Origin of the sequence: Micromonospora sp. WMMC273 (genome assembly GCF_027460285.1) — a bacterium.
Lineage (GTDB): Bacteria > Actinomycetota > Actinomycetes > Mycobacteriales > Micromonosporaceae > Micromonospora > Micromonospora aurantiaca.
The window spans coordinates 734,174-789,606 of sequence record NZ_JAPZBE010000001.1; the positions used below are offsets into that span (position 1 = coordinate 734,174).

The window sequence follows — 55,433 nt, forward strand, 5'->3', positions numbered from 1 at the left end:
GCAGGGACCGCTGTGCCGCAGCGAGCGCGTTCCGTACCCCTGCCGGCTGGCCCGGTGGGGGAGGGCGACGCTCGCCGCGGCCGGGTTGCCCGACGAGGCAGTGGTGGCCGGGACGGTGGCGTCGTGATCCACGTGACCGGCGAGCGGGTGCAGGCGTATCAGGTGCGCAGCGCCGTCTTCGACACCCGCTGGCGTGGCCTGGACCCGGCGCAGGTGCACGACTACCTGTGCCGGGTCGCCGACGAGATGGACCGCCTGCACCGGGAGCTGACCACGGCGCGCACCGAGTCGGAGCGGGTCCGCCAGGCGCTGCGGCAGTGGCAGTCCCGCCACAACGGCTGCCGGCGGCGCGGCCACGATGACTGAGCCGCGCTGGATCGTCCACCTGTCGACCACGCTGACCAGCCGGGACGCCGCCGTCGAGCTGGCCGCCGCGCTCGCCCGGTCGCTCGGGCACCTGGATGTCGTCGACTTCGGTGAGACGACGCTCAGCGAGGAGGACGCGCAGCACCTGCGGTACCGGGTCTGGTGTGACGTGCGGCTGCCCGGCGGTGGGCGCTGCGGACTGCGGGACGGCCACGACGGGTCATGCGGGGCGGCGGAGCTGCGCTGACGTCGGCGTGTCGGTCGATGAACGCCCTGGTGACGGGCCGGTCCGCTGGGAGCGGTCCCAAACGGGGCGACCATCCACCCTGTACGGTCGCTACACTCCCCGAAAACGCCCGGAACCGCCCACGGAGTCTGGAGACGCCAGTGACCCGCGACAAGGCCGCACCGCCCGGAATCGACGTCACCATTCCCAGCGTGGCCCGGGTCTACGACTACTTCCTGGGCGGCAAGGACAATTTCGAGGTCGACCGGAAGGTCGCCGAGCACGCCCTGCGGATCACGCCGGACGGGCCGGCCGCCGGTCAGGCGAACCGGGCGTTCCTCCGCCGGGTGATCCGCTACCTGGTGACCGAGGCGGGCATCGACCAGTTCCTCGACATCGGCTCGGGGCTGCCCACCCAGGGCAACGTGCACGAGGTCGCGATCGAGCACAACCCGGCCGCCCGCGTCGTGTACGTGGACAACGACCCGATCGTCCTGGCGCACGGGCGGGCGCTGCTCGCCGCGGAGGGCACCGCGACGGTGATCCAGGCCGACATCCGGGAACCGGAGGAGATCCTCAACGACCCGGACGTCCGCCGGTTCCTCGACTTCGACCGCCCGATCGGGCTGCTGCTGTTCGCGATCCTGCACCACATCGGCGACGACGAGGACCCGCGATCGGTGGCTGCGGCGCTGGTCGACGCGCTGCCGTCGGGCAGCTACGTCGCGATCTCGCACTTCCGTGACCCGGGCGAGCGGGATCCGGAAGGCTCCCGCAAGGCCCGCGAGGTCGAGCGGGTGTTCAACGAGTCGCTCGGCACCGGCCGCTGGCGTACCGACGAGGAGATCCTCGCCTTCGCCGACGGGCTGACGGTGCTGGAGCCGGGCCTGGTGCCGCTGGCCGAGTGGCGTCCGGACCCGGACGCGCCCGCCCAGCAGCAGACCGACACGTACCACACCTTCGTCGGACTGCTCGCCCGCAAGCCGTAGGCGGTGCGAAGGGCCCGCGAGCGGGTACGGGCACGTCAGCCGGCCTCTTCGTCGCCCTCCTCGAACCGTGCCAACACGGCGGACAGGTCCCGCAGGAACGCGTCGACCCGGGCGCGGTAGTAGCCGTGCGCGACGAGCGGCAACTCGAGCAGGGCCCGCTCCACCTGTACCTTCGTTGCGAGGCGCAGCAGGTGATCCTCCGACCGCAGCGCCTCCCGGCCCTTCTGCACGAGGGCGTCGACGGCATCCCTGTCGTATCCGCGCGCTTCGATCGGGAAGTCGGCTGAGTCGAAACGCTGACGGACGATCTGTCGGTGGTCGGTGAAACGGCTGCCGCCGTACCGGGCGAGGGCGTCGGCTACCTGGTCCGTCTTCTCCCGAACGTCGTGCACTTCGAGCAGGACCAGGCAGGGCCGGCCGTCCAACGGGCTGCGGTGTGTCAGTGGAAGGTCGAGGGCCGACGTGGCGGCGGGTACGAGCAGCAGCAACGGCGATGGCATCCTCTTGTCGGACAGCACCGGAGGTTGCTGGTCCAGGACCAGGTGGTCGATCTCCGCCCAGGGCAGCAGCCGGTTCAGTCCGGCCGTCCGGACGGTCAAGCCGTCGACGTTGATGTGGAACCGGAACGGCCGGACCGCCTCGACGACGCCCGCAGCGCCGACGAGCATGATGAGCCCGCCGAAGATCAGCCCGCCGACCAGTCGAAGGGTGCTGCCGCTCAGCCCGGACAACACCATGCAGAAACCGAACGGCAGCATGACGCCGACGAACAAACCGGCGCGACTGCGGTGAAGATCCATCGTCTCACCCGCGATTCCCCGTCTCTTCTGACTGAGAGGGTGACAGCCGGGCGCAAGGTGATCGATGAAGCAGACGGCGATCTTCCTGGCGGCGGTGGGCGGCCCTGCCCGGGCGCGTGTTAAGAAGGGGCCCCGCCTCTACCGGAGACGTTGAAAGGGGGCCCTTCCTTGCACGAAGCGGAGCAGGTGATCCAGCGTGTGCTGCGGGATCTGCGCGACGGCACGCACCGCGGCGTCGTGGTGGACTCGCCTCCCGGCGCCGGGAAGTCGACCCTCGTCGTCCGCGCCGCGATCGAGACCGCCGCCACCGGTGACCCGCTGATGATCGTGGCGCAGACCAACGAGCAGGTGGACGACCTCATCGACCGGCTCGGCCGCAAGGCGCCGGAGCTGCGCGTCGGGCGGCTCTCCGCGACCGACTACCGGCCCACCGAGCGGGTCACCGCCCACCCGGCGGTCCGCGTCGCCGCGAAGGTGGCCGACCTCGGCGGGCCGGCGGTCACCATCGGTACGGCGGCCAAGTGGGCCACCGTCACCGAGGGGAGCTGGCCGTGGGCGATCGTCGACGAGGCGTACCAGATGCGCGCGGATGCGCTGCTGCGCGTGGCGGGGCGGTTCGAGCGGGCGCTGTTCGTCGGCGACCCCGGGCAGCTCGATCCGTTCAGCACCGTGGAGACGTTCCGCTGGACCGGCCTGACCTGGGATCCGATGCAGTCGGCGGTGGCCACGCTGCTGCGGCACAACCCGGAGCTGCCGGTGCACCGGTTGCCGGTGTCGTGGCGGCTGCCCGACTCGGCCGCGCCTGTGGTGTCCGCCGCGTTCTACCCGTTCACCGGGTTCCGCGCCGGGACCGGCCCGGCCGACCGGGCGCTGACGTTCACCGGGCCCGGCGCGGGTGACGCCTACGACGCCTCGGTCGAGCTGGCCGCCGCCACCGGCTGGGCGTTGCACGAGCTGCCGGCCCGGCACACGGTGCGTACCGACGGGGAGGCCGCCGCGGCCTGCGCGGAGCTGGCGCTGCGGGTGCTGGCGCGCGGCGCGGTCGCGGTCAGCGAGGCAGCGCCGGGCGGCGCGCCGGTCACCGCGGACCGGATCGCCGTCGGGGCCGCGCACCGCGATCAGGTCGCGGCCATCCGCTCCCGGCTGGGCGCGGCCGGTGCGGGCATCACCGTGGACACCGCCAACCGGCTCCAGGGCCGGGAGTACGACGTGACGATCGTGCTGCACCCCCTCTCGGGCCGGCGCGACGCCACCGCGTTCCACCTGGAGTCGGGGCGGCTGTGCGTGCTGGCGTCACGGCACCGGCACGCCTGCGTGGTGGTGGCGCGGGCCGGGATCGGTGAGCTGCTCGACGCGTACCCGTCGACCGAGCGGGTGCACCTGGACGTACCGGTGAAGTTCCCGGACGGCTGGGAGGCCAACCAGACGGTGCTGACCCACCTCGATGCCCACCGGGCGTGACGAGGGGCCGTCGCGGCAGGATCGGCGGACCGTTCGGATCTTCCGGCGTTCGCGGCCGGTGGGCACGATGGCCGGATGCATCCTCACGATCCCTATCAGCAGGATCCGTACCAGCACCAGGTGTACCAACAGCAGCCGTACTATCCGCCGCCGGCGTACGTGGAGCAGCCGAGTGAGGGGATGAGCAGGTGGGCGATCGTCCTGTGGGTCATGGTGCCGGCGCTGCTGGTGATCCTGTGCTGTGCCGGATGCGTCGTCTCCGGGTTTGCGGGCGGGTTCATGGAGGGCTTCAACGAGGGCTACTCGTCGTCGTAGGCGGCGGACCGGCGCACAACACCGCCCTCGGCGCGCGGCGCTGGCGGCGGTGCGTTAGACAGGGATCATGACCGCGAGCGTGCTGCAGTGGCTGGGCGGGGGCGTGGTGGCGGTGGCCGCCGGTTTCCTCGCCGTGTCGCTGCCCCGGCGCCGCGTCCGGGCCGAGGACCGGCGGGTCGCCTGGTCGTCGGCGGGGGCGGCGATCCACGACGCCACAGTCAGCCGGGACGCGTCCCCGGCCGCGGTACCGGAGGCCGAGCGGCTGCTGGCCCGCGCCGAGATGCTCGCCGCCGCCCGTGGCGGCGCCGACGCGGCCCGGGCGGCGGCCGAGCACGCCCGCCGCGCCGACGAGCTGTGGCGGGCCGGGCGATGACGAGGGTACGGCGGGAGCTGCTGCGCTGGTCGCTGCTGGCCGCCGCGGCGGCGGTGCTCGTGGTGTTCCTGGTGGCGCAGCGGCAGAGCGTGGAGGTCAGCTACGGGCGTTCCCCGTCGGCCGCCGCGCTGCCGGAGGGCTCGGCCGGCGAGTTGAGCGATGCGAGCGTGCCGTCGGTCGAGGAGATGACGGCGCTGGTCGCCGCCGCGCCGGTGGTGCGGCTGCCGGGGGCTGTCGCGCGCTGGGACGAGCAGCGGGTCCGGGCCGCCATCGGTGACCGGGGCACCCGCATCCTGGTCGCCCCGCCCGGTCTGGACGAGGCCGAACGCCGGCGGGTCAAGGACGTGGAGAAGGCGGAGATCCGGATCGTCGGTACGGAGGTCAGCGGTGGCCTCTACGTGGCGTCGCCGGACGACCTGCCGGGCTGGCGGGCCCGGTTCGCCACACACGACGTGACCGGCGCGCTGCTCACGCTGCTGGCGACGCTGCACGAGCAGCCCCTCCCGCCGGACCGCGACGACCTGCGCTGGCGCGAACCGACCGGCCCGGAACTGGCCCCGATGGTCACCGCGCTGCGGGCCACCGGCCGGTACGTGGGCACCGGAGCCACGCTGACCCGCCTGCCGGAGAAGGCGGCGGGCACCGCGTTCCCGGACGGCGCCTGGTTCGTGGTGCTACCCGCCCAGCCGTACGGGGAGCCGCTGCCCGCGTACGGGCCGGCGCTGCACCGGCTCGCCCCGGACCAGCCGCTCGTGGTGATGTACGGCGACTGGATCGAGTACCACGGTCCGGGCGCTGCGGAATTCGCCGAGGTGGCCACCGCGAGCTTCTACGCCCAGTTCGGCGGGCGGATCGGCCGGTACGCCTACCCACAGCAGAACGTGCTCGGCACGTACCTGGCCCAGGTCACCGACGTGCGGTACGCGGGGCTGTTCGACCGCCCGCTGCCGTACCGGCCGTTCGACCCGCTGCGGGTGGCGTTGCCGGCGCTGCCCTGGCTCTTCGCCGTGTGCGTGGCGGGTTTCGTGGTGCTGTCGATCCGTACCGTGCGGGCGTCCGGCCGCCGCCCGGCCGACGTCGGTCCCGGTGGTACGCCGGCCCGGCTGGCCGGGCTCTCCGCGCTGGCTGTGGAGCTGTCGCTGCTGACCGACGCGCGCAGCGACCCGGCGCTGGTCCGGGGCGTGGGCCGGTTGCGGGCGGCCCGGGACGCGTTCGACGAGGGGTTGCCCGACCGGCACGTACGCGAACTGCTGGCCGACGCGGCGGCCGAGCTGGACGACGTGGCCCGGGACGTGCGGATGCCCGGCTACCGGCCGGACGTCTACCTGCGGGCGAGGCTGTCGTGAGCCGCGTCGCGAACCGGCCCGCACGGGCGGCGGACCGTCGTGGCGGGACGGCGACCGGCCCGCGCCGGCTGCTCGGCCGCCTGGTCGGCACCGCGTTCGGCCGCGCGGTGCTCGCCTGCCTGGCGCTGGCCGGCTGGGCGCTGTGGACCGGCGGGATCCTGGACGGGCCGATCGCGCGGCAGGTGCGCGTCTCGTCGGTCTACGCGGCGCCCGGAGTGGATCTGGACCGGGCCGCCGCCGAACGGGTCATCGGCAACCGGCGGCTGGTCGTGCTGATCATGGAGCCCGGTGCCGACCTGCGTGAGGCGTGCGGCGACACCGAGCGCGCCGCCCAGGGCACGCTGGTGCTGGCGATGAGCCGCGACGGCGAGGACTGGGACACCTACGGCTGCTCCCGCCTCGGTGGCGACCTGGGCCGGGCCGTGGTCACCGAGACCACCATCGGCCGGGGCGCCGATGCGTTCGTGGACCGGCCGGTCGAGGCGCTGAAGGTGATCGTGCTCAACTACGACCGGCTGGTCCGGGCCGGTCTGGTGCCGGACGGTGCCCGTACCATCAGCCCGTCGCTGCCCCGGTATCTGCTGGCCGGCGGCGCGGTGGCCGGGGTCGTCGCCGGTGCGGCGGTGCTCTGGCTGGGTGGCCGGCGGGCCGGGCGGCTGGCCGACGCGCGCCGGGCCGGGCGGGACGCGCGCGCCGACGAGCGGGCCGCGCTCGGCGCCGCCACCGCTGTCCTCGCCCAGCAGATCATCGACCTGGACGGGCGGGTCGGGCCGGTCGCGCCGGCCTACCGGCGGCTGGCCGCCGACTACGTCGGCCTGCTCGACGAGGTGTCCGAGATGGACGGGAACGCCGAGGCGCTGCGCCGGTTCCGGGAGCGGGTCGAGGAGCTGAGCCGCCGCGCGGCGGACCTCGCCGACGACGCCGCGTCCGGCCGGCGTGCGGACCGCGCGGGCGGCCGGAAGCCGGACAAGGTGGCGGCCGGTGCGACGACGGGGAAGGGCCGGACGCGCGGACGGGGCCGGCGGTGAGCCGCCGACCCCGTCGTCAGTGCGTCGTCAGCGCTGGGCGCCCACCGTCGAGGCGGCCGGCCAGCTGCCGGTGAAGACCTGGGCGGGCGTCGCGCTGCGGACGGCGAAGCCGAACAGCGAGTCGACCCGGGAGGCCTCGGCGGAGCTGGGGTACGGGTTGGTGCAGCTCGTACCGGCGCTGCCACCGGACATCAGGATGGCGCAGTTGCCGTTGTAGTTGTCCGGCAGGCCGAGGATGTGGCCGATCTCGTGCGTCATGATGCGCAGCGGCGAGTACTGCTGAGCCTGGTAGTAGTCGATCACCACGCGGCCGTTGCCGAGGCTGGTGCGCTGGGCGTACGAGCCGCCGCCGTAGGTGTAGGTGATCCGCAGGTTGGACCCGCACTGGGCCATGTTGATGTTGTTCGTGTAGTTGTTCCAGATCGCCGCCGCCTGCACCGCCGTGTTGGCGAACGGGCCAGCCTGGCTGATGTTGTAGCAGACGTTGCGGACGGCGGCGGAGGCCGGAGCCGGGTTGACGGCTACCGCGCCGAGCGCTGCCAGCGTCGCGGCCGCGAGGGTGGCGAGGATCCGGGACAGCTTGGGCTTACGCATGGTTCACACTCCTTGGGATGGGGGGTGAGCGGAACGCCGCCAGCCTATAGATAGGCATTCATCGATATCAAGGGTTGCGGTGAACTGACCGTGCGACGGTGCACCGCTGGCTGCGGTTGATCGCGGCGGACGCGGAGCCGGCGCCGTACCTGATCGGGGTGGACCGCCGGCGGCTCGCCGCGCTGCTCGCCGCCCGGCTGGACGCGGCGCTGGGCGGGGTGCGGTGGAGCCCGGACGGCGCGCCCGCGGACGTCGGCGGGCCGGTCCTCGGTGGACTACGACGCCCGCCGCTCACCGGGGAGCAGTGCTGGCGCGTCCTGAACTACCTGGCCGCGGCACTCTGGACGCTCGACCTGCCGGCGGCGGCGGTCGTCGGCGCGCAGCGGGCCGTGGCCGGGCTGCTCCGGGCCTGACCGTCCGCCGGTGTGTGGCACGTGAACCGGGCACAGGAACTGTCGTTCACGCCGCCGGGTATCCCCGGGTTTCCTGTCGACCTCCCGTCACGCGGGGTGTTTTTCTGATCGCTTCCGGTCGATAGCGTCGGGCCACTGCCGTCGACGAAGGGCCGACGATGAACGACAACGGACACCTGCTCGACCGTCGGCGACTGCTCGCCGGCGCGGCGGCGGCCTCGGCGGTCACCGTGACCGGCCTGGCCGTCGCCACCACCACCGGCGCCGCGGCCGCACCGGGCCGCCCCGCGACGCCACTCGTCTCCCGGGACCGCATCGCCACCGCCGCGTTGCGGGCGCCCGACGGATCCGCACTCCCGGTCGCCGTCCAGGCCGACTTCCACGCCCGGCTCGCCGCCTGGCTGGCGTTCTGGTCGGCGAACTCGCCGGCGGCCTGGAGCGTGCCGGTGCAGGTGGTCGCCCGGATCGAGGCGGCCGGCGACGCGCTGGTGCTGCACGGGATCCGGCACCGCCGCGACGACGAGCTGCGCGCCGGCTTCGCCGCCGGCCGGCGGGACGCCACCCACCTGGCCACGTCGGCCAGCCTGCACCACCACTTCCCGAGCGTGCGGGTCCGCCCGGACGGCACGATCCGGGTCGCCGACGGACCCGCCGGATTCACCGGCGCGCCGGAACAGGTCGCCTTCGCCGTCGCCGCCTGCCGCGAACTGTGGGGCGACAACACGGCGACCGCCGACCGCTGGGCGGAGCACGCCGCCCGGGTGCTCGCCCGCGCCGGGCACCGCACCGACGCCGCCTCGCACGCCGGCTGGGCGGCCTTCACCCGCACCAGCCTGCGTCGCGGGCTGGGCACCGAATCGTACGAGTGACCGGAGGAAGCACATGGCCCGCAACGAGTTCCGCTTCGTGGTCGACGGCGTCGACCTGAGCCCCGAGCAGCAGACCCTGATCGCCGCGGAGATCCAGAAGGCCGGCCTGGCCGCCCTGCGTACCGCCGACGCCAGGCTGACCAACCCGCTGACCGTCGGCCACGGCAACATCAAGCTGCGTCCCGAGTGGTACGGCCTCTGGGTCATCGACGGGCCGTTCGCCCAGGACCTCGGGCAGAAGATCAACGACATCGGGTTCTGGATCCAGCGGTGACCGACGCCGCCCGGCCGGCCGGCACGCCGGAGCGGATGTGCCCGAGCACCCCGGCGTCGAACGCCACCGTGTTCCTCGGCATGATCACTCCGGCGGGCCGGGTGGCCTACGTGACACCGGCCGTACCGGCCGAGGTGGCGCTCGCCGGGCTCGGTGACTCCGACGAGCCGATCGAGTCGCGGGCCCGGCTCGCCGGCCCGTGCGTCACCTCGTCCTGCGGCTTCTGGACCGGCTCGCACTGCGGGCTGGGCGCCCGGATGGCCGCCTCGTACGCCGAGACCGCCCCGCCCGCGGAGGAGACGCTGCCGAAGTGCGCGATCCGGCGTACCTGCCGGTGGTTCGCCGAACAGGGACCGGCCGCCTGCCCGGCGTGCGCGCACGTGGTGACCGACGCGCGGCTCTGAGGGACCCTCCTTGTCGGACCCTTCGGCTAGCGTCGTGAGGTCATGGAGCCGCGGTTCGGCCAACACCTCATCGGGCGGGAGCATCCCGCTGCGCTGCTGCGCGCCGAGGTGGCCCGGCTGGTCGACAGTCACGGCGGTCTCGTCCTGGTCACCGGCGAGCCGGGCATCGGCAAGACCACGCTGGTGTCGGCCGCCGCCGACGAGGCCCGCCGCGGCGGGGCGCTGGTGCTCGGCGCCGCCTGCTGGGACTCCGACACCGCTCCCGACTACTGGCCCTGGGTGCAGGTGCTGCGCCGGCTGGCCCGGTCCGCCGACGACCCGCGCGGGGTGCGGGAGACAGCCGCCGCCGGCCTGGCGGCACTGCTCGGCGAGCGCACGGCGGGCGACATGACCGAGCCGGGTGACGTCGGCCGGGCCGAGTTCGACAGGCACGACGCGGTGACCGCCGCCCTGGCCGCCGTGGCCCAGCACCGGCCGGTCGCGGTGGTCCTCGACGACCTGCACTGGGCCGACCCGGCGTCGCTGCGGCTGCTCCAGTTCGTCACCCAGCACGCCTGGTTCGAGCGGCTGCTGCTGATCGGCACCTACCGGGACGCCGAAGTCGAATCCGGCGACCACCCGCTGCGGCAGTGGCTGCTGCCGCTCACCGCCAAGGCCACCACCGTCACGCTCGCCGGGCTGGGCCGTGCCGAGGTGGCCGCCCTGATGGCCCGCACCGCCGGCCGGGAGCCCGACGCGAGCGTCGTCGACGAGGTGCACCGGCGCACCGGCGGGAACCCGTTCTTCGTCGAGCAGACCGCCCGCCTCTGGCACACCCACGGCCTGACCGACACCGTCGCCCCCGGTGTACGGGAGGTGGTGCGCCGCCGGCTCGACCAGTTGCCCGCCGGAGTGGTCGAGGCGCTCACGGTGGCCGCCGTGCTCGGCCGCGAGTTCGACAGGCGGACGCTCGCCGCCTGCGTACCCGCTCCGGTCGCGCAGGTGGACCGGCTGCTCGCCCGCGCCGCTGCGGCCCGGCTGGTGCTGCCCCGCGACGGCGGCCGGTTCGTCTTCGTACACGACCTGGTCCGCGAGACGCTCTACGACGGGCTGGCCGACGACGAACGGCGGGCCCGGCACGCGGCGGTGGTCCGGGCCGTCTACCAATCGGACCTGCTCGCCGGCGCACTCAGCCCGGCCCACCTGGCCCGGCACGCCTGGCTGGCCGGCGCCGAGCTGGACCCGGAACGCGCCGGTGACCTGCTGCTGGCCGCCGCCCGCGACGCCGGGGGCCGGATCGCCGTGGACGAGTCGGTACGGCACTACCGGCGCGCGCTCGAACTGACCGGCGAGCCCGGCCGGCGGGTCCGGGTGCTGCTGGAACTGGCCGGGCTGCTGCACCACGCCGGCCCGCCGGCCGAGGTGGAGCGGCTGCTGGCCGAGGCCGCCGCGCTGGCGAGGGAGCTGCCCGATCCCGGCGTGCTGACCCGGGTGGCGCTCATCGCCCACCGGCAGCACTCCGCCACCCGCCGCCGGCTCGACGCCGCCGAGCTGGTCCGGGAGGCGTACCGGCGGTTGATCGCGGAGCCGGACCCGGAACGGCCGGTACGCGCGCTGGTCACCGACCTGATCACCGCCACCGAGACGCTCGCCCGGCACGGCCGCGACGACGAGGCGCTCACCTTCAGCCTGTGGGCCCGCCACGACACCACCTGGGGGCTCGGCACCGCGCAGGAGCGAGCCGTGGTCACCGCCGAGATCCGGGAGGTGGCCCGCCGCAGCGGCGACCGGGAGACCGAGCTGTGGGCCACGGCCCTGCGCTGGGTCGCGCTGCTGGAGCTGGGCGATCCGGGCTACCGGCAGGAGCTGACCGCGTTCGTGACCGGCGCGCGACGCGACGACGTGGCCCGGCAGCGGGTGGCGGCGATCGCGGACACCGCCATCATCGCCGCCTTCCAGGGCGACCTCGCCGCCGCCGAGGCGGGCTTCGCCGAGGCGGAGAGCTACCGCGAGCCGGGGCACTCCGATCACGCGTTCATGACGCACCACATGCGCTGGTCGATTCTGCTGCTGTACGGCCGCCTCGCCGAGGCCGAGGCGGTGCTCGACCGGGTGGGCGCCGGGCACCCGCAGGTGGAGCTGCTCCGGGCGATCACCGCGGCCGAGCGCGGCGACGTGGCCACGGTGCTGCGGCTCACCGCCGCGATCGAGGCAGCGGGCACCGCGTACCCCCGGTCGTTGTCGCCGTTGTGGCTGCGCCTGCGGGCGCAGGCGGCGGCAGTGGACGGCGACCCGGCGCGGTGCGCGGCGGTGCGGGCCGACCTGGCCCCGCACCGCGGGCAGTGGGCGGCGGCATTGTTCGGCTGCGACATCGTCGGCCCGGTCGACCTGTGGTTGGCCGGTGTGGACGCGGCCGAGGGCCGGTGGGACGACGCTGTCGACTGCTACGCGGCGGCCCGGGACGCGGCCGACCGGCTGGGCGCCCGGCCCTGGTCGGTGCTGGCCCGGGCCGGTCTGGTGGGCGCGCTCGCCGGGCGCGGCGGGCCGGGCGACGCGGCCGAGGCGCGGCGACTGCGGGCCGAGACGGTGGCCGAGGCGCTGTCGCTGGGGATGGTTCAGGTGGTGGACCGGCTGGGCGCGGCGGATCCCGCCCCGGCGGCGGTGTCCGCAGTGGTCGCGCCGGTGCCGGCCCGGCTCGGCGCGGGCGTTCCGGCCCTGGCCGTCGCGTCGTCGCTGTCCAGCCGGCGGGGTGCGCTGGGCCTGTCCCGGGCGGGTGTGGTGCACGGGCGGCCGCCCGACCCCGGCGCGGACGTCATCCAGCCCGAGTTCCGTCCGGACGGGCCGGTGTGGCGCCTCGCGTACGACGGCGTCGTGGTGCACCTGCCCGACGCCAAAGGGCTGCACGACCTGCGCCTGTTGCTGAGCCGTCCCGGCACGGACGTGCCCGCCGTCGAACTGCTCGACCCGGCGGCCGGTCCGGAACTCGTCGCCGTGCGCCGCCTCGGAGCCGATCCGGTGCTCGACGACGAGGCGAAGGCCCGCTACCGCCGGCACCTGCGGCGGCTCGACGACGAGATCGACCGGGCGGCGGCCAAGGACGACGGGCGGCGGCTGGCCGAACTGGACGCCGAGCGCGCGGCGCTGCTCGACCAGTTGCGTGCCGCCGCCGGGCTGGCCGGGCGCCACCGGCGACTCGGTGACCAGGCGGAACGGGCGCGCAAGGCGGTGACCGGGCGGATCCGGGACACCCTGCGCCGCATCGACGAGCGGCATCCGGCGCTCGCCGCGCACCTGCGCGAGTCGGTCACCACCGGCGGCGCCTGCCGCTACCGGCCGGCCGAGCCGGTGCCCTGGCGGCTCTGACCGACAAGGTGGCGGGGCCGGGTGGACCCCGCCACCCTCGTCGCGTCAGCGGCGGTTGTAGCGGTACATCGTCAGCGTGCCGAAGACGACCACGAAGAGGGCGCTCCAGAGCAGCATCCACATGGTGCTCGGGCCGTCCACCGAGCCGGCCATCGCCGCGCGGACCGAGGTGACGAGCTGGGTGATCGGGTTGATCTTGACGAACGCCTGCAGCCAACCGGGCATGGTCGACGGGTCGACGAACACGTTGCTCAGGAACGTCAGCGGGAACAGCACCATCATGCTGGTCCCCATCACCGACTTCTCGCTGCGCAGCACCAGGCCGAAGAACGTCCACACCCAGGAGAACGCGAACGAGAAGATCACCAGCAGCCCGATCCCGGCGAGCACCCCGAGCAGACCGCCGTCGGGGCGGAAGCCGAGCACCACGCCCACGGTGAGGATGACCACGGCGGCCAGGACGTAGCGCAGCACGTCGCCGAAGATCATCCCGACCAGCGCCGCCGGCCGCCAGACCGGCAGCGTACGGATCCGGTCGAAGACGCCCTTCTCGATGTCGCTGTTCAGCCCGACCCCGGTGTACATGGTGATCATCACGACGCTCGTGACCATGATGCCGGGCAGGAAGAACTGCAGGTACGCACGCGGGCTGTCGGCGAGCGCGCCACCGAACAGGTACGTGAACATCAGCACCATGATGATCGGGAACGCGGTCACGTCGAACAGCTGCTCCGGCACGTGCTTGATCTTCAGCAGCGCCCGCCAGCCGAACGTCAGCGACGCCGACAACGCGCTGGGCCGGGCCGGCCGCTCGGCCGGGGCGAGCACGGTGGCCAGCGCCTCGGCGGACGGCATGTAGACGGACGGCGACCGCCCGGTGCTGATCGCGGTGTCGCTCATCGCGCCGCCTCCAGTTCGTCGTCCCGCTCGTCCGCCGGGACGGCCGGGTGGTCGGTCAGGGCCAGGAAGACCTCGTCCAGGCTGGGCTGGCCGAGGGAGAAGTCGTCCACCACGATGCCGGCGGCGGCCAGCTCACCGAGCGCCCGCGCCGCCTGCGTACCGGCCTCCAGATCGGTGCCGTGCTCGCCGACGCGGGCGGTCAGCGCCGCCGGGTCCGCGGCGAGCTGCACCGGTACGCCGAGCGACGCCCGCAGCACCTGCTCGGCCTGCGGCCGCTGCTCCGGATCGCGCAGCCGGATGTGGACGCTGCCCGCGCCGATCGACGACTTCAACTCGCCCGGGGTGCCCTCCGCGATCACCCGGCCGTGGTCGACCACGGCGATCCGGCCGGCGAGCTGGTCCGCCTCGTCGAGGTACTGCGTGGTCAGCAGCACCGTCGTGCCGTACGCCACCACCGCCCGCACGATCGCCCACACCTGGTTGCGGCTGCGCGGGTCCAGCCCGGTGGTCGGCTCGTCGAGGAACAGCAGGTCCGGCGTGTTGAGGATGCTCGCGGCGATGTCGATGCGCCGCCGCATCCCACCGGAGTACTTCTTCACCTGCCGTCCCGCCGCCTCGGTCAGCCCGAACGCGGCGAGTAGCTGTTCGGCCCGGTCCCGGGCGCCGGCCCGGCCCAGCCCGAGCAGCCGGCCCAGCAGGACCAGGTTCTCCGCGCCGGTCAGGTCCTCGTCCAGCGAGGCGTACTGGCCGGTCAGGCTCACCCGGGCGCGCACCGCGTCGGCCTCGCGCACCACGTCGTGCCCGAAGACCCGGGCCGTGCCGCCGTCCGGGCGCAGCAGCGTCGCCAGCACGCGTACGGCTGTGGTCTTCCCGGCGCCGTTCGGGCCCAGGACGCCGTAGACGGTGCCGGCGGGAACCCGCAGGTCCAGCCCGTCGAGTGCCCGGGTCGAACCGAAGGACCGGACCAGGCCCTCGGCCTCGACGGCCAGGCCGGTGTTCCGGTTGCTCATGAATCGCTACCTCTCTCGTCGGTGTCTCGACAGGCGTACGGGCGTGCCGCCAGACCGATCGCCTGTTTCAACGAGGCCGGGATGCTGTGGTGTTGTGCCGGCCTCACCTCTCAGGCGCCAGACGGCCCGCCAGATCCGATCTGGCGGTGGCGATTCCCGGCCGACGACGGCCGGTACGGGAGGAAGGCGGGGTTATGACCGTTCCCGCAGCAGTCCGCCGGATGACCGGTCGCGGACAGTGCCCGATCGATCGTCTGCCATATGCTGCGCCGGCATCCGACGCACGGGGGGCGTGTCCTGGTTGTGGTGACGCGGACGCCTCTTGAGCGCATTGAAACCGAGAGGGGTCCACCGTGTCCATCGTCCGAAGAGTGCTCGGCGCACTCGCCGTGACGGTCCTGGCCGTCACCGCCGCACCCACCGCCGCCGGGGCGGCGGATCCGGCCGGCGTGCTCCACCTGACCGTCACCAGGCCCGACGGCAGCCCGGCCGGCGCCAACGTCGCCGTGACGGCCGCCGACAACAGCTACGACAAGGACCTCCTGCCGCTCGACGAGTCCGGGCAGCTCAGCGTGGAGGTGCCGGCCGGCGACTACAAGATCGCCATCACCCCGGTGTACAGCGACGGCCAGGACGACGAGTCGCTGAGGCAGTGGGTGCCGGGCCGGACCAGCTGGGCGCAGGCCGGAACGGTCCGGGTGTCCGCGGGGGACACGACGGAGGTCTCCGAGCGCCTGCTCGTGCCCAGCGGGTCGACCCTGCGGGCGCGCGACGCGGTCACCGGCGCCGCGGTCGACGGGCTGTGCGTGTTCGTCGACCCCCGGCGCAATCCGTGCGGCGACACCCAGGTGACCGTTCCGCCGCTGATCCCCGGCCCGCAGGAGGTGTGGGTCTACACCCGGGACGACACCCACCTGCCCCGCTACGCCACGGTGAACGTCCTCGCCGACGGCAGCGGCACCGCCGTGGTCGTCCTGACCCCGGCCGCGAACGTGGTCTCCCGGGTGGTCGACGCGGCGACCGGCGCACCGGTCGCCGGGGCCTGTGTGACGCCGGCGCCGGCCGGGACCGGCGAACTACCCCACAACCCGGGACGGTACTGCTCCGACGCCTCCGGGAACGTCCGCGTCGGCCTGGTCGCGGCCGGCTCCTGGAACCTGTTCGCCCGCCCCGCCGGCGGATCGGCGTACGGCGCGCAGTGGGTCGGCGCGACGGGCGGCACCGGCGACGCGAAGCAGGCCCGGGTGGTCACCCTCCGGGCCGGGCAGACGGTCACCGTGCCCCCGATCCGGCTGGACCGCTCCGGTGTCGTCACCGGCACCGTGACCAGCGCGGCCACCGGCAGGCCGGCGACCTCCGGCACCGTGACGCTCGCGCCCGAGTCGGGTTTCTTCCCGGATTGGGGAGTGGAACTGGACGCGCAGGGCCGCTACCGGATCGACTGGCTCGGCCCGTACGCCTGGCCGCTGCTGTTCACCACCGCCGACAATGCCACCCAGTGGTCCGGCGGGTTCGCCCTGCGGGGCAAGGCCGTGCCGGTCACCGTCCGGGCCGGCGCCACCACCGTCTACAACCTTGCCGTACGGCGAGGCGTCCTGGTCACCGGCCGGCTCGTCGACCCGGAGGGCCGCCCGGTGGTCGCCGAACTGACTGTGCGCAACGCGCGTACCCGTGAGGTCATCGGATACACGTTGGATCCGGATCGCGACGGTGAGTACGCGCTGCGCGTGCTCGGTCCCCAGCCGGTCACCGTGGCGTGGCTGTGGACGCCGCCCTACATCAACTACGCCGGCTGGTACGACGGTGCGACCCGCCCGGCCGACGCCACCGAGGTGGCCCTGCCGGGCACCGGCACCCTGCGGCTCGACGTCACTGTCGACCGGTTCCCGGCCGGTTCAGCGGCGCGGGCGAGCTCAGCGGCACCGGCCGGCTCAGCGACGCGGGCCGGTTGAGTGACACGAGCCGGTTGATCGGCGCGGGCCGGGTGGCGTGTGAGCCACCCGGCCCGGCGCCGGTCAGCGTGCCGAGTCCAGCCGGGTCCGCTGCTCGGCGGTCAGCTCCAGGTCGACCGCGGCCAGGCTCTCCTCCAGCTGCGCCACCGAGGAGAAGCCGACGAGCGGGACGGCCGGGATGTCGCCGCCCATCAGCCAGGCCAGCACCACCTGGTTGACGGTGGCACCGGTCTCGGCGGCCACCGCCCGCAGCGCCTCCAGCCGGGCCGGAGTGGCGGGCACCGCGTACTCCTCGCCGAGCCGCTCCGGCCGGACGTACGCGCCCTTCAGCAGCGGCGAGTACGCCACCAGCGTGAGCTGCGGCTCGGTGCGCAGGTAGCTGAGCAGGTCCGGGCCGACCCAGCCGACGTCCCCGTCCCGGTCCAGCTCGCTCGGCACGTCCAGGCGCCGGGGCAGGTAGCTGCGGTGGTACTGCAGCACCTCGTACCCGGGCAGACCGGCCGCGGCGGCGAGCGCCCGCGCCCGCTCCACCCGCCAGGTGCGGTGGTTGCTGGCGCCCAGCAGCCCGACGGTGCCCTCGGCGACCAGCTCGGCGAAGCCCTCCACGGTCTCCCCCAGGGGAACCGTGTGGTCCTCGATGTGGGCGTAGAGCAGGTCGATCCGGTCGAGCCCGAGGCGCTCCCGGCTGCGCTCGGCGGACTCGCGGATCACCTTCGCCGACAGCCCTTCGGGGTTGTCGACGTAGCTGGTGCCCGGCGCGAGCGGACGGGCGCCCAGCTTCGTCGCGATGACCACCTCGTCGCCGATCCCGCGGCTGCGCCGCCAGCGGCCGAGCAGTTCCTCGCTCTCGCCACCCTGGCCCCCGTTCTGCCAGAAGGCATAGTTGTCCGAGGTGTCGATGAAGGTGCCGCCCGCCTCGACGTACCGGTCGAGGATGGCGAACGAGGTGGCCTCGTCGGTGGCGGTGCCGAACAGCATCGCGCCGAGACTGAGCACACTGACCTCGCGGCGGGTGGCCGGGTCCGTGCCGATGGTGCGGTAGCGCATGTCTTCCTCCCCGTCGAAGCGTTGCCGGTCACCCTGCCCCTTCGAGTGCGCGCGAAGTCAACAACGGAGGGGCCCCGGGTCTCCCCGGGGCCCCTCCGACGTGTGACTGCTCAGCTCGGGATGTAGTCGAACTCGTCCGGGTTCGGGCCCGTCCGGCCGGCCTCGCCCCGGTCCAGCGAGGTGAGCCGCTCCATCGCGGTGTCGTCGAGCGTGAAGTCGAAGATCGCGAAGTTCTCCTCGATCCGCTTCGGCGTGGTCGACTTCGGGAAGACGATGTCGCCGCGCTGCACGTGCCAGCGCAGCACCACCTGGGCCGGGGTCCGGCCGACCTGCTCGGCCACGTCGACGACAGTCGGGTCGTCGAGCACCTTGCCCTGCGCGATCGGCGACCACGCCTCGGTGAGGATGCCGTGCGCCTTGTCGTACGCCCGCACCTCCTCGTTGCCGAGGTACGGGTGCGCCTCGATCTGGTTGACCGCCGGCACCACGTCCGCCTCGGCGGCCAGCCGCTCCAGGTGCGCGACCTGGAAGTTGGACACGCCGATCGACCGGACCGTGCCCGCGTCACGCAGTTCCTCCAGCACCTTCCAGGTGGAGACGAAGTCGCCGTCGTAGCGGGTGGGCAGCGGCCAGTGGATCAGGAACAGGTCGAGGTAGTCGAACTTCAGCTCCCGCAGCGACTGCTCGAACGCCTTGCGGGCGTCGTCCGGCCGGTGGAAGCCGTTGTTCAGTTTGCTGGTGACGAAGACCTCGCCGCGGTCCAGGCCGGCGGCGCGCAGCGCCTGACCCACCTCGGCCTCGTTGCCGTACATCTGGGCGGTGTCGATGTGCCGGTAGCCGACCTCCAGCGCGGTGCCGACGGCCCGGACGGTGTCCTTCGGCTCGATCTGGAAGACGCCGAAGCCGAGCTGCGGGATGGTGTTGCCGTCGTTGAGTGCGATGTCCGGAATGCCGTTCTGGGCCATGAGAGCCTCATCTCCGATCGTGCGGTGCCCGGGGCGTGTCCGTGCCAACCGGATGTCTCTACCCGCTCGCCACGCTTCCTCACATCGGGGACGAGCATCAACTCCAGATCGACCGCGCCCACTCGGGGTGGTCGACGAACGGGTTGCGGTTGCCCTGCCAGCGCTCGTGGATGCGCTGGTTGCGGCGCTTCTCGAAGGCGTCCGGCGGATCCTGGTCGTTCCAGGCCAGCAGCTTCGACAGCCGCCCGAGGCGGGGTGCGGAGCCGTTGGAGACCGAGTCGTTCGGTTCCAGGTCCGGCCAGCCGTCGTCGCCCTCGTACCGGATCGCCATGTAGAGGATCATGCGGGCCACGTCGCCCTTCACCGCGTCGCGCGGCTCGAACGAGTCGGCGTCGGTGTAGCAGCCGGGCGCCTCGGCGACCGTGCCGCCGCCCGCATCGAAGTCCTTGTTGCCGCGCAACGAGTTGACCGACACGTCCTCCGGGCGAAGGTGGTGCACGTCGGTGCCGGGACCGGTGGCGGTGCCGAAGTCGCCGTGCGACTTGGCCCAGACGTGCTCCCGGTTCCAGTCGTTCGCGCCGCCGCCGTTGCTCGTCTTGCTCTGTGACCGTCCGCTGTAGAGCAGGACCACGTTCGCCGGGTTGGCCGGATCCTGGTCGGTGTCCTTCAGCGCGTCCCACACCTGGTCGTAGCTGAGCTTCGTCTGCACCCTGATGATGCCGTGCAGCGCGGTGCGCAGCGCCGTCCCGGTCTTGCCGGACGCAGCCGCGTAGTAGGCGTCCGGCGCGGCGGTGCCGGTCGGGCTCGGGGTCGGCGTGGGACTCGGCGTGGTGCCGCCGCCGAGGCTCATGGCGGTCGGGTTCTTCAGCCCGCCGTGGCTGAAGTACGCGGTGAGCGTGCCGGTGGCGGTGACCTGCCGCCCGCGCAGCGACGGGTTGGTGAGCAGCCCGAAGGTGCTCCGCCAGGCGGCCGTCACCTGCACGTACAGCATCCGGGCGGTGCCGGTCTCGCCGGCCTGGTCGGCGATGGCGATCGCGGTGTCGGCGGTGAAGCCCGAGGTGAGCACCGTGGTGGTGGCGGTGGGCTGGCCGATGACGTAGCCGGTGACGGTGGCCGTCCGGCCGTCCTGGGCGGCGAGGGCCTGCGCCACCGTCAGTGTGGTCGCGGCCGACGCGGCGCCGGTGACGCCGAGCGGGAACGCGACCGCGACGGTGAGCACGACCGCCGCGATCAGCCGCCCGGGTCGCGAGCGGGTGACGCACTTGATATTCATGATCAGCTATGTTAGTCGGATCGGGGTGAACTGCGGGAGGTCAGCGGGCCAACTTCTCGTCCCGGCCGGCCTCGAACAGCACCGGCCACGGCCGGGCCGCCGGGGCGAGGAGCGCCGGCCCGCCCGGTTCGTCGGGCGCGGCGAGCGTCTCGGTGGCGAGGTGGCCGAACATCGGCGCGGCGGGGTGCGCCGCACGGATCGGCCAGGCCGCGGAGATCCGCCGGACCAGCGGCGTACCGGTGATCGGCCGCCACGCGACACGTGGTTCCCGGCGGGCCAGCGCGGCGGGCTCGACGGCGACCGCGCCGCCGGCGAGGAGCAGACCGAACAGGAACTCCGGGTTGCGCGCGGGGCGGACCCGGGCCGGGGCGAAACCGTGCTGCCGGCACACGGTCAGCAGATGCTCGTGCCAGCCCGGAGCGGTGGCCGGTGGCGCGGTGACCAGGTCCATGCCGGCCAGATCGGCGAGCGCGATCTCCCGCGGTCGGGCCAGTGGCGAGGCCCGGGGCAGCAGCACACCCACAGGTACGTCCACCGGCTCACCGAAGCGCAGCCCGGCCCCGTCGACCGGATGGTGCAGCAGGCCGACGTCCAGCCGCCCGTCCGCGAGCATCCGGTGCTGCTCGGCGCTCGTCAGTTCGTGCAGGTCGAGGGCGAGCCCGGGCGCGCGGGCCGCGAGCGCGTCGAGCAGCGCGCGCAACGTCACGGCCGGGGTCTCCGGGGGTACGCCGGCACGCAGCACCCCGAGCGCGCCCCGGCGGACCCGGTCGGCGAGGTGACGCAGCCGGCGTTCACCGGCCAGCAGCTCGTCGGCCTCGCCGAGCAGCAACTGGCCGGCGGTGGTGAGGCCGACCTGGCGCTGTGACCTGTCGAACAGGGTGACGCCCAGCTCCCGCTCCAACCGCTGGATCGACTGGCTCAGCGGCGGCTGTGCCATGCCCAGCGTCTCGGCGGCCCGGCCGAAGTGCAGTTCCCGGGCGACCACCACGAAATGCCGCAGGTGCCGCAGCAGGTCCATCCGCGCACCCTAGCGTCGCCGCTGGTTACCGTGTCGGCGTGGATGTGGCGGAACGGGTCGGGGAGATCTTCGGGCGGGCCGGGGTGCGGGGTTGCCTGCACGTCGTGGACGTGGACGACCCGACCGGCGGTGAGGTGGCGCTGCGCGCCGACGAGCAGATCGTCATCGCCTCCATCTTCAAGATCATGGTGGTGCTGGAGTTCGCCCGGCAGGCGGCCGCCGGCCAGCTCGACCCGACCGAACGGGTGCTCGTCGGTGCCGCCGACCGGCTCGGCGGCTGGGGTGTGGCCGGCTGCGCCGACGACGTGGAGGTCTCCCTGCGCGACCTCGCGTACCTGGCCATGTCGGTGAGTGACAACACGGCGGCCGACCTGCTGCTGCGCCGGATCGGGGCGGACGTGCTGCCGATGCTGGCCGCGGAGCTGGACCTGCCGCGCACCCGGATCGTCGGCGGCCCCCGGCAACTCGTCGAGACGATGCTCTCCGACGTGGGCGCACGCACCGAGGCGGACTTCGCGCGGATCTTCCCCACCCTGTCGCCCGAACAGGTCCGCGCGATGCGGGTCTTCGACCCCGAGCACACCAGCTCCAGCACCGCCCGGGAGCTGACCCGGCTGCTCCGCCTGGTGTGGCGGGACGAGGCCGGCCCGGCGCCCGCGTGCGCCATGGTCCGGGAGCTGATGGCACGGCAGCTCTTCTGGACCCGGCTGGCCGCCGGTTTCCCACCCGGGGTCCGGGTCGCCGGGAAGACCGGCACCCTGCCGGGACTGCACCTCGAAGCCGGCGTCGCGGAGTACCCCGACGGCCGCAGGTACGCGATAGCGGTGGCGGTACGCACCGAACGGCTGGCCGCCCGCCGGATCGACGTGGACCTGGCGATGGGGGAGGCGGCCCGGACCGCCGTCGATTCGTTGCGTTGATCCGGGCCGGGCCACCGGCCTGGCCTGCGGTGATGTCGGTCCGGATATCGGTCGTTGCGCTCGTCGATCTTGGACATCGGCGCCGGCGGGGTGGTGGTCTGGGCCTACCGATCACCGATCCCGAACGGGGAGGACGACACATGCCCGAGAACCAGCCGTCCGGCTACGCCCGCCGTCGACTGCTACGCGACACCGCGGTCGGCGCCGCCGCCGTCACCACCGCCGGACTCGTCGTCGGCGCCCCGGCCCGCGCCGCCGGGCCGAGCCCCGTCGCCGCGCCGAGCCGTGCCGCCGGCGGTACGCGACGCGGCGGCGCGGTGAGCTTCCGCTGGTGGGGTACCTCCGGCTGGCGGATCGACATGGGGGACCGGACGGTGCTCGTCGACCCGTACCTGAGCCGGTACGACACCGGGCTGTTCCGGAAGCCGTTCAACCCCGACACCCGGCTGACAGTGGCCGCCGACGTGGTCGACCGGCTCGCCGACCGGGCGGAGAACGTCTTCGTCACCCACACCCACTGGGACCACTTCAACGACGTGCCGCACATCGCCGCCCGGACCGGTGCCCGGGTCTTCGGCACGCTCACCGCGTATCACCTCGGCCTGGCGTACGGACTGCCGGCCGGGCAACTGGCCCCGGTCAAGGGCGGCGAGGTGCTCGACTTCGACGGGTACACGGTGGAGGTGGTCGGCTCGCTGCACAGCCGGAATCCCACCTGGTCGATGGCCTTCCCCGGGGTACGGGTCACCCGGCCGCCGCGTCCGGAGACGATCGCCGACCTGCCCGAGGGCGACACGCTGGCGTACCAGATCAGGATCGACGGCGGCCCGTCCGTGTTCTTCATGGGCGCCAGCGACTTCGACGAGCGCAAGCTGAGCGGACTCGCCCCGGACGTGGCGATGGTCGCCTCCGCCGCCACCACGGCGACCGCCGACTACGTGCCCCGGCTGATGGCCGCGCTGGACCGCCCGAAGGTCGTGGTGCCGGTGCACTAGGACAACTTCGAGACGCCGCTCACCAACCCGCCGACTGTCGCCGACAGCGACCGGGAACGCCTCGACGCCCTCGTCGCCGAGGTGCGCCGGGTCTCGCCGCGCAGCCGCGTGCTGGTGCCCGAGTACCACACCGCGTACCGATTCTGACGGCGCCGCTCAGGAGGCCGCCAGCCGGGCGTAGACGTCGCCGGAACGACCGGCCGGGCGGTACGTCTCCAGCAGGCGCACCAGCTCGGCCGCGTCCAGCCACCGATCACTGGCGAACCGCATGGTCTCCACGGGCGAGTAGTTGTAGCGGTAGCCACCCGCCGACGCGCCCAGCCGTTCCACCAGCTCCAACGCGGCCAGCGCGGAGTCGTGCGCGGGCGGCAGGTACTCGAACGACAGCCCGCGCACCGGACGGCTCAGCCCGGCCAGCACGTCGACCTCGAAGCCCTCGACGTCGACCTTGCAGAACGCCGGTACGCCGTGCCGCTCGATCAGGTCGTCCAGCGTCACCACCGGCACCTCGACCGACCGGTCCCAGCGGACCCCGGCGAAGCTCGGATCGGCGGTGACCGACTCGATCCACGACGACGACATGGTGGACACCGTCGGAGTCGCGCTGGACAGCTCCAGCCGCGCGCTCCCGGACCGGGCGCCGACAGCCGTCGGCTCGATCGTCACGTCGGCGTCCCGCCCGAAGCCCAGGCGCAGCACCCGCAGGCAGTCCGGCTGCGGCTCCACCGCCACGACGCGCGCGCCCAGCCGTCGCCAGGTGCGGACCCGGCCGCCGACGTGCGCGCCGATGTCGAAGCCGAGGTCGCCGGGGGAGAGGAACTGCCCGTAGAGCTGCCGGGCACGCCGGTGCTTGGCCGGCTGTCCGTGGTAGACGGCCAGGGAACGGGTGATCCCCCAGGCCCGCGCGAGCATCGTCACGACATCCCTAACTGTGAGTGGTGGACTTCGGTCCGAACGCGTGCAGGAACCGGTCGCGGAACGACTCCATCGGCCAGACCGGGGCCTGCGGGTCGGGGTTGAGGCCGTCCTGCCAGCCCCACCCGGCGATGCGGTCGAGCACTGCCGGGTCCTTGGCGACGACGGTGATCGGCACGTCCTTGCCGGCTCCCTCGCCGGTGACCGCCCGGGCCGGCTGGTGGTCGCCGAGGAACACGAGCACCAGGTTCTCGTCACCGTAGCGCTGCACGTAGGAGATCAGCGTGCGCAGCGTGTAGACCACCGACTGCCGGTACGCCTCCCGGGTGCCCTCCGCCGAGCGGTCGGCACGCGCGGTCCCCTTGTAGACCGAGCCGTCCCCGACGTCGTCCCAGTCGACCAGCGGCGGCACCGGCGTCCACGGAATGTGGCTGGACAGCAACGGGATCTCGGCCATCACCGGCGCATGTCCGGGTCCGCGCTCGCGGCGCTGGAACGTCGACAGCGTGTACTGGTCCGGCGGTGAGGAGAAGCTGAACAGCGGCCCCCGGTAGCCGAGTTCCTTCACCCCGTACACCTGGTCGGGGGAGAAGAAGTCGGCCTCCGGCCAGGCCCGGGTGAGTGCCGGCATGACCAGCGTGGTCCGCCAGCCGGCGCGCTTGAACGCGCCGTTGAGGGTCAGGTGGTCGCTGCGGACCAGGTTGGTGTAGCGCAACTGGTTGTCCGCCCGGATGCCGCTCATCAGGGTGGCGTGCGCGAGCCAGCTTCCGCCGCCGGTGGTGGACGAGGTGAGGAACGCGCTGCGGCTGCCGTATCCGGCCGCGCGCAACTGCCGGGTCCCCTCGTCCAGGACGGCGTCCACCTCCGGCGCGAGGTCCGGGTCCTCCAGCGCGACCCGGCCGTAGCTCTCCACGAACGTGAACAGCACGTCCTTGCCGCGCAGCGCGGTCAGCAACTCGTCGCCCGGCACGTTCTGGAACGGGTCGCCGGCGAGCTGCGTGTTCAGCGTCTCCTGGTCGTTGAGGCCCGCCCGTACCTGCCGGGCCCGGTCGTAGAGACCGGACGCCACCGTGTCGGCGGCGACCGGGACGCCCGGCACGATCTGTGCGCCGAGCACGGCGCAGACCACCCAGGCGGCGGCGAACGCGGTGGTCGCGCGCGCGGTGACCCGCCGGTGGCCGGCCACCACCCGGGTCAGCCGCCGCACCGACAGCGTCACCAGCAGCGGTACGGCGAGGACGGCGACCACGGCCAGCGCCACCGCGCCCACCTCGGCGGTCCGGCCGTACGACTCGGACAGGAACTCCGCGCCCGCGCCGAGGAACGTCCAGTCGGCGATCAGGTCGAAGGGGCGGTCCAGCACCAGCGAGAACCCGAGGTCGGTGACCTTGAGGACGAGGACCAGACCGAGCAGCGCGCCGAGGATCGTGGCCACCACCCGGCGCGGACGCGGCGGCAGGACCAGCAGCAGGGCCACGCCGATCAGCCCTTCCACCGGGATGCGCAGGAACGCGCGGGGGGTGAATTCGTTGACCTCGCTCGGCGCGACGAGTGCCACCAGCACGAGCACGGCGGCCAGCGCGGTGACCATCGCGGCGAGCACCCGCCGGGTACGCCGGCGGCCGGTCTGCCGGGCGTCGGCTGTATCGGCGTCCGGGGCGCCGCCGTCCTCGCGTGTGTCGGTGTCCGGAGTGGTGCGGTCCGGGACCCGGTCGCCCTCGGTCGTGGTGCCGGCGTCGTCGTCCGCCGCGCGGGACAGGTCGGTCACCGGTGCCGACCGCCGACCTCGGCGGGCTGCCGGGCGATCCGCACGCCCGGCGTCCACTCGGGCCGGTGACCCGCCGGTGCGGGGGAGACCGGCGCGGCCGGGAGCGCGCGCGGCGCCGGCCGTACGCGGTGCCGCCACAACCAGGCGACGTCACGGCCGAACGACTCGACGAGCATCGCGAGCGCGCCGAGAAGCACCGCGACTGCGAGCAGCCGGGGCAGGACGCCCGCCGCCACCACCGCCAGCGCGATGCCCTGCGTGGCGGCCACCACCTTGCGCCAGTAGCGCGGCGGCAGCGAACCGCGCATCCAGGGCAGCACCCAGCCGGCGGCGACGAAGACGTACCGCATCGCGCCGATCACCAGCACCCAGGCGCCCACCTGGTCGGCGACGTATCCGCAGAGGACCAGGACGAGGAAGGAGTCGACCTCCATGTCGAACCGGGCCCCCAGCGCGCTCACCGTGCCGGTACGCCGGGCCACCTGCCCGTCGACCCAGTCCAGCGACAGCGCCACCGCGCTCAGCACGACGAGCACCGGCACCACGATCGGCTCGCGGAACGAGTCGACGGTCAGCGCGGCAACGCCACCGGCGAGCGTCGCCCGGGTCAGCGTCACCCAGTCCGCAGGCCCGAGCCGGTCCGCGCCCGAGCGGCGCAGCCCGCATCCGAGCGCCGCGACCGTCACCACCCCGAAGAGCAGACCGGCAAGCCAGCCGTACGCGCTCAGGCCGACCGTGCCGGCCAGGGCCGCGAGTACGCCGACCTGGAGAATCGCCCCCGCGAATGGATCAGTTCGAAGTGCGGACACCATGCCTCCGAGGTAGACGTCACGAACCACACGTGTGTACGGAGAACATGCCCGAACAGTTCGTTCTGATACCGGAAACGCGCCAGCAGAAGTAGCGGCACCGGCAGCTCCGCACGTTTGTTTGTTTGCACGTAAGTACGTACTTCCGTACTATCGCTGCCGTGGCAAGCGTGGAGGAACGGCTCGCGGCCCTGGAGGCCCAGGTGGCCCGGCTCGTCGGCGAGCGGGACGCCGGAGCCGGCGCGGCGACCGGCGAGGTCGCGCCGGCCGACGCCCTCTGGGCGCTCGGCGGCCTGAAACAGCGGATACCCGCCGACGGCACCGGGGCGGTGCTCTACACCGGCACTGTCCGCACCGGGGACCGGCACTACGACTGGCAGTACGGCTCCACAGTCGACGACCTGCTCGACGACGACTGGGCGGCACTGGCCGGCACGCTTACGGCGCTGGCGCATCCGGTGCGGCTGCGGCTGCTGCGGGAGATCCTCGGCGGGCGGCACGGCACCGCCGAACTGGCCGACCTCGACGGGCTCGGCACCACCGGTCAGCTCCATCATCACCTGCGGCAACTCGCCGCCGCCGGCTGGCTGCGCAGCGGTGCCCGAGGGCGCTACGACATCCCGCCCGAGCGGGTGGTGCCGCTGCTGGCCATCCTCACCGCAGCCCGCCGCTGATCCGGACATCCACCCCGACGGAAGGCAGCACCATGCGTACCCCGATCGTTCTCGCCGTCGCCGCCGGCCTCGCCGCCACGGCCGTGGCCGCCGTCCGGAAGCCCCGGCCACCGCGCCTGGGCCCGCAGCAGACAGGCGACGCGGACCTGGCCGCGACGGTCCGGGCCGCCGTCGACGACACCGAAGGGCTGCGCGGCCTCGCGGTCGCCGTGATCGAGGGCGACCGGGTCCGCGTCGCGGGCCTCGGCGAACGGGCGCGCGGCGGGCCGGCCGTCGAACCGGGCACGCCCTTCGAGATCGGCTCGATCGCCAAGCCGCTCACCGGGATGCTCCTGGCCCGGCAGGTGGCGGCCGGTGCGGTCGACCCCGACGACCGGCTGGCCGCCGTCCTGCCCGGCGTGACCGGTCCGGCCGGCGGCGTCACGCTCGCCGAACTCGCCAGTCACCGGGCCGGGCTGCCCCGGCTGGCACTCGACTCCACGGGTGCGACGATCCGCATGTGGTGGGCGGCGTCCACGGCCGGAAACGCGTACGCCGGCTACGACGTGGACCGGATCGTCGCCGTCGCCGCGAACACCGAGCCGGGCGGAGACCGCGGCACCGTCTCCTACTCGAACTTCGGCGCGGCGCTGCTCGGCCAGGCGCTGGCGGCCCGGGCCGGCGTCGGCTACCCGGAACTGCTGCGCCGGGACGTGCTGCGTCCACTCGGCATGACCGCCACGCTGGCCGCCACCGAGGCCGGGCACCTGCCGGCCGGGCGGGCCGAGGGCGCCACCGCCGCCGGCCGCGCCGCCGACCCGTGGCTGGGCGCGGGCTACGCCCCGGCCGGCGTCGGAATCTGGTCCACGGCCGAGGACCTGGCCCGGCTCACCGCCGCGATGCTCGCCGGCACCGCCCCCGGCGCCGACGCCGCCATGCCCCGCTTCGACGCCGGGGACGACGGCCGGATCGGGTACGGCTGGTTCACCAGCCGGCACGGCGACCGGGAGATCGTCTGGCACAACGGGGGAACCGCTGGCTTCCGGGCGATCCTGGGCTTCGACCGGGCCGCCGGCCGGGGCGTGGTGGTGCTCGGCAACACCACGCGCGACGTGGACCCGATCGGCCTGCGACTGCTCGACGGCTGAGGTGACGCGGCGGTCAGCGGGCCCGGTCGGCGGTGTCCTCGTCGCGCCGGGCCAGCGCCGAACGGCGGTAGCCGTACAGCGCGTAGACGACCGCGCCGAGCAGGAACCAGGCGCCGAACCGCAGCCACGTCACCGGGTCGAGGAACGTGATCAGCCAGATCGAGAACACCACGCCGATCGCCGGCACCACGGGCATGCCGGGGAGCCGGAACGTCCGCGGCGCGTCCGGGCGGCGGTAGCGCAGCACGATCACCGCCACGCACACCACCACGAACGCCAGCAGGATGCCGATGTTCGTCAGCTCGGCGGCCTGCCGGATCGGCAGGAAACCGGCGATCAGCGCCGAGCCGACACCGACGATCCAGGTGACCCGGGTCGGTACCCGGCGTACCGGGTGGACCTTGGCGAACCAGCCGGGCAGCAGCCCGTCCCGGCTCATCGAGAACCACACCCGGGTCACGCCGAGCATGAACGTGAACATCACGGTGAGGATGCCGATGATCGCCCCGACCGCGATCACACTGGCCAGTCCGGAGAGCCCGACCGAGGCGAACGCGGAGGAGAAGCCGCTCTCCGGGTCGATGTCCCGGTAGTTCTGCATGCCGGTGAGCACCAGCGTGGCCAGCACGTACAGCACCATCGAGATGACCAGCGACCAGATGATCGCCTTGGGCATGTGCCGGCGGGCGTCCCGTGACTCCTCCGCGGCGGTGCTCATCGCGTCGTACCCGAAGACGGCGAAGAAGACGGTGGCCGCGCCGGTGATCGCGCCGCCGACGCCGAACGGGAAGAACGGCGAGTAGTTGGCGGTCTTCACGTGGAAGAAGCCGACCACGATCACCAGCAGCACGACGGCGACCTTGAGGCCCACCACGAACGTCTCGAACCGCGCGGCGGCCTTGATGCCCCGGGTCAGCAGGAACGCGATGAGCAGGCAGAGCACCACCGCGAACAGGTCCACCCGGTGCCCGTCGCCGGTGCCGGGCGCGCCGAGCATCCAGGCCGGCAGGTCCGCGCCCAGCTCGTTGACGAGGAAGCCGAAGTAGCCGGAGATGCCGATGGCCACGACGGCGACGATCGCCGTGTACTCCAGCAGCAGGTCCCAGCCGATGAACCAGCCGACCGCCTCGCCCAGCACCGCGTACCCGTAGGTGTAGGCCGACCCGGCCTTGGGGATCATGCCGGCGAACTCCGCGTACGAAAGCGCGGCGGCGGCGCTGGCCAGACCGGCGATCAGGAACGACACCAGCACGGCCGGGCCGGCGGTCTCGTTCGCCACCGCCCCGGCCAGCGCGAAGATGCCCGCGCCGATGATGCCGCCGACCCCGATCGCGGTGAGCTGCCACAACCCCAGTTCGCGGGAGAGGCCCGCGTCGGTCTCGTCGGCGATCTGCTCGACCGGCTTGCGCCGGAAGATGCCCTGTCCCACGGCCATGCCGGTTCCTCCCGTCGCACCGACGTACTCCGGCCGGGCCGCCGCCGTCCGGCGAGCCGCACCCGTATGGACGAACGTAGATGCTCGGCGCGAAGATCGCAGCGCGACCGCGGCGGTCAGCCCGGCGGTGGGCCGGCCACCAGCCGCCAGTACTGCCGTTTGCCCTCGTCGCGGACCACGACGCCGAGCCGGGCCAGCTCCCCGTGCAGCTCCCGGGTCTCGGCGTCGTGGCCGCCGTCGAGCGCCCGCTGCCGGGCGCGTAGCAGGGCGTCCGCGCCGGGCGGCAGGCCGGGCAGCCCTTCCACCCACCGCCGGTACGCGTCCCGGTGCGGGTCCTGGCCGGTCCACGGCCAGCCCTGCCTGGTGAACGCCTCCCGCAGCCGCTCGGTGTCCAGGTCGGACTTCTCCCGGGCCAGCTCGCCACCGGCGGTGTCCAGCAGCACCAGTGCCTTTCCGTCGACGAACACCCCCGCCACGTCGGCGCGGGCCAGCTCCCGGCCGTGCCCGTCGCGGTGCAGCCGTACCGTCCGGTGCCCGACCGTGACGGTCAGCCGCTCGCGGACCGCCACCACCGCCAGGAACAGGCCGCCGAGCAGGCCCACAGCGGCCCCGATCGGGTACGACCGCTCGTCCGGCCACCGGGTGAGCAGCTCGAACAGGCCCTGGAACGGGAACCAGGCCAGCCCGGCGATCCAGCCGGACAGCGCGGTCAGCCCGGCGCCCAGACCTGCCCCCAGCAGCGGGAATCCCGCCCACATCAACACCAGCTCGCCGCGTCCGCCGTCGACCACGACGTCCTCGCCGGGTTGCCGGACGGCCACGGTCAGGACACCTCCCGGCGCATGGTGCGGACCAGACCGGCGACCAGCGGCAGGAGCACCCAGACGGCGAGCGAGACGCCGAGCCGGCCCCACTGCCCGCCGGTCATCTCGGCGCCGAGCAGCGGCTCCATCGTGTACGAGGTGTCCAGCCAGCGGGCCGGCTCACGCAGCGCCGAGATCATCGCGGCGAGCAGGCTCCACACGGTGGGCAGCAGCAGGTAGGCGACGATCGCCAGCGGCGTGTTCAGCAGCAGCAGGCCGAAGGCGGCGCCCATCAGCACGTTCACCACCTGGAACACGGCCGCGTGCGGCAGCAGTTGCCAGTCGAACGTCCAGGCGCCCGCCCCGCCGGTGGCGCGGGCGGCGAGCGTGCCGACGACGGCGACGGCCAGGCTGACCAGCACCGAGGCGAGCGCGGCGAGCACCACCGCGACGAGTTTGGCGACGATCACCCGTTCCCGGCGCGGCACCAGCGCGAACGTGGTGAGCGCGCTGCGCTGCGACCACTCCCCGGTGATGGAGAGGATGCCGAGCACCGGCAGCAGCAGCCCGACCGGCAGCAGCGACGGGGTGAAGAAGGCGGTGAACGTCTGGTCGGCCGCGTCCACGACGAACAGCTGCACCACCACGATCACGGCGGCGATCAGCCCGATCGTGATCAGCAGCCAGCGTCCGGCCCGGGTGTCGGCGAGCTTGCGCAGTTCGACGGCGGTCAGCCGGGCCAGCGTCGGTCCGGCGACGGCGGCCTCGGGACGCGGCGGCGCGGGGGTACGGGTGGCGGTGGTCATCGGACGGCCTCCTTGGTCGACGCGCCGGCGGTGAGGGTGAGGAAGAGTTGTTCCAGGCCGCCGCTGCCGGCCGGGCGCAGCTCGGTGAGGACCAGTCCGGCGTCCGCCGCGGCCTGGCCGACCTCGCCCGGCTCGGCCCGGACCACGAAGCCGCCGTCGGTGCCGGCGGTGGCGGGCAGCGCGGCCCGGTCCAGCGTCAGGCGCAGGGCGTGCGCGTCGCGGGCCCGCACGAGGGTGCCGGCGCCGGCGAGCAGCTCGTCCTTGCCGCCCTGGGCGACCACCCGGCCGCCGCCGATCACCACCAGCCGGTCGGCCACCGCCTCCACCTCGCGCAGCAGGTGCGAGGAGAGCAGCACCGTGCCGCCCCGGTCGGCGAAGTCGCGCAGCAGGCCGCGCATCCAGAAGATCCCCTCCGGGTCGAGGCCGTTTGCCGGCTCGTCCAGGATCAGGACCCGGGGGTCGCCCAGCAGCGCCAGCGCCAGGCCGAGCCGCTGCCGCATGCCCAGGGAGTACGCGCCGACGCGGCGCCGGGCCGCGGTGTCGTTCAGGCCGACCTGGTCGAGTGCCGCCGCCACCCGACCTCGGTCCACGCCCATGGTCCGGGCGGCGAGCGTGAGCGTCTCCCGGCCGGTCCGCCCGGCGTGCTGCGCCGAGGCGTCGAGCAGCACGCCGATCTCCCGCCCCGGGTTGGGCAGCTGCCGGTAGGGGCGGCCACCGACTGTGGCGCCGCCCGAGGTGGGCGGCGTCATCCCGCAGATCATCCGCATCGTGGTGGACTTCCCGGCGCCGTTCGGCCCGAGGAAACCGGTCACCGAACCCGGTTCGCACCGGAACGTGACGTCCTCGACGGCGGTGTGCGGGCCGTACCGCTTGGTGAGCTGGTCGACTTCGATCATGCCGTCGAGCCTGCCGGGGCCACCCGGTCACGCGCTGCGGCCGGCGGTCGGCGCCGCCGTCGACCTCGGTTCACCGCAGGCGTCGACTTTGGTAGCTGGTAGCCGGGCCGGAAGGCTTCCTAGCATGGACTGGTGACCAGCGCCGCCGTACCCGATCATCCCTGGCTCCTGCCGGGCTCCCTGGTGCCCGCCCGAGCCGCCCGGCGGACGCCGCGGGACTGGTTCGTGGACAGCGTGGTGTTCGTGATCGCGATCCTCTGGGTGTTGCTCGCACACGGCGACGTCACCAGCGCCACCCCGGAGTTCGGGCTCAACGCCGGTCCGGCCTGGTTGGAGGAGGTCGACGTGCTCGTCGGCCTGCTCGTCAGCGGTGCGCTCTGGCTGCGCCGGCGCTGGCCGGTCGGGCTGGCGGTGGCCACCGCGCCGCTGGCGCTCTTCTCGGTCACCTCCGGCGCGGCGCTGCTGATCATCACGTTCACCGTGCTCGTGCACCGGCCGCTACCGGTGGGCCTGGCCCTGGTCGGCTGGAATCTGCTGAGCCTGCCGGTCTACCTCGCGGTCCGGCCCGACCCGACGATGCCGTTCTGGGGCTCGGTGATCTGGACCGCGTTGTTCATCTGCGTGGTGGTGGCGTGGGCGCTGTTCGTCCGCGCCCGCCGCCAGCTGGTGCTGTCCCTGCGGGACCGGGCCGAGCGGGCCGAGGCCGAGCAGCAACTCCGGCTCGACCAGGCCCGGCAGCTCGAACGCGGCCGGATCGCCCGCGAGATGCACGACGTGCTCGCCCACCGGATCTCCCTGCTCAGCCTGCACGCGGGCGCGCTGGAGTTCCGGCCGGACGCGCCGCCGGAGGAGGTGGCGCGGGCGGCCGGGGTGATCCGGGCCAGCGCGCACGCCGCGCTCCAGGACCTGCGCGAGGTGATCGGCGTGCTGCGGGCCGAGGTCGGCTCCGAGGCCACGCCGGAACGGCCGCAGCCCACGCTGGCCGACGTGCCCGCGCTGGTCGCCGAGAGCCGCGACGCCGGGGTACGGGTCGCCGTGGTCGACGAGGTGATCGAGCCGGAGGCGGTGCCCGCCGCGATCGGGCGCAGCGCGTACCGGATCGTGCAGGAAGGGCTGACCAACGCCCGCAAGCACGCACCGGGCGCGGTGGTGACGGTCCGGCTCGCTGGCGGCCCGGGGGACGGGCTCGCGGTGGAGCTCCACAACCCGTGGCCGGTGGGCGCGTCGCCCACCGCCATTCCCGGTGCCGGCACCGGGCTGGTCGGGATCGCCGAGCGGGTCACGCTCGCCGGTGGCCGGCTCGAGCACGGGCGGGACGCCGACGGCGGGTTCCGGCTGACCGCCTGGCTGCCCTGGGCGGCGACCCGGTGAGCGCGCCGGTGCGGGTGCTGATCGTCGACGACGACCCGCTGGTCCGAGGCGCGCTGTCGATGATCCTCGGCGGCGTACCCGACCTGGCGGTGGTCGGTGAGGCCACCGACGGCGCCGAGGTGCCGGCGGCGGTCGCCGCGTACGCCCCGGACGTGGTGCTGATGGACATCCGGATGCCCCGGGTCGACGGGCTGGCCGCCACCGAGGCGCTGCGTGCCACAGCGGAACCGCCCGAGGTGCTGGTGCTCACCACGTTCGACGCCGACGAGCAGGTGCTGCGTGCGCTGCGCGCCGGGGCGAGCGGCTTCCTGCTCAAGGACACCCCGCCGGCCGAGATCGTGGCGGCGGTACGCCGGGTCGCGGCGGGGGAGGCGACGCTGTCCCCGGCGGTGACCCGCAAGCTCATCGCGCACGTCACCGGTACCGCGCCGGTGGCGAGCCCGGACCCGAAACGGGAGCGGGCGGTACAACTGCTCGACGGGCTCTCCGAGCGGGAGCGGGAGGTCGCGGTGCTGCTCGGCCGGGGCCGCACCAACGCGGAGATCTCCGCCGAGCTGTTCATGAGCGTGGCGACGGTGAAGGCGTACGTGTCGCGGCTGCTGACGAAGCTCGACCTGAACAACCGCGTGCAGGTGGCCCTGCTGGTCCAGGACGCCGGCCTGGTCTGACGCGCCGCGTGGCGGGATTGAACTGCTGCCGTTTCCCGGCCGTACCAGTGGTCGAGGATGTGGTGCGGCCGTTCCGCCGTACCGCTGCCGAGCTGCGGGAGGCCTGCCGTGCGAGTTGGTGAGCAGTCGACGGATCCCATCGACCAGATCCTGGGCGAGGTGCCGGTACCGGCACCGTTGACCCCCGAGGACGTCCGCCTCGCGGTCCGGGCGGTGGTGGTGCATGCCGCCGAGGAGTGGCCCGCGGGGCCGAAGTGCCGCAACGACGGGTCGTCGTTCCCCTGCCGGTTGCATCGCTGGGGCCGGCGCGTGCTGGAGACACACGGTCTCAACGACCGTCAGATCGACGCGCTGATCCGGCACGGCAACCCGTTCGTGCACGTGCCCTTCCCGTTCGTGCTGACCGGGCCGTCCGGCGCCCGTCCGGGCCCGGGGCAGGTGGCCCGCCCGGCCTCGGGGCAGGTGGCCCGCCCGGCCGGACAGGTGACGCGGCCGGGCGTACCCGGTCAGGCCGGCCGGCCCGTGCCTGGGCAGGTCGCCCGTCCCGCCGCCGCGGCTCAGGCGGCGCGCGGTCCGGTCCCGCGGGTCGCCGCGCCACCGGTGCGGCCCGGTCTGCGGCCCGTCGCCGCCCGGTCGGCTCCCACCGCCCGGCCCCGCTGGCCCCGGGCGAGCTGACCCCCGCCGCCCGGTTCCGGGCGGACCGCCTGCCTCCGGGCCACCGGCCCGGGGTGAGCTGACGCCCGGCGCCCGGTTCCGGTCGCGTAGACGCCCCGTCGCGGAGCGGCGTCGGTCGTGCCGGAGCATGCCGACGGCGGCCCGGCCGGGGAGCCCCCACCCCCGTGCCGGGCCGCCGTCACCGCCTCACTTGACTCCGCAGTCCGGGGCGGACCAGTCCCTGGTGTTCGCCACCTTGTCCCGGTTGTTCTCCCGCCGCGAGTCCACGTGCGTGTGGTCGTCGTGGTCCGGGTAGCCGGGCCCGTAGATGCCGCTGAAGCCCTGGTCACGGGCGGATCGGGCGATGTCGCAGAGGCTGCGGTGCTTGGCGATCAGGTCGGCCGCGGTGCCGTAGAGGTGCTGGCTGTCCGCGGCGCCGCCGACCTGCCGGTTGCAGGCGATGCTGCGGAACCCGCTGGTCACGTAGAGCGGCTTGTCGCCGAGGCTGCGCCGCAGCGCCTCCAGCTTCCACATGGTGCGCAGCGCGTTCTCCCGGGTGGCCGACGAGGAGAGCGGGCCGCCGGCCCACCCGCCCTTGCCGCAGCCGTTGTCCAGCTCGGCGTAGCTGAAGTGCTTCGGCGTGCAGTCGCTGTCCTTCTGCAGGTCGTAGATCTTGGCGAACGTCTGCGGTCCGGCCACGCCGTCGGCGCGCAGCCCGTACGCGGCCTGGAAGCGCTTGACCGCGGCGGCCGTCTCCGGGCCGTACACACCGTCGACCCGGACGATGCCGCCGTACGCGGCCCAGCCGGCCACCCGGATCTGGAGCTGCCGGACCTCGGCGCCGGAGCTTCCCTGGGACAGCGTCCGCTTCCAGGTGTAGCAGCCGTCGGCGTGCGCCGGTGGCGCGGCCACGACTGTCGCCACGGCGGCGCCGGGCAGGGCCAGCGCGAACGCGACCGCCGCCCGCTTCAGGGTGTTGACGCGCACAGAGTCCTCCCGATGTCAGAGCGGAACTGGGATCCGACGGGCACATCGACCGGTACGTCCCGTCTCTCTCACCGTGACAGGTGCGAGGATTCTTCGTGGTGATTAGCCGAAATTGTTCTTACATCGGTCGTTTGCTGGGTATCAGCTGTGAATACTGCCTGTTTGCGTACGCGCCGCCGGGTGTCGCCCGTCGGAGGTGAGCGGTAACGTCTGCTCCCGGACCCGGGCGGCGACCTCGACGGGCGGGGAGGTGGGCGTTGGCGCGTGGCGGCGTGTTCTGCGTCGAGGGGCAGTGGCACCGCGACCTCAACGAACGAGGATCCGTCCTGCCCACGCTCGACCTGCTCGAACGACTCGGCCGCATCCGCTACATCCACAAGGACGCGGCCACCCGTGACGAGCTGTTCTACTTCGTCGACAGGTGGCTGCTCAAGCAGTACGCGGACCACCGGGTGGGCTTCTTCGCCATGCACGGCGAGCCGAGCCGGCTCTGCCTCACCGACTGGGACTCGGTCGAGCTGTCGGACGTGGCCGAGCGGATGGCCGGCCGCTGCGAGGGCCGCCGCCTCTACTTCGGCAGCTGCTCGGTGCTGCGTGCCTCCGACGCCACGCTACGCGAGTTCCTCGACGTCACCGGCGCGGCCCTGATCTGCGGCTTCACCCGCGAGGTGGACTGGGTCGAGTCGGCCGCCTTCGAGACGGTGCTGCTCGACGTGCTCGCCAACGGTCAGCGGCACAACGCCGCCGAGGTGCGGATGCGCTCGGCGCACTGGGCACCGCTCGCCGCGTACCTCGGTTTCCGGGTCATCTACGCCAACGGCCGCGCCTGGCGGCCCTCGGCGCGCCCGCGCGTGCCGGAGCAGGTCCCGGCGCAGCGGTCCGCAGGGCGTCCACGCTGAGAACGACGGGCGTGCCTGGTAGAACCGAGGGCATGGCACGCAGCATCGCGAAGAACACCCGGGTCGACCGGGACGCCCTGATCGAGTTCCTCCGCCCCCGCCACCACGTCGTGCTGATGACCACCCGCTCCGACGGTCGTCCGCAGTCCTCCCCGGTGGCCTGCGGCGTGGACGCCGAGGGCCGTCTGGTGATCTCCACCTATCCCGAGCGCGCCAAGGTCGCCAACATCCGCCGCGACCCGCGCGTCTCCGCGTGCGTGCTCTCCGACGACTGGAACGGCCCGTGGGTGCAGGTCGACGGCGTGGCCGAGGTGCTCGACCTGCCCGAGGCGCTGGAGCCGTTGGTCGAATACTTCCGCAGCATCTCCGGCGAGCACCCCGACTGGGACGAGTACCGGTCGGCGATGGTCGCGCAGGGCAAGTCGCTGATCCGCGTCACGATCGAGTCGTGGGGTCCGATCGCCACCGGCGGCTTCCCGGCCCGGCTGGCCGACTGAACCGGTACGCGCCGGGTCAGTACGCGACGGTGAACCGGGCGTTGCCGAACCGGGGATCCTCGATCTCGTCGACGATCGCCACCGCCAGATCCTCGTAGGTGAGCACCGAACGGCCCTGCGCGTCGGTCACCGGGTGGTCGGTGCCGGTGCGGTAGTGCCCGGTCCGCTCACCCGGGTGGAACTCCAGCGGCGGCGGCGAGACGTACGTCCAGGTCACCCCGTCCGCGCTGGTGCGGTAGAACTCCAGCGCGTCGGCCTGGCCGTGCGCCGAGTCCCGGTACTCCTCCGGGAAGTCCGGCTCGTCCAGGTAACGGGTGCCCTTCGGCGTGAGCAGCGTCGAGCCGCCGCCGACGTGGATCACCCGCGGTGGGTCCGGCAACTCACGCAACGTGTCGACCAGCGTCCGCGCGGCGTCGCGCCACAGCTCCCGCTCGCCACCGCCGATGGCCACCACCAGCACGTCCGCATCCTCGGCCAGTTCGCGTACGCTCCGCGCCGAGGTGGCGTCGCCGGTCACCGTGCGTACGCCGGGGGGTAGATAGCCGACCGCCTCCGGACGCCGCACCGCCGCTGTCACCCGGTGCCCCCGCTCGACCGCCTCGGCCGCGATCCGCGAACCTGCCGTCCCGCCGGCGCCGAACACGACGATGTCGCTCATGCCTCACAGGCTAGGCAGCCCACCCGGGGACGGCGGGACGTTCCGCCGAACCGGCTCAGTCGACGATCGCCGAGTAGACGAGCTGGCGCAACTGGCTGCGCAGCGGGTACGTGCTCGACGGCATCAGCTGGGTGAACAGCAACGCGGTGACCTCCTCGACCGGGTCCACCCAGAACGCGGTGCTGGCCAGTCCGCCCCAGTAGAACTCGCCGACGCTGCTCGGCACCCGCGACGGCACCGGGTCCAGCACCACCGCGAAGCCCAGCCCGAAGCCGATCCCGTCGAGGATCGTCTCGGCGAAGCCCTCCGGCGAGAACGACGCCAGGTCCCGGTTGCCCGGCAGATGGTTGCGGGTCATGAAGCGCACCGTGCGCGGCCCGAGCAGGCGCACGCCGTCCAGCTCGCCGCCGCGCAGCAGGAACTGGGTGAACCGGTGGTAGTCGGCCGCCGTGGAGACCAGCCCGCCGCCGCCGGAGTGCCAGGTCGGCTCCGCCAGCGCGGCCCGGCCCACCCCGTCGGCGCGTACCGCCTGCCCGGTGGCCGGGTGCGGGGCGTAGAGCGCGGCCAGGCGCTTCGCGTCCGCCGCGTCCACCCACCAGCGGGTGTCCGTCATGCCCAGCGGACCCAGGATCCGCTCGGCGAAGAACGCGTCCAGCGACTGCCCGGAGATCACCTCGACCAGGCGGCCCAGCACGTCGGTGGAGACGCCGTAGTTCCAGCTCGTGCCCGGCTGGAACAGCAGCGGCAGCCGGGCCAGCCCGGCCGAGGCCGCCGCCAGGTCCGCGCCCGCCGGCACGCCCAGGTCGAAGCCCGCCGCCCGGTACAGGCCGTCGACCACCGAGACCTGGGCGAAGCCGTACGTCAGGCCGGCCGTGTGGGTGAGCAGGTGCCAGATCCGGATCGGCTCGACCGCCGGCACGGTGTACGGCTTGAGCACCGAACCCCGGTCGTAGACGCGCACGTCGGCGAACTCCGGCAGCCAGCGGCTGACCGGGTCGTTCAGCTCGAACCGGCCCTCCTCCCAGAGCATCATCGCGGCGACCGAGGTGATCGGCTTGGTCATCGAGTAGATGCGCCAGAGCGTGTCCGGCTCGACCGGCGTACCGGCCTCCCGGTCCCGCAGCCCGTACGTCGAGGAGTGGGCGATCTCGCCCCGCCGGCTGACGACGATCTGCCAGCCGGCGAGCCGGCCGTCGTCGACGTACCGGGCGAAGTGATCGTCGATCCGCGCCAGCCGGGCGGGATCGAAGCCGACGTGGCCGGGGTCGGTGCTCACCGTGACACTCACGACCGCGAACCTACCCGCCGGTACCCGCGGCCGGGAAGTGTCACTAGGGTCGGTGGCATGCCCGAGCCGGTCGAGGACGTCACCTACCGCCAGCAGGACTGGTACGCCGAGGAGCTGGCCGACCGGCACTTCGTGCGGTGCGAGTTCTTCCACGTCGACCTGACCGAGGCGGTCAGCCGCGGCGCGGTCTTCACCGACTGCGTGTTCGGCAACGTGGCGTTCAACGCCTCCCGGCACACCGACTCGGCGTTCACCAGGTGCTCGTTCAGCAAATGCAACCTCTTCGAGGCCGAGTTCACCGGCTGCAAGCTGGTCGGCAGCACGTTCGACCGCTGCGACATGCGCCCGCTGCGCGTCGACCGGGGCGACTGGTCCTTCGTCACGCTCGCCGGGGCCGACCTGCGCGGGGCGCGGATCACCGACGTACGGATGCGGGAGGTCGACCTGACCGGCGCCGACCTCACCGGCGCGACGCTGACCGGCGTGGACCTCTCCGGCGCCCAGCTGCACGCCGCCAAGCTGATCCGGGCCGACCTGCGCGGCAGCGACCTGTCCGCGCTCGATCCGACGGCGGTGCAGCGTTCCGGCGCCCGGATCGACGCCGAGCAGGCGGTGATGCTGGCCCAGGTGCTCGGTTTCCAGGTGGGCTGAAAAGGCGCCGCGGGTTGTCAGGTTTTCCGGACACACTCGGGCACATGACATGGTGGTCCGATCTGGTGACGGCGGAGCCCGAGTTCGCGGCGCGGGTGCGCGCCCGCTTCGCGGTCCGCAAACACGGCACGATGGCGACACTGCGGCGGGACGGCTCCCCGCGGATCAGCGGCACCGAGTTCGACTTCGGCGACGACGGACAGCTGCGGCTGGGCAGCATGGCCGGCGCGCTCAAGGCGCGTGACCTGCTGCGTGACCCCCGGGTGGCGCTGCACAGCCCGACCGAGGACACCCCGCCGGACGACCCGTCCGCCTGGGACGGGGACGCGAAGATCGCCGGCCGGGCGCACGAGGAGCCGCCCGCCGAGGACGGCTCGCACCGCTTCCGGATCGAGCTGACCGAGGTGGTGCTCACCCGGGTCGGCGACCCACCCGACCACCTCGTGATCGAGAGCTGGCACCCCACCCGAGGCCGCCAACACCGAACCCGCCACTGACCCGCCGCCCGCCGCCCGCCGCCCGCCCGCGCCTGCTCCCGTCGCCCGCCCGCGCCTGCTCCCGTCGCCCGCCCGCGCCTGCTCCCGTCGATCATGAAGTTGACGGCACTCCGTGCCCGAAATGTCCCCGCCAACATCATGATCAACGGGGTTTGCGAGGGCGGGTGCGTCTGCCGCGTCGGGCCGGGGGAGATCTTGGTAGGAAATGGCCCCTATGGCGGGTTCAACCGGTGGTTGCAACACCCTTCCGGTGATCTTCGTTGGGGTGGTTGTGGCGTCGAGGTTGAGCCCGCTGGAGCGGGAGCAGATTGGGTTGGGTCGGGCTGCGGGTGAGTCGTTGCGGTCGATTGCGCGTCGGTTGGGACGGGCGGTCTCGACTGTTTCGCGTGAGGTGGGCCGGTTCGAGCGTTACGGGCAGCAGTATCAGCCGTCGATGGCGCAGTGGGCGTCGTTCTTGCGGCACAACCGTGCCAGGCGTGTGCCGCGGTTGGCTGTTGACGGGCGGTTGCGGCAGACCGTGGTGGATATGCTTCGTCGACGTCGTTCGCCGCAGCAGATCGCCGCTCGGCTGCGGTGGGAGTATCCGCTGCAGCCGGAGATGCATGTGTCGCACGAGACGATCTATCAGGCGATCTACCTGCAGGCGCGAGGGAATCTGCGTGCCGAGCTGACTCGTCAGGTGGCCCTGCGGTCCGGGCGAGCGGCGCGTCGGCGCCGGCCGGTGGCTGCGGCGGCGGTGCGCTCGAGTCGGCCGTGGCTCGGTTTGAACATCAGTGCCCGGCCCGCTGAAGTCGCCGATCGGGCCGTGCCCGGGCATTGGGAGGGCGATCTGCTCGAGGGAGTACGACGGGGTGGACGTGGTGGATCCGCGATCGCGACCCTGGTAGAACGCGCTACCCGATTCGTGATCCTGGTCGGACTGCCCGAGGGCAAGGTGTCCGAACACGTCGTATCTCAGCTGGCTGCCGCGATGACCTGGCTACCGCAGCGCCTACGGGCCTCGCTGACCTGGGACCAGGGCACAGAAATGGCCCGGCACCGTGACTTCACCATCGCCACCGACTGCCCGGTCTACTTCTGCGACCCCCACAGCCCCTGGCAACGCGGCAGCAACGAGAACACCAACGGCCTGCTGCGCCAGTACTTCCCCAAAGGCCAGTTCGACTTCACCACCATCGACCAAACCGGCCTCAACGCCATCGCCGACGAACTCAACGACCGTCCCCGCATGACCCTGGGCTGGGCCACCCCCGGTGAGAAGATGACCCAGCTACTAGGTGTTGCAACCACCGGTTGAACCCGCCTATGGGGGCCATATTCTTCCAAGATCTTGTCCGCGGGAGGGGCTGGCGGGGGGTGGTGCGTGGGAATTGCGGGGGCCGATGACCTTCTCCAAGATCGCGTTCTGTGTCATCCTCCCTACGGCGAGCCACGGGGCCGGGCCGCTCGCCGCCGGTGGCCGAGGAGGGTCGGTGGCTGAGGACGACATCGCGCGGACCGGAATCCGGGTCGGGGGTTGGCTGCCCACGCCGGACGAATCGACGGACGCGCCCGAGCGCCCTACCGGTCCACGCCGCCTGCCCGGGGACACCGACCCCGGCGCATCCCGGCCGGTGATGCCCCCGGACGTCGAGCGCTCACCCTCCGACGCGGACGATCCGGTGCCGCCGCTCGACCTGGATCCGCCCGGTACCGCTGTCTGGCCGCCTCCGCGCGCCGCCGGCCCGCCGGCTTCCGACCTTCCGGCCGCCGGTCCGCTCCCGACCGACATGCCCGCACCCAGCCTGCCGGCGCCGCCCCCGCTCACCCCGGGCCCGCTCACCCCGGGCCCGCTGGCTTCGGGTCCGATCGCGCCGGGTGTGCAAGCTCCGGGTCGGCTGAGCCCGGGTGTGCAAGCTTCGGGACCGATCGGTCCGGGTTCGATCGGCCCGGGACCACTCATCTCCGGAGCGGCTGCGCCGGCCGGCCCCGAGTCGCGTCCGAATCCGCCCGGCGGCCGGCTTCCGCTGGTCGGGCCGGCGCCGATCGGACTGCACCTGTCCGGTTCGCCGCCGATCCGGCCGGGCACCACTACCCACGATCCGGACGGCCCGGCAGGAGCCGCCCACGGCCCGGCGAGGTCGCCAGCGGCCGCGCCTGGCCCGGCAGGCCCGGCAGGCATCACCCACGATCCGGCAGACGCCGCCCACGGCCCGGCCGAGGTGGAAGCGCGGCCGGGCCGGCACTCCGCCTCGGAGAGTCTGACGGCGCGCCTCGCCGACCTGACCGGCGGGATCAGCGTCCGGCTGCGCGACGCGGCGCGGACCGGGCTGAGTCGGACGCCCGACCCGGCCCGGCCCTCGGTCGATGCCCCGGTCACCCGGGTCGCGGCGGCCCGGGCCCGGCGTCGACGCCGGCGCGCCGTGTTGGCAGCGGTGGCCGTGACCGGGCTGGTGACGGCGCTGGCGTACGCGGTCCGGTCGCCCGCGTCACCCCCGCGGGAGACCGCGCCGGTGGCGGCACCGACTGTGCAGGCACCCGGCGATCGGGCGCCGGTCGCGCCGGTCACCGGCGACCCGGTCTCGCCCGGCGGGCCGCTGCTCGACGTGGACCTGGCACCGCTGCCGGGGTCGTTGTCGCTCACCGACCTCGGTACGCGGGACTGGCGGCACTGGGGCGGTACCGGCGCGGACAGCTTCCACCGCAAGGCGGGCGGCAGCGGCGAGATCCAGGACCCGGGTGGCGAGCGGCTGGAGCACAACGCGGGCGCCTGTGACCTGCAGTGGACCGACGGCACGCCGACGGCGCGTCAGGAGGGCACCCGGGCGGGTGTCTTCCAGCGCGGCGCCGGGAAGAGCTTCACGCTCGGCGTGACCGGGAGCGGGGATCTGCGTACGGTCCGGCTGTTCGTCGGCACCTTCTCGGCCGGTGCGCGGCTCGACCTGTCGCTGTCCAGTGGGGGCGACCCCGCCGTCCGCGAGGTCGCCCTCGCCGCGGGCGACCGCTTCTACCAGTACGTCATCCGCTTCCGGGCGGCCCCGGGGGAGCGGCTGCTGATCAGGTGGCAGGCCCTGACCGTGACCGGCGGCCAGAACGACGGGGTGGCGCTGCAGGCGATCACGGTAGGCTGAGCGGCCGGTCCGGCGAGCGGTCGCCAGGTAACGAACTGGAAACGCCCGTCACTCGACATATGGCGCAAAGGGCCATGCGGTGACACCGTGAAGCCCGTCGCACACCTGTCGTATCCGGCGGTGTCGTGACCGAAGTGGAGGGTGTGGTGGGCCAGGAGGACCGTCCGCGTACCGGCCCCGGCTCACACCGGCACGGCCTGCCGCGTACCCGGTCCGCGTTGCGCCGGCTGCGCCGCCGGCGTCGGCTGATGCTCGAAGGGCTGGCCGCCCTACTCTGCCTGGCGGCGCTGGCCGTCTACCTGGGCGTCGAACGGCACGACGCGCCGCGCGAGGAGCACGCCGGAGTGCCGGTGGCACCGCCCGGGCGGGTCGGGCTGCCGAACGAGGCCGACGACACGGTGGTCAACCCGGGCTTGCGTCCCCGGCAGCGGCCGCCGTCGCCGAGCCCGTCGCCGTCCACGCAGTCACCGTCACCGACGCCCGCGCTCCCGCCGACCGTCACCGTGACCCGCGCCGAGGTTCCCGCCACCGTCGACCTCACCGCCGCCGGGCCCACCGACTGGGTCCACTGGGGGCTCACCGGCGCCGACCGGACGGTCCGCAAGCGCGGTGGCTCCGGCGAGATCCGCGACGAGGGCGGCCGGGGGCGGCGGGAGAGCTTCAGCAACAACCCCGAGGCGTACGCGTGGCGTGACGGCAACCCGGTCGCGTCGGCGAGCGGCACGATGTCCGGCCTCTACACCTGCCATCGGGGCAGCGGGTTCAACCTGTCGGTGGCCGCTGACGGGCAGCAGCGCACGGTGCGTCTGTACGCCGGACTCTGGATGGCCCGGGGCCGCCTCGACGTGCGCGTCTCCAGCGGCGGCCCGGTGACCACGCTCCGGATGGAGGATCCGCACACGGCGCTCACCGCCGAGTTCACGATCAAGTTCCGTGCCTCGCGTGGCGCGCGGCTGCTGATGAGCTGGACGGTGGAGGAGTCGCTGGGCGACTGCGGCAACGTCAGCCTGCAGGCGGTGGCGCTGCGCTGAGCGGGGACAGTTTGTCCGTCGCGTACCCGGCCGGGCGTCGTACGTTTCCGTTGTCCCGTCCGACCATCCTCTGTGGAGGCCCGACCGATGACCGGCCCTGCCCCCGTCGTCCCCGCCCGCCCGCGCACCGACTGTGACGTGCTGCGCGAGATCCCGATGCCGCCGTACGTGACGGTCGAGGACGTCCAGTTCGCGGTGCGGGCGGTGGTGGTGCACGCTCCGCGGGCCTGGTCGGGCGGGACCATCTGCCGCAACGACGCCAGCCCGCACCCGTGCCGCCTGCACGTGTGGGGCCGCCGGGTGCTCACCCTGCGCGGACTGCCGTCGGCGGAGATCGACGCGCTGGTCGAGCGCGGCGACCCCGCCGCCGACCCGCGTCCGTACCGCCCCGGCGCCTGAGCACCGGGGCGGCCGGGCCGGTCAGCAGAGCGCGGGCTTCACCCAGGAGCACTCTCGCCCCTCCGGTACGCGCGGCGACTCCGGCGCGACCGGCACGGCCCGCCGAGCGGTCGCCGTCTCCTTCTCGGTGTACGAGGCGAGCGCGATGGCGATCTGGTCCTCCAGCCCCTTCACCGACGAGGTGAGGTAGTTGTTCAGCACGATCGAGAACGCGAGCAGCCGTCCGTCGGCGTCGGTGACGTAGCCGGAGAGCGCCGACGCGCCGGTCAGGCTGCCGGTCTTGGCGTGCACGTTGTTCGCGGCGGCGGTGCCGCCCATCCGGCTGCGCAGCGTCCCGCCCACGAACCGGTCCGGGTTGCCGGCCACCGGCAGCGCGGCGTACCAGGTGTCGAACCACGGTTCGGCGCGGACCGCCGAGAGCAGCGTGACGAACTGGGCCGGCGGGACGAGATTGCGCCGGGACAGGCCGGACCCGTCGCGCTGGCGCAGCGTGCCGGTGTCCACTCCGGCGTCACCCACGTACCCGCTGATCGCGGACAGCCCGGCGGCCCAGGTGCCGGCCCCGGACAGCTGTCGGCCCAGTTCCTTGGTGAGCACCTCGGCGTGACCGTTGTTGGAGAGCTTGAGGAACGGCACCATCAGGTCGGCCAGCGGCATCGAGTCGTGCCGGGCGAGCGGCTTGGCCGTGTCCGGGGTGGCGGTGCCGAGCACGGTCCGGCCGAGCACCCGTACGCCGTGCCGCCGCAGCGCGGAGCGGAACACGTCGGCGGCGTACCCGGTCGGTTCCCACACGGTCACCCAGTCGCTCTCGGCGGCCTGGCCGACCGCGATCTGGCCGGTCACCACCACCGTGTTGCCGCCGTGCTCACGTTCGAAGGAGATGGTGGTCTCGCCGTCGGCGACCGTCTCGGCCCGGTTGTCGATCCGCAGCCAGCCGTTGTCCGGGGTCATGGAGATCTTCGGCCGTGCGCCGGCCCGTGTGCCGGGGGTGGCGTGCACGATCACGGTGCCCGCGTCGTAATCGGTGTCCGGGGCGACCGTCAGCGCGGACACCTGCGCGGCGTAGTAGTAGGGCTCGTCGTCCCAGGTCCAGTCCGGACCGAGCCGGCCCCTGTCGTAGCGGGTGTCGTCGGCGACCAGATCGCCCGCGACCACGCGTACACCCGCCGCGGCGACCTGCTGCGCGAGGCGGTCGTAGTCGGCGGCGAGGATGGTGGGGTCGCCGCCGCCACGCAGGTAGAGGTCACCGGAGAGCATCCCGGCGCGGCGCGTCCCGTCGGCGCTGACCTCGGTGGTGAAGCGGTGACCCGGGCCGAGGAGTTCCATCGCCGCCGCCGAGGTGAGCAGCTTGGTGTTGGAGGCGGGGATGAGCCGCCGGGTGCCGTTGCGGTCGTAGAGCGTACGGCCGGTGGTGGTGTCGACGACCACCACGCCCGCCTGCGCCCCGTCGAGCCGGCTGTCGGCGAGGACCGCGTCGATTGTGGCGTTCAGCCGGGTCTGCGCGGGGGTGGGCGCTTCGGCGGTGGCGGTGGTGGTGCCGGCGGCGGCCGCGGTGGCGACCAGCGCCAGCACCGCGAGCGCCCGGGGGAATAGGCGTCGATGCATGGAAGGATGCTGCCACGGAGATTTCCTGCGGGAAAGGCTCCGGAGCGAAAGGTTATTTGCGGCTGCCGACGCCGGCACCGCAAACCCCTCGGTGTTCCCGGTACGGACCGGGGAAAACACCTGTTCACCGGGGAGCGGCCGATCGCCGGGTTCCGTTTGACGGATGACCTGGCAGCGGGCACGGTGGGGGTGAGGGCCGGGGAACCGCCCTGCTTCCAGCGCGGCGGGACCGTGTCTCGCCCGCTTCCGGGTCGCGAGCCGACCGCGTGGGCCGTGTCGCCCGCGAAACCCGACATCCAGCCATGAGGAGTTCAGCCATGCTGACCATGACCGACAACGCCGTCCTGGTGATCCGCGACCTCGCCGCCCAGCAGGACGTCGCCGACGCGGGCGGGCTGCGCATCGCCGCCGACACCGACGCCGGTTCGCTCTCGATCGAGCTGGTGCCGCAGCCGGTGCAGGGCGACCAGGTGGTGGACACCGAGGGGGCGCGCATCTTCCTCGACTCGGACGCGGCCGAGCTGCTCAACGACACGTCTGTGGACGCGGTCGTCGACGAGGAGGGCGTGGTCCAGTTCGGGTTCACCGAGAAGGAGTGAGCTCAGCCGGCCCGCTGGTCCGGTTCCGGCCGGACCAGCGCGGCCAGCACGTGCGCCAGATGGTGTGAGGTGCTCCACGCGATCCAGTTGGCCGGTGAGCCCGCGCCCGCACCCCGCCGGGCCCGCCGGACGATCTCGTGGTCGCCCCAGGAGAAGCCGGCCCCGGCCGGTGACCAGTGCGGCGCTGTGGTGAGCGTGCGGCACAGGTCGGCGAAGCGATCGTCGCCCCGCCCGCCCCGCCGCGACCAGCGGTACACCCACCACGCGTCGTCGACGGCCCAGCGCAGCGTCGGGGTCCGGTCGCCCGGCTCGTCCGCGTCCCGTACCGCGCAGCAGACGCCGTAGTCGCCGTATCCGAGGCCCAGGTCGGCCAGGCGCCGCCAGAGCGACCAGTCGTAGCGGTCCAGCCGCACCGGTTCGTCCACCGGCAGCCGGGACAGCGACGGAGGCATTCCGCCCGCGGCCACCGTGACCGAGCGCCAGGCGTGCCGCCGGGCCCAGTGCGCCGCCCGCCGGACCCGTGGCTCGGCCAGCCGCACGTCGGCCTGGCAGCACACGTCCCCCGCGTCGAGCAGCAGATCGCACTGCTCGGGCAGCAGCCCGGTCACCCGCCACACCCGTTCCGCCGCCGCCGTCGCGGCGTCCGGTCCGGCCCGGTCCGGGCCGACCCGCAACCGGACCACCGCGTGGTGCGCCCAGGCCCGGGCCGCCGCGCCGTGCGCGGCCAGCCGCCGGTCACTGTCCGCGAGACCGATGACCGGCACCAGCGGTACGCCCCAGCGGGCCGGATCGTGGTCCGCGCCGTCCGGCAGCGCCGACACGTCGACGGCGGGCAGCAGGCCGTCGGGCAGCCGATTCAGCGCATCCACGATGGACGGCGCGTCGGCCGGAACGTCGAGGATCGGTGCGAGCAGCGCGGCGGAGGCGTCGTCGAGCCGGGTCAGCGCCTCCAGTTCCCCGCGCCGCGCGGCAAGCACCGGGCGGTAGGCCGGAGGTCGACCTCGGAGCGGCGGCACCATACTTCAATGTAGCCAGACGACTGCGCTGCGTCATGGTTTCCGGTCGGCTCCGGTTCCGGGAGCAGGCATCGCAGGGGTCGGTGGAGGGAACCCCGTAGTCGATCGTCAGGGCGACGTTTCCGCAGCTCAGAGCCGTCCACTGTCAATGATCGGACAGTCCTCCGGCTGGTTGCCGGGCGCTTCGCCGACATAGCGTCGGAATCACCGAGGGGGACCGCCGACGATCGCCCGGAAGTGTACGAACGCCTCCTGCCGGCGTACCGGCGGGAGAGAGGATCACCATGCCGAGCCGCAGGGCAAGGAGGGAAACCACCGGCCAGCCGATCCCGAGCATGCGGGATGCCGCGCGCGCCGACACCGAGATCAACTCGTGTTCACCGGTCGGGTTACCGCCGACCGCGCGCATGCTGTTCGCCGTTGTCGACGCCAACGGGCGGCTCGTCCGGGGCCTCGGCGCCACCTCGGCCACCCGGCTCGCCGCCGGGATGTACCAGGTCGCGTTCGACCAGGACGTGGCCGGGGCGGCGTACGTCGGGACGGTCGGCCCGGCGACGGCGAACGGGCTGGTACCGCAAGGCGTCATCACGGTGGCGCCACGCTCGGGCATCGCCAACGCGGTGTTCGTCGAGACGCACGGCGCGAGCGGGCACGCGGACCGCCCGTTCCACCTGGCCGTGCTGGCCTGACCGGACCCGCGAACGAGCGCACGGCGCCGCACGACCTCCGGTCGTAACGTCGCCGCGCTCCGGCCGTCTCCCACCACCGCAGCCGTACGGCGGTACGCCGGCGGGGACCTGGCTCGACCGGTCCAGCCCGCACCGGTCTTGTCGGCAGCACATGCCCCTTCTCCGGGCATCCAAACCGGATCGGCGTGGGGAATTCCACCATCTGCGACTCCCGGCGTGGCGGGCGCGTGATCGGGGTATGAGCGGGCCATGGAGCATTTCACGATCGCGACAGTCGCCGAGAAGAGTCCCGACTTCCGCCGCGTGCTCTGGACCGGAGAGCACACCCAGCTGGTCATCATGACCATTCCGCCGGGCGGCGAGATCGGCGAGGAGGTCCACGAGGGCATCGACCAGATCCTCACGTTCGTCAGCGGCACCGGCGAGGCGCGGGTGGCCGGGGAGAAGAAGGAGGTCGTCTCCGGCGACCTGGTGGTCGTACCGGCCGGCACGAAGCACAACTTCGTCAACACCGGGCCGAACCCGCTGGTGCTCTACACCGTCTACGGCCCGCCGGAGCACGCCGACGGCGCGGTGCACAAGACGAAGGAGGAGGCGGACGCCGCCGAGGAGGCGGGCGAGGACGAGCCGCCCACCTCCTGACCGCACGTCTCGAGCGGGGCGCCACGATCTCGCCTGTCAGACGGGCGCCCCGCTGTGCACCAGCCCCGGATACTTGACGCCGGCCCCGGTGTTCAGCACCACCACGCGCTCACCGGGCCGGATCCACCCGCCCGCGCGCAGGTGCCGGGCGGCGGTCAGGCAGGCCGCGCCCTCCGGGCAGAGCAGCAGCCCCTCCCGGGCGGCGAAGTCGCGCAGGTCGGTGAGGATCTCGGCGTCGTCCACCGCGATCGCGGTGCCGGCGCTCTCCCGCAGCGCGGACAGGATCAGCTCGTCGCCGAGCGGCGCGGGTACGGTGATGCCGAACGCGACGGTGTGGGCGTCCTCCCACGGGGTGACGCGCTCCTCGCCGGCCGCGAACGCCCGCACGATCGGCGCGCACCCGGTGGACTGCACCGCGACCAGCCGGGGCAGCCGGTCCTCCACCCAGCCCAGCTCGCGCAACTCGTGCAGCGCCTTGTGGATGCCGATCAGCCCGACGCCACCGCCGGTCGGATAGACGATCACGTCGGGCACCTGCCAGCCGAGCTGCTCGACGATCTCGTACCCCATTGTCTTCTTGCCTTCGAGGCGGTACGGCTCGCGCAGCGTGCCGGCGTCGAAGATCCCGCCGTCCGACCCGGCGATCAGCTCGGCGACGTCCCGGCCCGCGTCGTTTATCAGGCCGTCGATCAGCCGCAGGTCGGCGCCCGCGGCGAGGCACTCCTCGCGGCAGATCGTCGGCGCGGCCAGCGGCATGGCGATCGTCGCGCCGATCCCGGCCCGCGCCGCGTACGTGGCCCAGGCCGCTCCCGCGTTGCCGTTCGTGGGCATGGCGATCCGCCGCACGCCCAGCTCCCGGGCCCGGCTCACGCCCACCGACGCGCCGCGCGCCTTGAACGAACCGGTCGGCGTCAGCCCCTCGTCCTTGACGATCAGATCCGCGATGCCGATCTCGTGGCCGTACGCCGGCGCGCGCCACATCGGCGTCCAGCCCTCGCCCAGCGTGGTCACGCACCGGGGGTCGGCCACCGGCAGCAGTTCCCGGTAACGCCACAGGTCGGCCGGGCGCAGCCCGAACTGCTCCGGCGCGACGGTGGCGGCCACCGCGGCGAGGTCGTAGCGGGCCAGCAGCGGCGAGCCGCAGCCGCAGAGGTTCTGCAACACGTCGGCCGGGTGTTCACTGCCGCAGCGCGGGCACTCCAGGTGCGTCAGGTGCACGGTGGTCCTCAGCTCGCGTCGATGCTCAGCCAGTGCCGGCTGCGCCGGCCCGGCTCGTACGGGGAGTCGAGGCGTTTCGCCACCACTCCCGGGAGCCCCTGCTCACGGGCGGCCCGTAGGGCGTCCGCGCCGACTCCCGGGAACCACGGCGGAGTCTGCCAGTGCGGACCCGTGAGCGCCAGGCCGTCGAGCAGGTCACGGCGTTGCGCGTACGGCACGTCGAGGCTGGACACGCCCTCCAGCCAGAGCAGGTCGACGGCGAGGAACTGACCGTCGCGCCGGGTCGGCGGACGGACCCGCCCGGCCGGGTCGATCCGGACCAGCACGCCGTCGAGCACCGCCTCGGCCGGGGCCAGCGCCTCGGCCATCGCCCGTGCCCAGGGGTACGACCCGCTGACGTCGGTGTCGTCGCCGTCGAGCAGCCGCAGCCGGCCGCCCGAGACGTACGCCATCGCGCGCACGCCCGCCCAGCGCAGCTCGTACCCCCAGGCGGCGGCGTCGCGCGGCAGCCGCCCGCCCTCGGCGGGGAGCATCGGGCGGACCAGCTCGGGCATCGGCGTCCAGCCCTCCGGTGCCGGGTCGGTGCGCCTGATCATCCAGTCCCGGCCCCGCCCGCCGGTGGCGAACAGGACGTACCGGCCCTTCGTGCGCTCGCCGTCGAGCACCACGATCACCTCGTCGTCGCGCCACTTCTCCGCGCGGTAGGTGCCGGTGTCGTGCACTGTCATCCGCCCGCCGCCGTACTCCCCGGCCGGGATCTCCCCGTGGAACGTCAGGTACTCCATCGGGTGGTCCTCGGTGTGCACCGCCAGGTGGTTGCGGCCCGGGTCGCGCGGCAGGCCGCGCGGCACCGCCCAGGAGGCGAGCACGCCGTCGTGCTCCAGGCGCAGGTCCCAGTGCAGGCTCCGGGCGTGGTGCTGCTGGATGACGAAGCGGGGGGCGCGCCGCGCGGACCGTTTCCGGCCGGCAGCCCGCTCGGGCACCGGTTCCGGGGTACGCGCGGCGTCCCGTTTCCGCCGGTACTCCTCCAGCCGGTCCGCCATCCCCGCATCCTCCCCCAGACCCGCCGTACGCGCCGGGATGCCGGTGTGTGTGCGGCCAACCGGGGTAGAACGGGGGACATGGACAGCGACCAGCCCACCCTTCCGCTCACCGGCGACGTCCGGATCCCGCTGCTCGGCTTCGGCACGTGGCAGGCCACCGGCGAGGCCGGGTACCAGGCGGTGCTCGCCGCGCTGGACGCCGGCTACCGGCACATCGACACGGCCACCATGTACGGCAACGAGAAGGAGGTCGGGCGGGCGGTGAAGGAGAGCGGTCTGCGCCGCGAGGACGTCTTCATCACCACCAAACTGCCGCCGGACCGGGTGGGCCGGGAGCGGGAGACCATCGAGGCCAGCCTGGCCGCCTTGGACACCGACTACGTCGACCTGTGGCTGGTGCACTGGCCGCCGTCCGCGCCGGGCGACAGCATCCCGGTGTGGCGGGAGATGCTCGCCGCGCGGGACGAGAACATGGCGCGCACGGTCGGGGTGAGCAACTACTCGATCGGGCAGATCGACGAGCTGATCCAGGCCACCGAGGAGACGCCCGCGGTCAACCAGATCCGCTGGAGCCCGTCGCTGTACGACAGGCACACGCACGCCGCCCACCGGGACCGGGGCGTGGCGCTGGAGGGGTACAGCCCGTTCAAGGCCAGTGACCTGTCCGACCCGGTGCTGGTCCGCATCGCCCAGGCGCACGACGTGTCACCGGCCCAGGTGGTGCTGCGCTGGCACATCGACCACGAGATCGTGGTCATCCCGAAGTCGGTCACGCCGGAGCGCATCCGGGCCAACGTCGACGTGTTCGGGTTCTCGCTCACCGCCGAGGAGATGCGCGACGTCGACGCACTCGCCGGCTGAGGCGTACCGGGGAAGGGGGCGCGGTCCGTCGCGGACCGCGCCCCCTTCTCGTGTGCGGTGGTCAGCCCCGGGCGCAGGTGGAGCCGTTGAGCGTGAAGCTGCTCGGCGCGGAGTAGCTGCCGTTCAGCGTCGCCTGGTAGCCGAAGCTGGTGGACGCCCCGGGCGCCAGCGTGCCGTTGTAGCCGGCGTTGCGGGCGGTCACCGCCGAGCCGCTCTGGCTCACGGTGGCGTTCCACGCGTTGGTGACGGTCTGCCCGGAGGGCAGGTTGTAGTTGAGCGTCCAGCCGTTGATCGTGCCGGAGCCGGTGTTCTTGACGGTCACGTCGGCGGTGAAGCCGTTGTTCCAGACGTTCGCCGCCTTGTAGGTGACGGTGCAGGACGCGCCGCCGGACGGCGGAGGCGTGGTCGGCGCGGACGTGGTCGGCGGCGGGTTGGAACCGGTGTTGACGCTCTGCGAGAACGAGTTCACCGCCAGTCCGACGCCGCCCTGCCACGGCTCGAACCCGGCCTGGATGCTGGTCAGGTACCAGTCGTTCGTGATCGCGCCCCGGTTGCGGGTGTCGTTGATGAACGCCATCGCGTCGAAGCTGAAGCTGGGGATGGCGGACGGCGACAGGTACGAGATGACGTTGTTGGAGCCGTTGCTGCCGCGCCAGACCTCCCAGGTGCGGCCGGCGATGCTGGCGGTGCCGACCGGCGAGCCGATGGGCTGGATCGAGCCCTGCCGGTTGAGCCAGATCATGATCTCCATCTGGTTCACGCCGTCGCGCTTGGGCGACGGGTCGAGCCAGATGTCGTACGACGCGTTGAAGATCGCGCCGCTGACGTAGTTGTAGCTGATGCTGGACGGGGCGCTGCTGATGTTCTTCACCTGCACCGGCAGGTTCGTGCCGGGCGAGCAGTTGGTGTAGTGGCAGCCCACGAAGATCGACGGGTACGCGACCGGCGCCCCGTTGGTCGGCGCGGAGCCGTCCGCCCGGGTGATCGAGAAGCCGGTCGAGGTGACGTTGATGCACTGCTGGGCACTGGTGCCCCAGCGGTTGTTCTGCACCACGTACTTGCCGCCGATGGTGGTCGAGCCGTACTGCTCGCAGATCTGGGTGTCGGCGGAGGCGGTGCCGCCGAGCGCGACGGCGACGAGGGTGCCGGCGGCGAGCAGTCCGGCCGCCGCGAGGGCCCTGAGTGGACGCTTCATGATGCTCCTTGGCTCGGCGCGGGGACGGCGCCGGTTCGGTAGGTGGTACGGGCGGGAGCGCTCCCACGATGCACTGCACACATTTACATGTCTCGAATCATTGCGCAAATGCGCCGGGCTCGTTAACGCTCCGCGTCCGGCCGGTGGCGCACGAGAGGACCGCGGCCGCCCCCTTCCCCCAGATGGAGGCGGGATTCCTGCCGGTGGGACGGGGTGCGCCGCCGACCGGCGGCCCGCGCCAGGGCGCACGGGCACTTCCGCCGCCTGGTTGCGGCGAGTAATGTCTTGCCTCCAACGCGTTCCGATCCCCCTCCGGAGGCGTACCCCGTGATGGGTGGTTCCCCCCTGCGCATCCTCGTCGTCGGCGCGGGCATCGCCGGCCTCGCCGTGGCCCGGGCGCTGCGCCTGGCGGGGTTCCGGCCCGACGTCACCGAACGGCTGCCACCCACCGAGACGATCGAGACCGGCCTCTACCTACCGGGCAACGCCGCCCGGGCGATGCGCCGGCTCGACCTCGACGGGCCGCTGCGCCCGCTCGGCCAGGTGATCCACCGGCAGCGCTTCCTCGACGCCGCCGGGGCGCCGCTGTGCGAGGTCGACCTCGACGCGCTCTGGGCCGGCGTGGGGGAGTGCCGGGCGCTGCCCCGGGCCGAACTGCACCGGGTACTGCTCACCGGTGCCGGCGGCGCGGTGCGCCACGGCGCCGAGGTGAGCACCGTCGACCCGCTGCCCGGGCGGGTCGCCGTCGGCTTCACCGACGGCACCACCGCGGAGTACGACCTGGTCGTCGGCGCTGACGGACCCCGCTCGGCGGTACGGACGCTCGCCGCGCTCGGCGGACCGCCACGCCCCGCCGGGCAGGTGGTCTACCGCGCCCTGGTGCGCGGCGGCCCCCGGATCGCGGACTGGACCGCCCTGCTCGGCCAGCGGGCCGGGTTCCTCGTGGTGCCGCTCGGCGCCGGACGGCTCTACTGCTACGCCGACGAGGCCGGCACCGACCTGCCCGCCGATCCGCTGGCCCGCCTGCACGAGCTGTTCGGCTCCTACGGCGGCCCGGTGCCCGAGGTGCTCGCCGCGCTGGAGAGCGTGTGCGTGGAGCGCACCGAGGAGGTCGAGCTGGGACGCTGGTTCCACGGCCGGGTGCTGCTCGTCGGTGATGCCGCTCACGCGACCGCGCCGACGCTGTCCCAGGGTGCCGCAATGGCGCTGGAGGACGCCGTCGTGCTCGCCGAGTCGCTGCGCGCCGCCGGCAGCGTCGACGCCGCGCTGATCGCGTACGAGAGTCGTCGCCGCCCGCGTACCCGCTGGGTGCGGGACCGGACCCGGGACCGCAACCGCACCCGCGACGTGCCGCCGGCGCTGCGCGACCCGTTGCTGCGCGGACGCGGCGGGCGGATCTTCCGGGAGCACTACCGGCTCCTGACCGGTCCCCTCTAGAGAGCGGGAGATCGTAGCCGCCCACCCCACGCGGCGGGGCCACCTACCGGGGACTATCCTCCCTACGGATGACGGCTGCGCCGATGACCAGCGCGCCGAGCGGGACAACCAGAACCGGAGGCCACTCGTGACCACCGTCGCACCCAAGCCGGTCGTGACCCGGCCCTGGCCGGTCCGCGAGCCGGTCAAGGGGTCGGCCATCGCGCGGCTGCTGCGCACCACGGACGCGAAGCAGATCGGGATCATGTACATGGTCACCGCGTTCGTGTTCTTCATGATCGGTGGCCTGATGGCCCTGATCATGC

59 protein-coding genes (2 of these 59 running past the window's edge) are annotated in these 55,433 nt (G+C 73.5%); 36 read left to right on the forward strand and 23 right to left on the reverse strand.

Translation table 11 applies throughout. From position 1 onward, the window contains the following. The 4 genes from O7611_RS03610 to O7611_RS03625 all read left to right on the forward strand — a co-directional run. Window positions 1-127, forward strand: partial view of a hypothetical protein gene (locus O7611_RS03610; protein ID WP_194799494.1) — the 3' portion only. It extends 104 nt beyond the left edge of the window; the window shows 127 of its 231 coding nt (coding positions 105-231); the start codon falls outside the window, past its left edge; its stop codon occupies window positions 125-127. Next, complete coding sequence (locus O7611_RS03615) at window positions 124-366, forward strand: DivIVA domain-containing protein (RefSeq protein WP_194799495.1); 243 nt, start codon at window positions 124-126, stop codon at window positions 364-366. The genes O7611_RS03610 and O7611_RS03615 overlap by 4 nt, the downstream gene beginning before the upstream one ends. Continuing rightward, the gene (locus O7611_RS03620) at window positions 359-613 is read left to right on the forward strand and encodes a hypothetical protein (protein ID WP_194799496.1); all 255 of its coding nucleotides are present in this window, start codon (window positions 359-361) and stop codon (window positions 611-613) included. Before O7611_RS03615 ends, O7611_RS03620 begins: the two co-directional genes overlap by 8 nt. 140 nt (window positions 614-753) lie before the next feature. After that, the gene (locus tag O7611_RS03625; RefSeq protein ID WP_194799497.1) at window positions 754-1,581 is read left to right on the forward strand and encodes an SAM-dependent methyltransferase; all 828 of its coding nucleotides are present in this window, start codon (window positions 754-756) and stop codon (window positions 1,579-1,581) included. A gap of 35 nt (window positions 1,582-1,616) precedes the next feature. Here O7611_RS03625 and O7611_RS03630 read toward each other — a convergent pair whose 3' ends face one another. After that, window positions 1,617-2,381 (reverse strand): hypothetical protein, encoded by a 765-nt coding sequence (locus tag O7611_RS03630; RefSeq protein ID WP_194799498.1) that lies wholly within the window; start codon window positions 2,379-2,381, stop codon window positions 1,617-1,619. 168 nt (window positions 2,382-2,549) lie between these two features. Between O7611_RS03630 and O7611_RS03635 the strand changes: the two genes are divergently transcribed. From O7611_RS03635 to O7611_RS03655, 5 genes are all read left to right on the forward strand, one after another. After that, window positions 2,550-3,842 (forward strand): AAA family ATPase, encoded by a 1,293-nt coding sequence (locus tag O7611_RS03635; protein WP_194799499.1) that lies wholly within the window; start codon window positions 2,550-2,552, stop codon window positions 3,840-3,842. 75 nt (window positions 3,843-3,917) lie between these two features. Further along, a complete protein-coding gene (locus O7611_RS03640) occupies window positions 3,918-4,157 on the forward strand; it encodes a hypothetical protein (protein ID WP_194799500.1) in 240 nt (79 codons plus the stop codon). Between the two features lie 67 nt (window positions 4,158-4,224). After that, a complete protein-coding gene (locus tag O7611_RS03645) occupies window positions 4,225-4,530 on the forward strand; it encodes a DUF6403 family protein (RefSeq protein ID WP_269696202.1) in 306 nt (101 codons plus the stop codon). Beyond that, window positions 4,527-5,876 (forward strand): hypothetical protein, encoded by a 1,350-nt coding sequence (locus O7611_RS03650; RefSeq protein ID WP_194799502.1) that lies wholly within the window; start codon window positions 4,527-4,529, stop codon window positions 5,874-5,876. Before O7611_RS03645 ends, O7611_RS03650 begins: the two co-directional genes overlap by 4 nt. Continuing rightward, window positions 5,873-6,904 (forward strand): hypothetical protein, encoded by a 1,032-nt coding sequence (locus O7611_RS03655; protein WP_269696203.1) that lies wholly within the window; start codon window positions 5,873-5,875, stop codon window positions 6,902-6,904. Before O7611_RS03650 ends, O7611_RS03655 begins: the two co-directional genes overlap by 4 nt. A 27-nt stretch (window positions 6,905-6,931) precedes the next feature. Here the strand turns inward: O7611_RS03655 and O7611_RS03660 are convergent, their stop codons facing one another. Then, a complete protein-coding gene (locus O7611_RS03660) occupies window positions 6,932-7,498 on the reverse strand; it encodes a snapalysin family zinc-dependent metalloprotease (RefSeq protein WP_194799503.1) in 567 nt (188 codons plus the stop codon). 98 nt (window positions 7,499-7,596) lie between these two features. Between O7611_RS03660 and O7611_RS03665 the strand changes: the two genes are divergently transcribed. The 5 genes from O7611_RS03665 to O7611_RS03685 all read left to right on the forward strand — a co-directional run bounded on the left by O7611_RS03665 (window position 7,597) and on the right by O7611_RS03685 (window position 12,800). Beyond that, on the forward strand, window positions 7,597-7,911 hold the full coding sequence (locus tag O7611_RS03665; protein WP_269696204.1) for a globin: 315 nt from the start codon (window positions 7,597-7,599) through the stop codon (window positions 7,909-7,911). A 158-nt stretch (window positions 7,912-8,069) separates the two neighbouring features. After that, window positions 8,070-8,780, forward strand: coding sequence for a hypothetical protein (locus tag O7611_RS03670; protein WP_194799504.1), 711 nt, complete (start codon window positions 8,070-8,072; stop codon window positions 8,778-8,780). 13 nt (window positions 8,781-8,793) lie between these two features. After that, complete coding sequence (locus O7611_RS03675; protein ID WP_091418956.1) at window positions 8,794-9,054, forward strand: hypothetical protein; 261 nt, start codon at window positions 8,794-8,796, stop codon at window positions 9,052-9,054. Continuing rightward, complete coding sequence (locus tag O7611_RS03680) at window positions 9,051-9,458, forward strand: hypothetical protein (RefSeq protein WP_091418959.1); 408 nt, start codon at window positions 9,051-9,053, stop codon at window positions 9,456-9,458. The genes O7611_RS03675 and O7611_RS03680 overlap by 4 nt, the downstream gene beginning before the upstream one ends. 42 nt (window positions 9,459-9,500) lie before the next feature. Next, the gene (locus O7611_RS03685; RefSeq protein ID WP_269696205.1) at window positions 9,501-12,800 is read left to right on the forward strand and encodes an ATP-binding protein; all 3,300 of its coding nucleotides are present in this window, start codon (window positions 9,501-9,503) and stop codon (window positions 12,798-12,800) included. Window positions 12,801-12,845: 45 nt separating this feature from the next. Here O7611_RS03685 and O7611_RS03690 read toward each other — a convergent pair whose 3' ends face one another. After that, on the reverse strand, window positions 12,846-13,700 hold the full coding sequence (locus O7611_RS03690; RefSeq protein ID WP_194799506.1) for an ABC transporter permease: 855 nt from the start codon (window positions 13,698-13,700) through the stop codon (window positions 12,846-12,848). Further along, window positions 13,697-14,710, reverse strand: coding sequence for an ATP-binding cassette domain-containing protein (locus O7611_RS03695; RefSeq protein WP_194799507.1), 1,014 nt, complete (start codon window positions 14,708-14,710; stop codon window positions 13,697-13,699). The genes O7611_RS03690 and O7611_RS03695 overlap by 4 nt, the downstream gene beginning before the upstream one ends. Window positions 14,711-15,063: 353 nt before the next feature. Between O7611_RS03695 and O7611_RS03700 the strand changes: the two genes are divergently transcribed. Then, window positions 15,064-16,662, forward strand: coding sequence for a hypothetical protein (locus O7611_RS03700; RefSeq protein WP_269696206.1), 1,599 nt, complete (start codon window positions 15,064-15,066; stop codon window positions 16,660-16,662). 63 nt (window positions 16,663-16,725) lie between these two features. Here O7611_RS03700 and O7611_RS03705 read toward each other — a convergent pair whose 3' ends face one another. The 4 genes from O7611_RS03705 to O7611_RS03720 all read right to left on the reverse strand — a co-directional run bounded on the left by O7611_RS03705 (window position 16,726) and on the right by O7611_RS03720 (window position 20,965). Then, window positions 16,726-17,709 (reverse strand): aldo/keto reductase, encoded by a 984-nt coding sequence (locus O7611_RS03705; RefSeq protein WP_194799509.1) that lies wholly within the window; start codon window positions 17,707-17,709, stop codon window positions 16,726-16,728. A 110-nt stretch (window positions 17,710-17,819) separates the two neighbouring features. Then, window positions 17,820-18,674 (reverse strand): aldo/keto reductase, encoded by an 855-nt coding sequence (locus O7611_RS03710; RefSeq protein ID WP_269696207.1) that lies wholly within the window; start codon window positions 18,672-18,674, stop codon window positions 17,820-17,822. A 97-nt stretch (window positions 18,675-18,771) separates the two neighbouring features. After that, window positions 18,772-19,947, reverse strand: a complete 1,176-nt coding sequence (locus tag O7611_RS03715) for an endonuclease (protein ID WP_269696208.1) — start codon at window positions 19,945-19,947, stop codon at window positions 18,772-18,774. A 40-nt stretch (window positions 19,948-19,987) separates the two neighbouring features. After that, window positions 19,988-20,965, reverse strand: coding sequence for a LysR substrate-binding domain-containing protein (locus tag O7611_RS03720; protein ID WP_194799511.1), 978 nt, complete (start codon window positions 20,963-20,965; stop codon window positions 19,988-19,990). A gap of 38 nt (window positions 20,966-21,003) precedes the next feature. Between O7611_RS03720 and O7611_RS03725 the strand changes: the two genes are divergently transcribed. Next, window positions 21,004-21,885 (forward strand): serine hydrolase, encoded by an 882-nt coding sequence (locus tag O7611_RS03725; protein WP_194799512.1) that lies wholly within the window; start codon window positions 21,004-21,006, stop codon window positions 21,883-21,885. 140 nt (window positions 21,886-22,025) lie between these two features. Beyond that, the gene (locus O7611_RS03730) at window positions 22,026-22,880 is read left to right on the forward strand and encodes an MBL fold metallo-hydrolase (RefSeq protein WP_269696209.1); all 855 of its coding nucleotides are present in this window, start codon (window positions 22,026-22,028) and stop codon (window positions 22,878-22,880) included. A 156-nt stretch (window positions 22,881-23,036) separates the two neighbouring features. On the opposite strand, the gene O7611_RS03735 is transcribed toward O7611_RS03730, so the two are convergent. From O7611_RS03735 to O7611_RS03745, 3 genes are read right to left on the reverse strand one after another with little or no spacing between them, the layout of a single operon-like run. Next, on the reverse strand, window positions 23,037-23,792 hold the full coding sequence (locus O7611_RS03735) for an FkbM family methyltransferase (protein ID WP_194799822.1): 756 nt from the start codon (window positions 23,790-23,792) through the stop codon (window positions 23,037-23,039). A 13-nt stretch (window positions 23,793-23,805) separates the two neighbouring features. After that, complete coding sequence (locus O7611_RS03740) at window positions 23,806-25,563, reverse strand: sulfatase (protein WP_194799514.1); 1,758 nt, start codon at window positions 25,561-25,563, stop codon at window positions 23,806-23,808. Further along, entirely contained in the window at window positions 25,560-26,375 is an 816-nt protein-coding gene (locus O7611_RS03745; protein ID WP_269696210.1) for a CDP-alcohol phosphatidyltransferase family protein, read from the reverse strand. The genes O7611_RS03740 and O7611_RS03745 overlap by 4 nt, the downstream gene beginning before the upstream one ends. 158 nt (window positions 26,376-26,533) lie before the next feature. Between O7611_RS03745 and O7611_RS03750 the strand changes: the two genes are divergently transcribed. After that, entirely contained in the window at window positions 26,534-27,046 is a 513-nt protein-coding gene (locus O7611_RS03750; protein WP_269696211.1) for an ArsR/SmtB family transcription factor, read from the forward strand. A gap of 32 nt (window positions 27,047-27,078) precedes the next feature. Beyond that, the gene (locus O7611_RS03755; RefSeq protein WP_269696212.1) at window positions 27,079-28,173 is read left to right on the forward strand and encodes a serine hydrolase domain-containing protein; all 1,095 of its coding nucleotides are present in this window, start codon (window positions 27,079-27,081) and stop codon (window positions 28,171-28,173) included. 13 nt (window positions 28,174-28,186) lie between these two features. Here O7611_RS03755 and O7611_RS03760 read toward each other — a convergent pair whose 3' ends face one another. The 4 genes from O7611_RS03760 to O7611_RS03775 all read right to left on the reverse strand — a co-directional run bounded on the left by O7611_RS03760 (window position 28,187) and on the right by O7611_RS03775 (window position 32,113). Next, window positions 28,187-29,608, reverse strand: a complete 1,422-nt coding sequence (locus O7611_RS03760) for an amino acid permease (RefSeq protein WP_194799516.1) — start codon at window positions 29,606-29,608, stop codon at window positions 28,187-28,189. 116 nt (window positions 29,609-29,724) lie between these two features. Then, window positions 29,725-30,429, reverse strand: coding sequence for a YqeB family protein (locus O7611_RS03765; RefSeq protein ID WP_269696213.1), 705 nt, complete (start codon window positions 30,427-30,429; stop codon window positions 29,725-29,727). A gap of 2 nt (window positions 30,430-30,431) precedes the next feature. Then, window positions 30,432-31,217, reverse strand: a complete 786-nt coding sequence (locus O7611_RS03770) for an ABC transporter permease (RefSeq protein ID WP_269696214.1) — start codon at window positions 31,215-31,217, stop codon at window positions 30,432-30,434. Next, window positions 31,214-32,113 (reverse strand): ABC transporter ATP-binding protein, encoded by a 900-nt coding sequence (locus O7611_RS03775; protein WP_194799519.1) that lies wholly within the window; start codon window positions 32,111-32,113, stop codon window positions 31,214-31,216. Before O7611_RS03775 ends, O7611_RS03770 begins: the two co-directional genes overlap by 4 nt. A 132-nt stretch (window positions 32,114-32,245) precedes the next feature. Between O7611_RS03775 and O7611_RS03780 the strand changes: the two genes are divergently transcribed. From O7611_RS03780 to O7611_RS03790, 3 genes are all read left to right on the forward strand, one after another. Continuing rightward, entirely contained in the window at window positions 32,246-33,484 is a 1,239-nt protein-coding gene (locus O7611_RS03780; RefSeq protein ID WP_194799520.1) for a sensor histidine kinase, read from the forward strand. Beyond that, window positions 33,457-34,152: a response regulator gene (locus O7611_RS03785; RefSeq protein ID WP_370584885.1), complete on the forward strand. Its 696-nt coding sequence runs from the start codon at window positions 33,457-33,459 to the stop codon at window positions 34,150-34,152. The genes O7611_RS03780 and O7611_RS03785 overlap by 28 nt, the downstream gene beginning before the upstream one ends. Window positions 34,153-34,260: 108 nt before the next feature. Further along, window positions 34,261-34,827: a hypothetical protein gene (locus O7611_RS03790; RefSeq protein WP_269696215.1), complete on the forward strand. Its 567-nt coding sequence runs from the start codon at window positions 34,261-34,263 to the stop codon at window positions 34,825-34,827. Window positions 34,828-35,013: 186 nt separating this feature from the next. On the opposite strand, the gene O7611_RS03795 is transcribed toward O7611_RS03790, so the two are convergent. Next, a complete protein-coding gene (locus O7611_RS03795; protein ID WP_194799523.1) occupies window positions 35,014-35,793 on the reverse strand; it encodes a D-Ala-D-Ala carboxypeptidase family metallohydrolase in 780 nt (259 codons plus the stop codon). A 257-nt stretch (window positions 35,794-36,050) separates the two neighbouring features. Here O7611_RS03795 and O7611_RS03800 point away from each other — a divergent pair, with 257 nt between their 5' ends. Then, complete coding sequence (locus O7611_RS03800) at window positions 36,051-36,692, forward strand: DUF6642 family protein (RefSeq protein ID WP_194799524.1); 642 nt, start codon at window positions 36,051-36,053, stop codon at window positions 36,690-36,692. A gap of 32 nt (window positions 36,693-36,724) precedes the next feature. Then, complete coding sequence (locus O7611_RS03805; RefSeq protein ID WP_030272926.1) at window positions 36,725-37,189, forward strand: PPOX class F420-dependent oxidoreductase; 465 nt, start codon at window positions 36,725-36,727, stop codon at window positions 37,187-37,189. Window positions 37,190-37,205: 16 nt separating this feature from the next. Here O7611_RS03805 and O7611_RS03810 read toward each other — a convergent pair whose 3' ends face one another. Beyond that, window positions 37,206-37,847, reverse strand: coding sequence for an NAD(P)-dependent oxidoreductase (locus tag O7611_RS03810; protein ID WP_194799525.1), 642 nt, complete (start codon window positions 37,845-37,847; stop codon window positions 37,206-37,208). Between the two features lie 55 nt (window positions 37,848-37,902). Continuing rightward, on the reverse strand, window positions 37,903-39,135 hold the full coding sequence (locus O7611_RS03815) for a serine hydrolase domain-containing protein (RefSeq protein WP_194799526.1): 1,233 nt from the start codon (window positions 39,133-39,135) through the stop codon (window positions 37,903-37,905). Between the two features lie 57 nt (window positions 39,136-39,192). On the opposite strand from O7611_RS03815, the gene O7611_RS03820 reads away from it, so the two are divergent. The 6 genes from O7611_RS03820 (at window position 39,193) to O7611_RS03845 (ending at window position 44,823) form a co-directional block, all read left to right on the forward strand. Continuing rightward, on the forward strand, window positions 39,193-39,786 hold the full coding sequence (locus O7611_RS03820) for a pentapeptide repeat-containing protein (RefSeq protein ID WP_194799527.1): 594 nt from the start codon (window positions 39,193-39,195) through the stop codon (window positions 39,784-39,786). A gap of 44 nt (window positions 39,787-39,830) precedes the next feature. After that, window positions 39,831-40,283, forward strand: a complete 453-nt coding sequence (locus O7611_RS03825) for a pyridoxamine 5'-phosphate oxidase family protein (RefSeq protein WP_269696216.1) — start codon at window positions 39,831-39,833, stop codon at window positions 40,281-40,283. A 214-nt stretch (window positions 40,284-40,497) separates the two neighbouring features. Further along, window positions 40,498-41,580, forward strand: coding sequence for an IS30 family transposase (locus tag O7611_RS03830; protein ID WP_269696217.1), 1,083 nt, complete (start codon window positions 40,498-40,500; stop codon window positions 41,578-41,580). Between the two features lie 904 nt (window positions 41,581-42,484). Beyond that, window positions 42,485-43,393 carry a hypothetical protein gene (locus tag O7611_RS03835; RefSeq protein ID WP_269696218.1) on the forward strand — a complete coding sequence of 303 codons (909 nt, stop codon included), beginning with the start codon at window positions 42,485-42,487 and terminating at the stop codon, window positions 43,391-43,393. 125 nt (window positions 43,394-43,518) lie between these two features. Continuing rightward, window positions 43,519-44,424 carry a hypothetical protein gene (locus O7611_RS03840; protein ID WP_269696219.1) on the forward strand — a complete coding sequence of 302 codons (906 nt, stop codon included), beginning with the start codon at window positions 43,519-43,521 and terminating at the stop codon, window positions 44,422-44,424. Window positions 44,425-44,511: 87 nt separating this feature from the next. Beyond that, window positions 44,512-44,823 carry a hypothetical protein gene (locus tag O7611_RS03845; RefSeq protein WP_194799530.1) on the forward strand — a complete coding sequence of 104 codons (312 nt, stop codon included), beginning with the start codon at window positions 44,512-44,514 and terminating at the stop codon, window positions 44,821-44,823. A 21-nt stretch (window positions 44,824-44,844) separates the two neighbouring features. Here the strand turns inward: O7611_RS03845 and dacB are convergent, their stop codons facing one another. After that, window positions 44,845-46,428 carry a D-alanyl-D-alanine carboxypeptidase/D-alanyl-D-alanine endopeptidase gene (dacB, locus tag O7611_RS03850; RefSeq protein ID WP_194799531.1) on the reverse strand — a complete coding sequence of 528 codons (1,584 nt, stop codon included), beginning with the start codon at window positions 46,426-46,428 and terminating at the stop codon, window positions 44,845-44,847. Between the two features lie 317 nt (window positions 46,429-46,745). Between dacB and O7611_RS03855 the strand changes: the two genes are divergently transcribed. Next, window positions 46,746-47,027: an iron-sulfur cluster biosynthesis family protein gene (locus tag O7611_RS03855; RefSeq protein ID WP_047894073.1), complete on the forward strand. Its 282-nt coding sequence runs from the start codon at window positions 46,746-46,748 to the stop codon at window positions 47,025-47,027. Window positions 47,028-47,029: 2 nt separating this feature from the next. Here O7611_RS03855 and O7611_RS03860 read toward each other — a convergent pair whose 3' ends face one another. Then, a complete protein-coding gene (locus O7611_RS03860) occupies window positions 47,030-48,046 on the reverse strand; it encodes a beta family protein (protein WP_269696220.1) in 1,017 nt (338 codons plus the stop codon). A 404-nt stretch (window positions 48,047-48,450) separates the two neighbouring features. Here O7611_RS03860 and O7611_RS03865 point away from each other — a divergent pair, with 404 nt between their 5' ends. Both O7611_RS03865 and O7611_RS03870 read left to right on the forward strand, forming a co-directional pair. Beyond that, window positions 48,451-48,732, forward strand: coding sequence for a hypothetical protein (locus O7611_RS03865; protein ID WP_269696221.1), 282 nt, complete (start codon window positions 48,451-48,453; stop codon window positions 48,730-48,732). Window positions 48,733-48,981: 249 nt separating this feature from the next. Next, entirely contained in the window at window positions 48,982-49,374 is a 393-nt protein-coding gene (locus O7611_RS03870) for a cupin domain-containing protein (protein ID WP_013284343.1), read from the forward strand. A gap of 36 nt (window positions 49,375-49,410) precedes the next feature. On the opposite strand, the gene O7611_RS03875 is transcribed toward O7611_RS03870, so the two are convergent. After that, window positions 49,411-50,592 carry a threonine synthase gene (locus O7611_RS03875; protein ID WP_194799534.1) on the reverse strand — a complete coding sequence of 394 codons (1,182 nt, stop codon included), beginning with the start codon at window positions 50,590-50,592 and terminating at the stop codon, window positions 49,411-49,413. An 8-nt stretch (window positions 50,593-50,600) separates the two neighbouring features. Then, window positions 50,601-51,635 carry a DNA polymerase ligase N-terminal domain-containing protein gene (locus O7611_RS03880; RefSeq protein WP_194799535.1) on the reverse strand — a complete coding sequence of 345 codons (1,035 nt, stop codon included), beginning with the start codon at window positions 51,633-51,635 and terminating at the stop codon, window positions 50,601-50,603. A 78-nt stretch (window positions 51,636-51,713) separates the two neighbouring features. On the opposite strand from O7611_RS03880, the gene O7611_RS03885 reads away from it, so the two are divergent. Beyond that, the gene (locus tag O7611_RS03885) at window positions 51,714-52,496 is read left to right on the forward strand and encodes an aldo/keto reductase (protein WP_194799536.1); all 783 of its coding nucleotides are present in this window, start codon (window positions 51,714-51,716) and stop codon (window positions 52,494-52,496) included. Window positions 52,497-52,557: 61 nt separating this feature from the next. On the opposite strand, the gene O7611_RS03890 is transcribed toward O7611_RS03885, so the two are convergent. Beyond that, window positions 52,558-53,691, reverse strand: coding sequence for a GH12 family glycosyl hydrolase domain-containing protein (locus O7611_RS03890; RefSeq protein WP_194799537.1), 1,134 nt, complete (start codon window positions 53,689-53,691; stop codon window positions 52,558-52,560). A 330-nt stretch (window positions 53,692-54,021) separates the two neighbouring features. Between O7611_RS03890 and O7611_RS03895 the strand changes: the two genes are divergently transcribed. Next, the gene (locus O7611_RS03895; RefSeq protein WP_194799538.1) at window positions 54,022-55,128 is read left to right on the forward strand and encodes an FAD-dependent monooxygenase; all 1,107 of its coding nucleotides are present in this window, start codon (window positions 54,022-54,024) and stop codon (window positions 55,126-55,128) included. 127 nt (window positions 55,129-55,255) lie between these two features. Beyond that, window positions 55,256-55,433, forward strand: partial view of an aa3-type cytochrome oxidase subunit I gene (gene ctaD, locus O7611_RS03900; RefSeq protein WP_013284349.1) — the 5' portion only. 1,580 nt of this gene lie beyond the right edge of the window; the window shows 178 of its 1,758 coding nt (coding positions 1-178); it begins with the start codon at window positions 55,256-55,258; the stop codon falls past the right edge of the window.

Coding starts and splice junctions, on each gene's coding strand:
- O7611_RS03855 (WP_047894073.1), top strand. CDS start 46,746: ATGCTGACCATGACCGACAACGCCGTCCTGGTGATCCGCGACCTCGCC.
- O7611_RS03715 (WP_269696208.1), bottom strand. CDS start 19,947: ATGAATATCAAGTGCGTCACCCGCTCGCGACCCGGGCGGCTGATCGCG.
- O7611_RS03645 (WP_269696202.1), top strand. CDS start 4,225: ATGACCGCGAGCGTGCTGCAGTGGCTGGGCGGGGGCGTGGTGGCGGTG.
- O7611_RS03760 (WP_194799516.1), bottom strand. CDS start 29,608: ATGGCCGTGGGACAGGGCATCTTCCGGCGCAAGCCGGTCGAGCAGATC.
- O7611_RS03870 (WP_013284343.1), top strand. CDS start 48,982: ATGGAGCATTTCACGATCGCGACAGTCGCCGAGAAGAGTCCCGACTTC.
- O7611_RS03810 (WP_194799525.1), bottom strand. CDS start 37,847: ATGAGCGACATCGTCGTGTTCGGCGCCGGCGGGACGGCAGGTTCGCGG.
- O7611_RS03730 (WP_269696209.1), top strand. CDS start 22,026: ATGCCCGAGAACCAGCCGTCCGGCTACGCCCGCCGTCGACTGCTACGC.
- O7611_RS03805 (WP_030272926.1), top strand. CDS start 36,725: ATGGCACGCAGCATCGCGAAGAACACCCGGGTCGACCGGGACGCCCTG.
- O7611_RS03670 (WP_194799504.1), top strand. CDS start 8,070: ATGAACGACAACGGACACCTGCTCGACCGTCGGCGACTGCTCGCCGGC.
- O7611_RS03675 (WP_091418956.1), top strand. CDS start 8,794: ATGGCCCGCAACGAGTTCCGCTTCGTGGTCGACGGCGTCGACCTGAGC.
- O7611_RS03640 (WP_194799500.1), top strand. CDS start 3,918: ATGCATCCTCACGATCCCTATCAGCAGGATCCGTACCAGCACCAGGTG.
- O7611_RS03705 (WP_194799509.1), bottom strand. CDS start 17,709: ATGCGCTACCGCACCATCGGCACGGACCCGGCCACCCGCCGCGAGGTC.
- O7611_RS03775 (WP_194799519.1), bottom strand. CDS start 32,113: ATGATCGAAGTCGACCAGCTCACCAAGCGGTACGGCCCGCACACCGCC.
- O7611_RS03845 (WP_194799530.1), top strand. CDS start 44,512: ATGACCGGCCCTGCCCCCGTCGTCCCCGCCCGCCCGCGCACCGACTGT.
- O7611_RS03720 (WP_194799511.1), bottom strand. CDS start 20,965: ATGGACCTGCTGCGGCACCTGCGGCATTTCGTGGTGGTCGCCCGGGAA.
- dacB (WP_194799531.1), bottom strand. CDS start 46,428: ATGCATCGACGCCTATTCCCCCGGGCGCTCGCGGTGCTGGCGCTGGTC.
- O7611_RS03825 (WP_269696216.1), top strand. CDS start 39,831: ATGACATGGTGGTCCGATCTGGTGACGGCGGAGCCCGAGTTCGCGGCG.
- O7611_RS03660 (WP_194799503.1), bottom strand. CDS start 7,498: ATGCGTAAGCCCAAGCTGTCCCGGATCCTCGCCACCCTCGCGGCCGCG.
- O7611_RS03895 (WP_194799538.1), top strand. CDS start 54,022: ATGGGTGGTTCCCCCCTGCGCATCCTCGTCGTCGGCGCGGGCATCGCC.
- O7611_RS03735 (WP_194799822.1), bottom strand. CDS start 23,792: ATGCTCGCGCGGGCCTGGGGGATCACCCGTTCCCTGGCCGTCTACCAC.
- O7611_RS03745 (WP_269696210.1), bottom strand. CDS start 26,375: ATGGTGTCCGCACTTCGAACTGATCCATTCGCGGGGGCGATTCTCCAG.
- O7611_RS03755 (WP_269696212.1), top strand. CDS start 27,079: ATGCGTACCCCGATCGTTCTCGCCGTCGCCGCCGGCCTCGCCGCCACG.
- O7611_RS03685 (WP_269696205.1), top strand. CDS start 9,501: ATGGAGCCGCGGTTCGGCCAACACCTCATCGGGCGGGAGCATCCCGCT.
- O7611_RS03650 (WP_194799502.1), top strand. CDS start 4,527: ATGACGAGGGTACGGCGGGAGCTGCTGCGCTGGTCGCTGCTGGCCGCC.
- O7611_RS03860 (WP_269696220.1), bottom strand. CDS start 48,046: ATGGTGCCGCCGCTCCGAGGTCGACCTCCGGCCTACCGCCCGGTGCTT.
- O7611_RS03690 (WP_194799506.1), bottom strand. CDS start 13,700: ATGAGCGACACCGCGATCAGCACCGGGCGGTCGCCGTCCGTCTACATG.
- O7611_RS03710 (WP_269696207.1), bottom strand. CDS start 18,674: ATGGCCCAGAACGGCATTCCGGACATCGCACTCAACGACGGCAACACC.
- O7611_RS03885 (WP_194799536.1), top strand. CDS start 51,714: ATGGACAGCGACCAGCCCACCCTTCCGCTCACCGGCGACGTCCGGATC.
- O7611_RS03830 (WP_269696217.1), top strand. CDS start 40,498: ATGGCGGGTTCAACCGGTGGTTGCAACACCCTTCCGGTGATCTTCGTT.
- O7611_RS03865 (WP_269696221.1), top strand. CDS start 48,451: ATGCTGTTCGCCGTTGTCGACGCCAACGGGCGGCTCGTCCGGGGCCTC.
- O7611_RS03770 (WP_269696214.1), bottom strand. CDS start 31,217: ATGACCACCGCCACCCGTACCCCCGCGCCGCCGCGTCCCGAGGCCGCC.
- O7611_RS03880 (WP_194799535.1), bottom strand. CDS start 51,635: ATGGCGGACCGGCTGGAGGAGTACCGGCGGAAACGGGACGCCGCGCGT.
- O7611_RS03620 (WP_194799496.1), top strand. CDS start 359: ATGACTGAGCCGCGCTGGATCGTCCACCTGTCGACCACGCTGACCAGC.
- O7611_RS03630 (WP_194799498.1), bottom strand. CDS start 2,381: ATGGATCTTCACCGCAGTCGCGCCGGTTTGTTCGTCGGCGTCATGCTG.
- O7611_RS03890 (WP_194799537.1), bottom strand. CDS start 53,691: ATGAAGCGTCCACTCAGGGCCCTCGCGGCGGCCGGACTGCTCGCCGCC.
- O7611_RS03820 (WP_194799527.1), top strand. CDS start 39,193: ATGCCCGAGCCGGTCGAGGACGTCACCTACCGCCAGCAGGACTGGTAC.
- O7611_RS03695 (WP_194799507.1), bottom strand. CDS start 14,710: ATGAGCAACCGGAACACCGGCCTGGCCGTCGAGGCCGAGGGCCTGGTC.